This window comes from Aquirufa esocilacus (assembly GCF_042715595.1).
GTDB classification, from domain to species: Bacteria; Bacteroidota; Bacteroidia; order Cytophagales; family Spirosomataceae; genus Aquirufa; species Aquirufa esocilacus.
Genome location: NZ_JBBKXX010000001.1, coordinates 1,017,373 through 1,075,043 on the forward strand (window position 1 = coordinate 1,017,373; position 57,671 = coordinate 1,075,043).

Genomic DNA, 57,671 nt, shown 5'->3' on the forward strand with positions numbered 1-57,671 from the left:
GGGATCGCCTTGTTTTACGCACAAGTGTCGTCCAATCATTTCACTCAATTGAGAGATCGATTCGTGAATAAACTCCACTCTCCCATCCTTTTTAGAGGGCAAACGAGCTAGAATGTTCGAATCAAATATAAAGAGAGGCAGCACTGGCTCTGCTTGGGACAAAGCTTGGAATAATCCATGATTGTCTTCTATTCTTAAATCGCGCCTAAACCAAAATATCGAAACTTTTTTCATCCCCTATGTATCTTAAAGGGGTAAACTACGCAGATTCTAGATTGTTTCAAAAATTTACCTTGACAAGCCCCCCATCAATATGGTATATTTGTAAATTATAACTATTCAAACCCGCTGAGAATGAAATTATCTGAATTCAGATTTGATTTACCACAAAACTTAATTGCACTTAACCCTACTGAGAATCGCGAAGATGCGCGCATGATGGTGGTTAATCGTAAGAATAAAACCATTGAACATAAGAAGTTCACTGATATCATCGATTATTTCGGTGAGGGTGATGTATTAGTAACAAACAATACAAAGGTATTTCCTGCTCGTTTGTATGGTAACAAAGAGAAAACAGGCGCTCAAATCGAGGTATTTTTATTACGTGAATTGAATAGAGAACACCGTCTTTGGGATGTATTAGTAGATCCAGCTCGTAAAATACGAGTAGGCAATAAATTATATTTTGGTGATTCTGACTTAGTTGCTGAAGTTATTGATAATACAACTTCTCGCGGACGTACCATTCGTTTTTTATATGATGGGGATCACGATGCTTTAATGCAGGCTATCCACGAACTGGGAGAAACTCCACTTCCGGATGAGATTCGTTCAAAAAGAAAGGCTACTGATGACGATCGCGAACGTTTTCAAACGATTTATGCGGAGCACGTAGGTGCAGTAGCGGCCCCAACGGCCGGATTACACTTCTCAAAAATTATCATGAAGCGCATGGAGTTGAATGGGGCACAATTTACACCCATTACTCTTCACGTAGGCTTAGGTACATTCCGTCAGGTGGATGTGGAAGATTTGACCAAACACAAAACCGACTCAGAACATTTCATGATCGATGATTCGACTTGCCAATTTGTGAACGAGGCTATTGACAATAAAAAACAAGTATTAGCCGTAGGAACAACGGTAATGAAGGCTTTAGAGTCATCTGTATCAGCGAGCGGCCACTTAAAGCCTATCAATAGCTGGACAGATAAATTCATCTTCCCTCCATACGAATTTAAAATTCCTACAGCCTTGTTAACTAATTTCCATTTACCAGAATCGATTCTATTAATGATGGCATCGGCTTTCGGGGGACATGAATTAATTACAGAGGCGTACAAACAAGCCATTAAAGAGAAATATCGTTTCTTCTCCTATGGTGATGTGATGTTAATCATCTAATAGAACTAATTGGGTTTGCTTTGAAAAAATATGCTATCATTGTCGCAGGGGGCTCCGGTCAGCGAATGCAAAGTACGGTCTCTAAGCAATTTTTGCTTTTGCAGGGCAAACCCATTTTATACCATACGCTAGCTGCCTTTTATCAGGCAGATGTTTCCACAGAAATAATCCTGGTATTACCTGCTGAGCAGTTTGACTATTGGGAATCACTTATGGCGGGTCTCCCTCCTATTCCACACCGGTTAGTAGCCGGAGGTGACTCTCGATTTCAAAGTAGCCAAAATGCTATTCAATCCTTGCTTGAGGACGGTATGGTAGCTATACACGACGGAGTAAGACCCTTAATAGAACCCTCACTGATTTCTGCCAGTTTTCGATCTGCAGTTGAAAAAGGGAATGCGGTTTTAGCGGTGGCATCAAAGGATTCTGTTCGGTTTTATTCACCGAAAAAAGACGCATTTGAACATTTAAATCGAGAAGCGATCCGTTTAATTCAAACACCTCAAATCTTTTCTGTAAAAGACCTAAAAGAGGCTTTCAAACAAGACTATTCGGATGATTTCACTGATGATGCACGGGTGGTAGAAGCTATTGGAATACGCATTAACCTAGTAGAAGGATCTTATAAAAATATCAAAATCACCACTCCGGAAGATTTGCTATTAGCAGAGGTCTTAATGAAATAATCTATGAAAAACGCTTGGAATTGGATTGGAAAAAGTATCCTACAGTATAAATTCCCTCTCATCGGATTCATCTTTTTGCTAACCATTGGATTAGGTTACAAAGCCAGTCAAATCCAATTGAGCTACGAATTAGCCAAAATTCTTCCTGCCTCTGATGAACGCTTTCAGTTATATGAAGGATTTAAAAAGAAATACGGTGAAGATGGGGCTGTCATGGTTATTGCTGTCGAAAATTCACAAATTTTCAACCCTGCTGAATTTAAAGCTTGGCGTGATCTTAGTAATGAGGTCAAAAAACAAGCGGGCATTAAAAATGTACTTTCGCTAGCCAGTATTCCTGAATTATACCTTGACTCGACAGAAAAAAAATTCAAAACACGGTTATTACTCGATTCAACCCTAGCCTTAAATTCCGCCAATTTAAGTGCATTTAAAACCAAATTGAATCAAATACCGATCTACAAAAACTTTTTGTACACAGAAGACTTAAAGACGCATTTATTACTAATAACCTTGGATCAAAAAGTCATTAATGATAAAAGCAGAATAACACTTGTGCAGAAAATTAAAGCGCTGGGAGAACAATACCAATCAAATACGCACCATACAGTTCATATGACAGGTATGCCGTTTATTCGTACGGAATACACTCGCCAGGTAACGAAAGAGCTTAGCTTATTTTTAGTACTAGCCATTGTTGTCACTTCCCTTATCTTACTATTCTTTTTCCGTTCATTTCAGGTGGTATTCTTTGCGAATATTGTCGTATTAGTGGGCATTGTGGCCTCTTTAGCCACCATCGTATTCTTTGGATTTAAAATCACCCTTTTATCTGGTTTAATCCCTCCACTCATTGTGGTAATCGGAATTCCAAATGTTATTTTCCTATTAAATAAATACCATGAAACGTATTTAGCGGGTAAAACAAAAGAGGAATCATTAATTGAAAGTGCATCCAAAGTAGGAAGGACCTTGTTTTTGGCCAACTTAACCACTTCCATTGGTTTCGGTGTATTTGCCTTTACAGGATCTGCCTTATTGGTTGAATTTGGTATAGTTGCAGCCTTGAATGTGATGATTACATTCTTCATCTCATTAGTGTTGATTCCCATATTCTTCAGCTTTTTAGCACCTCCTAAAAAGAAAGATTTAGCACATTTCGAATCTGTTCGGGTGAATAAATTTCTAAATCAGGTTGATATTTGGGTGCTGCATCACAGAAAATTCATCTATATTTTCATTTCAATAGTGTTGGTCATCTCCTTTTATGGTCTAAGTAAAATTCAGGCAGTAGGTTATATTGTTGATGATTTACCCCGTGACAATGCGATCTATACTGATTTGAAATTTGTGGAAGATCGATTCAAAGGTGTCATGCCATTTGAAATCAATATCGATGCTTTTGAGAAAGGAAGAGCATTGACTCCGGAGCTTTTGGCCAAAATCAAAAGGACTGAAAAACTACTAGCAAAGTATCCTGAATTTACACAAGGGTTATCCATTTTAACCGCAACGAAATACCTTTATCAGGTCTATCGAGGCGGTGACCCAAAATACTTTACACTTCCAGGTATCGATGAATTAGCTAAATTAAAAGACTTCCAATCTAGCCTTGATGGTAAAAACAATACTCAGTTTGCCGGGTTCATTGATAAAGATAAACGCTTCACAAGAATCAGTTTCCAAATGCAGGATGCAGGCACAGTTCGCACTAGAGCCTTATTTGATGAAATTCAGCCTAAAATAGATAGCATTTTTAGAACAGATATCGAAACGGGGGAATTATTACCTGTAGGAGATAAAAGAGGTTACCAAGCCGATGTGACAGGTAATTCGGTCATCTATGCTTTCCAAACAGAATACTTGCAAATCAACCTGATTGAAAGTACCATCACAGCTATCATATTGATTTGTATTTTGATGGCACTGTTATTTAGATCTTGGAAAATGGTGTTAATTTCTACGCTACCTAGCTTAATTCCATTGATAATTACAGCGGGATTGATGGGCTATTTTGGTATTGCATTAAAACCTAGTACCATTTTAATTTTCTCTATTGCTTTTGGTATTTCGAGTGATGGGACTATTTATTTTTTGACTCGGTACAAGGAAGAATGGGCTAACAACAATCAAAATATCCAAAAAGCGGTTCAAACAACCATTTTGAAGACTGGCGTTTCTATGTTTTATACAGCGATGATTCTGTTTTTTGGCTTCTTTATATTCACTGCATCGACTTTTAAAGGGACACAAGCTTTAGGGATTTTAGTTTCTGTCACCCTCCTAATGGCCATGATTTGTAATTTAATATTGTTACCCGCGTTCTTATTAGGTTTAAATAAAAAGGAAATCGCCACCATGTTAGAAGAAGATCTATAAATGACCGCTACAAAACCGTCACTGTATACCTTATCGTTCTTTTTACTTTGCCTAAGTAACTTTTTATTTTCAGCTAGCTTTTCCATGATCATTCCGGAATTGCCGGATTATTTAGCGAGTCTAGGTGGGAAAGAATACATCGGCTATACGATTGCATTATTTACTCTTGCAGCAGGCTTTTCTCGTCCATTTTCCGGAAAATTAACGGACCATATCGGGCGAATTCCCATTATGGCTTTCGGTTCGCTAGTTTGTTTCATTTGCGGCGGCCTCTACCCTCTTTTGCATACTGTACAGGGCTTTTTATTCTTACGATTCATTCATGGAATGTCTACCGGAACTAAACCAACAGCCACAGCAGCTTATGTAGCTGATGTCATTCCGGAAGATCGCAGAGGAGAGGCACAGGGTAGTTTAGGGATCTTTACTGCCACAGGCATGTCGATTGGACCGGCCATAGGTAGTTTTTTTGCCTCGCATTATGGTTTAGATCAAATGTTCTACATTTCCTCCCTATTTGCCCTAGCCTCCATTGTGATTTTAAGTCGTATGAAAGAGACCTTACCTAAGGCGATGAAATCTCGTTTTAGTTTATCTTTATTTCGCATTGGATGGAAAGATGTTTTTGAACCAAAAGTTATCCCTGTGTTTTGGGTGATGTTATTTGTTTCATTTTCTGCTGGAGCCATGATCACCTTAATTCCTGACACCTCAAAAGTCGTGGGCTGGACAAATAAAGGCTTGTACTTTACTATTTACACTATTTCTTCGATCGTCATTCGCTTCTTTTTTTCCAAAGCATCTGATCAATATGGTCGTATTCCTGTGTTAATTTTTGGCTGCTTTATGCTTAGCATATCCATGTTTTTATTGGTATTTACAGCAAATTCTTATCTATTAATTACTTCAGCCATCATTTACGGAATTGCTTGGGGATTTAACACTCCTACTTTAGCAGCTTGGACAAATGATTTAGGAGACAAAAACCACATGGGGCGTGCCATGGCCACCATGTATATAGCTTTAGAGGCAGGAATCGGCATAGGCGCCTATGTTTCTGGAGAAATTTACCAAGGAGTCGCTAGCCAAATTCCCATTCCATTTTTATTAGCCGCCTTGTTATCTTTGTTAGCTTTTGTTTTATTGTGGACGAAAAAAAGAAATTGGACTTATGGAATTTAGCGAATATCTAACACAGAAAAACATCTGTTTTACTAGCTTTTCTGCCGCAGAACCTAGTGTATTCAAAAGCTGGTCTGATGCATTCAATCTTTTGCATCCAGCTAGTTTTACCGAACAAAATAAGTTCATTATCAATAAAATCAGACGAAAATATCCTTTGAAAAAAGAGTAATCTTTGGCATTTCTTGGCTTTATATTAGTAAATAACCGGAAAATCATTGCACTATTTAAATAATTGATTCAGTCATTTATTTGAAATGTACTAAATCCGGAAATTTGTAAAAATTAATAAGCAAAATAATGTCAGAAAGCAATTTACAAACCCTCTTCCCTGTTGCTGGGGAAATCCCTAAAGAATACGATCTTACGCAACCTATTGAACAAAAAGAATATTTGGTCAATGGCGAGATGCGTCAATGGAAAGGCAAAACTCAAGACGTTTGGTCTCCTATCTACGTGAAAACAGACAAAGGTTTCGAGCAAAAACGTATTGGCTCCTATCCTATCACGGATGCTGCAGATGCGATGGAAGTTTTGTATGCTGGTGTTAAGGCTTATTCAAATGGCCGTGGCGAATGGCCATCTATGACAGTTGCTCAACGAATCGAATGTGTAGAGAAATTCACGCAGAAAATGATTCAAAAGCGCGACGAAGTAGTCAAACTATTAATGTGGGAGATTGGTAAATCACTAGGCGACTCACAAAAAGAATTTGACCGTACCGTTCAATACATTTACGATACTATCGGTGCTTTGAAAGACATTGATCGTACTTCTTCTACATTCTTAATAGAAGAGGGAATTATCGGTCAAGTGAGACGCTCACCACTAGGTGTGGTGCTTTGTATGGGACCATTCAACTACCCGTTGAATGAAACCTTTACGACGCTTATCCCTGCCTTAATCATGGGTAATATCGTTTTATTCAAACCACCCAAACACGGTACTTTATTACATTATCCCTTATTAGAGGCATTTAAGGATTCATTCCCAGCAGGTGTTATCAACACACTATATGGCCGTGGAAACTCCATAATTCCTCAGCTAATGGAATCCGGAAAAATTGACGTATTAACCTTAATCGGTTCCTCGAAAGTAGCGGATAAATTAAAGAAAATGCACCCAAAAGTTAACCGTTTACGGGCTATTTTAGGCTTGGATGCTAAGAATGCAGCTATCGTAACAGAAAGTGCTGATCTAGATTCTGCAATCAATGAATGTTTATTAGGTTCACTTTCATTCAACGGACAACGTTGCACAGCGGTAAAAATCATTTTCGTTCACAAATCACTTGCTGATAAATTCAACGAGGGGTTAGCGAAGAAAATCGAAGCGCTTAAATTAGGTATGATGTGGGAACCTGGTGTTCAAATCACTCCTCTTCCTGAGCCGAACAAACCTGCTTATTTAACTGAGTTGATTGAAGATGCGAAGTTACACGGCGCAAAAGTGATGAACGAACATGGTGGAGAGAACTTCAAATCAATCTTTTTCCCTGCCTTATTGTATCCAGTTAATAGCAAAATGAAAGTATGGCATGAAGAGCAATTTGGACCCGTGGTTCCAGTAGTTCCATTCGAAAACTTAGATGAGCCAATTGATTATATCCATGAATCCTCTCACGGACAACAAGTGGCGATTTTTGGAACCGATGTAAACCAAATTTCAGAGTTAATTGATGCAACGGTGAACCAAGTTTCTCGTGTGAACATTAATGCACAATGCCAACGTGGGCCGGATTCATTCCCTTTCACCGGCCGTAAAGATTCTGCAGAGGGTACACTATCCGTTACAGCGGCTTTACGTTCGTTCTCCATTCGGACGGTAGTAGCCACTAAAGCGACTCAATCAAATAAAGATATCGTCAATGCGATTGTGGAGAACCAACAATCGAATTTCTTATCGACACGATTTATCTTGTAAATTAAATTTGGTTCAAATAAAAAGGCCAGCTCTTTCGGGCTGGCTTTTTTTATATGAATGATAATGTGCAACGATATTTGCCATAACTATTTAAGTGCGGCTCTTTGCGCTTTCACGGCAGGATCCGTAATGAATTCATCGTATGTCATTAACTTATCTAATTGTCCTTTAGAACCGATCTCAATCACACGATTTGCCACCGTATCCGTTAATTGGTGATCATGGCAAGTGAAAAGCATTGTTCCTGGGAATTCAATCATTCCATTATTCAATGCGGTGATTGATTCTAAATCCAAGTGATTTGTAGGCTCATCAAATAATAGCACGTTTGCCCCTGATAACATCATCCGAGAGAACATACAACGTTGTTTTTCTCCACCAGAGATAACCGTACATTTTTTCAATGCCTCATCTCCAGAGAATAACATACGTCCTAAGAAGCCTCGAATAAAACTTTCATCCTTTTCTACTGAATACTGACGTAACCAATCCACTAGATTCATTGAATCATCTTGGAAGTATTTGGCATTATCATTCGGCAAATACGTTTGTGTAGTGGTTACCCCCCATTTGAACTCACCTGAGAAGTTTGTGTTCTCTCCAGCTAGAATATCTAAAAGTGCAGTAATGGCCAAAGAATCTTTAGCTAATAAAGCTACTTTATCCCCTTTATTAATGGTGAAAGATAAATTCGTAAATAAAGGTGATCCATCCTCTGTTTTCGCAGACAGATTTTCTACACTTAATAATTGATCCCCTGCTTCACGTTCAGGCTTGAAATTAATGAAAGGATACTTACGAGAAGAGGGCTTAATGTCATCCACCTGTAATTTATCCAACATTTTTTGACGAGAAGTTGCTTGCTTGGACTTCGCCACATTCGCTGAGAAACGACGAATAAACTCTTCTAATTCTTTTCGTTTTTCATCCGTCTTTTTATTCTGATCCGTACGTTGACGAGCAGCTAATTGTGATGATTCATACCAAAATGTATAAGTTCCACCATATAATTGAATCTTACCAAAATCTAAATCAGCAATGTGAGTACAGACATTATCTAAGAAGTGACGATCGTGAGAAACCACAATTACCGTATTCTTAAAGTTCATCAAATAACCCTCTAACCACAAAATAGAATCAATATCCAAGTTATTCGTAGGCTCATCCAATAGTAAGATATCTGGGTTACCGAATAAAGCCTGAGCTAATAACACTTTGACTTTATCCGATCCATTCAAGTCTTTCAATAAAGTATAATGCAAATCTGCTGAAATCCCTAAACCACTCAATAATGAACCCGCTTCTGACTCCGCTTCCCAACCATTTAATTCCGCAAATTCTGCTTCTAAATCTGCTGCCTTATTCCCGTCTGCCTCTGTAAAATCTTCTTTCAAGTAAATAGCATCTTTTTCTAACATAATGTCATAAAGACGCTTATTTCCCATAATCACAGTCTGTAGCACTTCTACCTCTTCGTATTCAAAGTGATTTTGCTTCAAAATCGACATACGTTCACCTGGATTCATCGAAACAGAACCTGTTTGCGACTCAATTTCGCCAGATAAAATTTTCAAGAAAGTTGATTTACCTGCGCCATTGGCACCAATTAAACCATAACAGTTACCCTCCGTAAATTTGATGTTAACTTCTTCAAAAAGGACTCTTTTCCCAAAACGTAGGGACACATTAGATACTTGCAACATAGGAGCTAGATTAAATAGGGTGCAAAATTACTAATTTTGGCACCGATTATCATATTTTTTTTGCAATTTCGAAAGGAATTAGACATTATGGAACCCACAAATTCGGCCGAAACCTTGCATCTCCGACTTAATGCGGAAAATTTTAGGGAGCAATTGCAAGCTCATCCGAAGAAAGATCCACGGGTTAAATCAGTACAGATTGAAATCTCCTCTGAGTATTTCCTCTTAATTCCCTGTGATTTTGATTCTCCTACTTACCGCTTTGGTTTTTTAGAAAAAGCCCTAGGAGAGTACGCCTTAGTGGGAAAAGAAATTCACCAACAACACATAAGCACTGAAAATGCGAATTTAACTTTTCTAGTTCCTAGTGATTGGAAAGATTATATTTCCGCTCATTTTTCATACGCCAAAATCACTTACACCCATTCACTAGCTCACTGTTTATCACAAAACGAACAGCAATTGACCTTATTTGTTCAGGGTAAATTAGCCTTTGCAGGTCTATACCAAGGAAACAATTTACAACTAGCAAATGTATACCCTTTCGAATCTGCAATTGAATTAGCCTTTTATTTGCAATCTATTCGAGATGCGTTTTCTTTAAATTGGACTCTAAATCCTCCCCTGTTAGTGGCAGGATCAGAGGAGATACCAGACGCAGAACTTTACCAAATACCTTATGTCAAATTCTAAAAAAGCGTTTTTCCCTGGATCATTCGATCCGTTTACTAAGGGTCACGAAGATATCGTATTGAGAGCTTTAGCTTTATTTGATGAAGTCATCATAGGCATTGGGCAGAATTCTAATAAATCCCGTTATTTCCCCTTAGAAAAAATGGAGGAATATATTCGCAAAACTTTCGAGGGCAAACCAGTAAGTGTGGTGACTTACCAAAACTTAACCGCAAACGTTGCTCATGAATATGGAGCAAAATTCATCATTAGAGGATTACGTAATACGACAGATTTCGAATATGAAAACTCCATATCACAAGTAAATAGACATATTCACAACGAGCTTGAAACGGTATTTTTAATTACTTCCCCTCACTTAGCTCCGATTAGTTCAACTATTATCCGTGACTTACATCGCTATGGAAGTCCAGTGGACCAATATTTGCCTTATACCTTAGATTAATTTTTTGAATTTTTCGATGACGTAGCGAATCGATGAATAGGTATTGGTCAAAGCATGCAACTGCTTCTTTTCGTTTAACCACTCCACTTTCTCGATCCCCTCTTCTGTTTGCGGAATAAGTGTACCCGTGAAGTTTGTTTTCATGCCATACCAACGCGTTTTTTTCAACACTAACTTATTCTTGTGCGTATAGGTATGATAGGTAGTGCAAATCTTTTCCCCTAAATCGGCTTTCACATTGCATTCTTCCTCTACCTCTCTAACGGCAGCTGATTCGAATTTCTCATTCTTTTCCAGTTTACCCTTGGGCAAATCCCATTTACCCAAACGATACATCCACAAAATATGCTGATCCTGGTTAACTACCACCCCACCAGCAGCTTCCACCAACTGATACATTTTAACAATCTTCTGCTTAAAAAGCTTGCGATCATCTACAATGAGATAAAGAGCGTGAAAATGAATACCAGATTTGGCATGCAAATTCATTAATATCTTCTCCACCTGATCAGTGCTAGCATTGATAATACACGTGTGGCCACTGAAATTCTCCACTTTTAAAGGGGACAGTCGAGCGTCTAGGACTAAATCAAAATCCTCATTAGATGGCATTTCTCCCAACTCTTTCTTCTTCACAATTCTGATCGGTCGATCATCAATAAAAATTACCATCTTTTCAATTTTGTGTGGCAAAAATAGAATTAAATAGTGAAAGATAAACTGAATAAATTATTTTTGTAGATATAAATTCAGAAACGACCCTCATGCAAAATTTAACTATTCCACAAGAAGTTGCCCATCACCTGTTAAAGATCCAAGCTATTCAACTGCGTCCAGATCAACCGTTTACTTGGGCATCTGGCTGGAATTCCCCTATTTATTGCGACAACCGCGTTTCTTTATCTTTTCCTGAAGTCCGTACCTATATTAAAAATTGCCTTTCTGCTGCCGTAAAAGCCTATTTCCCTCAGGCTGATATTATCGCAGGTGTGGCTACCGCCGGTATTGCACAAGGTGCCCTGGTAGCGGATTATTTAGATTTACCATTCTGTTATGTTCGCCCAGAGCCTAAGAAACATGGAATGGGAAATCAAATTGAGGGTAAAATCGAAAAAGGTCAAAAAGTCGTTCTTATCGAAGACTTGATATCCACAGGAGGAAGTTCTTTAAAAGCGGCCGATGCTTTAAAAGAAGCCGGAGTTGAAGTATTGGGTATGGTAGCCATTTTCACTTATGGTTTCGAAATAGCAACTGAAAACTTCAAAAACCACAACATCCCCTTGTATACCCTAAGTGATTACAATGCGTTAATTGAAGAGGCCGTTAAATTAGATTATGTAACAGAGACCCAATTAATGACCTTACAAGATTGGCGAGTTTCTCCAAGTACCTGGCGTAAATAATTAGGCTAACATATATCCATCACCATCCGTCGATTGAATCATCCCTGTTAATTCTAAATTCAACAAAATGAGTGCGAGCTCATCTTGCTGAATTTCTCCTCGCTGTACAAGTTCATTAAATGATAATTGACCCTCTCGATGTAAAAGGGAAATGACCGCTGATTCATTCAGAGTGAACAGTTTTTGACTTAAACCGGGATTTAAGGCAAGTCGGTCTTTCGCCTGTTCCCAATTTAATTCCTGCATCAAATCTTCCCAAGAAGTATATATGGTAGCTTTATTATTTCGGATTAAAAGGTTGCACCCTTTCGAAAATGGCCGATTTAAACTGCCCGGCACCGCAAAAACAGTCCGATGATAATTAGCTGCATAATCTGCGGTAATCAATGCACCGCCTTTTTCTGCGGCTTCGACAATCACAGTCGCATCAGAAAGGCCTGCAATAATTCGATTACGAATAGGGAAATTATAGGATGCTGGGGGAATATGAGGAGCATACTCTGACAGCAATGCACCATCGACTAGTATTTGTTCGACATAAATAGAATTTTCAAACGGATACAAATGCCTGAAACCTCCGGCTAAAACCGCAATGGTAGGGACACCATACGTAAGACAAGCTTTGTGAAGCGTAATATCAATTCCTCGCGCAAAACCACTGACTAATATGACTTGATCTTTAATGGCAGCTTGAACTAACTCATCTGTCACCTTTTTTCCCACATCACTAGCATGGCGAGTGCCTACAACGGCCACCATACGATGAGCATTCAGATCTGCTTCTCCCTTTTTAAATAGTATTAAGGGAGCATCATATAAGTATTTAATACGCTGGGGATAGGCTGTGTCTTCAAAATAGAGAATTTGAACTTGGTCTTCCAAACAAATTTGCACCGTCTTTTCAGCTTCCATCAACGCTTGAGAGGCAAAGGCTTGATACGAGGCTAATCGAAAAATATCAGAAAGATCGGGATAGAGAAAAGCCAGTTCTTTTCCTTTAACAGGGCCTACTTTGGGTAAATAGGTTAAAGCAATTTGGTATACTGGTAGCGAATAAGTGGTTTTCATCGGAGTAATTTTCCGAAACCTACGCTTATTCCAGGTCTAAATCTGCTTTCATACCTTGTAAAAAATCACGAATATCAGTTAATTGATTAATGATATTTTGATGTGGATTTTTTTCTTTGCCTTGGAAATTTAATGCTTGTTTAGCCCCCTCAATTGTCATTCCTCGTTCCTGAATTAAACTAACCAATACCTTGATTTTTTCAATGTCTACTGGGGTATATTTACGGATGCCAGAAGCTGCCCGCTTAGGGGATAAATGGGGGAATTGAGTCTCCCAATAGCGGATCTTGGACGGATTCACTTGGAAAATGACGGCAACCTCAGAAATCGTATAATATTGCTTCGTTAATTCCATTAATAATTTTAAACCCAAAATGGGCTTCTTCAAAAATTAGACTTAATTTTGTGATTCCTTTTAACAGGTGCCTTTGGTAAAAATACAAAGGTTCCATTCATTTTACAATAGAACGCATGACCTCTTCTGAGATACGTCAACAATTTTTGGATTTCTTCCAATCTAAAGGCCATTTAATTGTTCCATCAGCTCCACTGGTGGCTAAAAATGACCCTACCCTTTTATTCAATAATTCGGGTATGGCACAATTCAAAGATTTCTTTTTGGGAAACGGAACACCGCCCTCGAAAAGAATTGCGGATACACAAAAATGTCTTCGTGTTTCAGGAAAGCACAATGACCTCGAGGATGTAGGATTTGATACCTACCACCACACGATGTTTGAGATGTTGGGAAACTGGTCTTTTGGCGATTATTTCAAAAAAGAAGCCTTAACCTGGTCATGGGAATTATTAACAGAGGTTTTTAAGTTACCGAAAGACCGCATCTATGTGTCGGTTTTTGAGGGAGATAAAAAAGATGGTGTTCCCTTTGACCAAGAGGCTTTCGATATTTGGAAAGCAATCGTGGGGGAAGATCGTATCATTTATGGTAATAAAAAGGACAATTTCTGGGAAATGGGCGAAACAGGGCCTTGTGGTCCCTGTTCAGAGATCCACATCGATCTAAGAAATCAAGACGAAGTTGATTCCATACCAGGAAAAAGCTTAGTGAATGCGGATCACCCACAAGTAGTAGAGATTTGGAATAACGTATTTATGCAGTTTGAAAGAATGGCAGATGGTTCTTTAGTACCTCTTCCTAACAAACACGTAGATACAGGAATGGGCTTTGAGCGTCTGTGTATGGCGATTCAAGGAAAACAGTCGAATTACGATACGGATGTTTTCCAAGGTACCATTCAATATATCGCCGCCAAAAGTGGTAAAAAATACGGGGAAGAAAAATGGGCTGATATCGCCATGCGCGTTATTGCTGACCACATTCGAGCCATTGCCTTTACCATTGCCGATGGCCAATTACCGTCTAACAACAAGGCAGGCTATGTTATCCGTCGAATTTTGCGTCGCGCGGTACGTTACGGTTATACCTATTTGGACTTCAAAGAACCATTCTTGCACTTATTAATCCCAGGACTGGCACAGCAATTCAAAGGGGTATTCGATGAATTAATCTCTCAGGAAGCCTTTGTGGCAAAAGTAATTTACGAAGAGGAAGTTTCTTTCTTACGTACCTTATCTTCCGGATTAGTTCGTTTAGATAAATTAATGGAAGATTGCTCAGGCAAAATCTTATCTGGAGATGATGTATTCGAATTAAACGATACGTATGGATTTCCAGTTGATTTAACCGCCTTAATTGCTCGCGAAAAAGGTTTGGATATCGATGAGCCTGGATTTAATGCAGCTTTAAAAGCTCAAAAAGAGCGTTCACGTAAAGATGCAGGTGCTAGTGCTGAAGATTGGGTAATCGTGAACGAGGGGGATGAAGTAAGCTTCATCGGATATGATTCGAACGAGACTGATACGCAGGTTTTAAAATACCAAAAGATTCAAAATAAGGCTGGTGTTCAATACAAAGTCGTATTAGAAACAACGCCTTTCTATGCTGAATCCGGTGGACAAGTGGGCGATACAGGTACTTTATTATTTGCGACATCAGGCGTTTCTCTTCCGGTAATTGATACAAAAAAGGAGAATGATTTAATCGTACACATTTTGTCCGATGCGCGTATAGAAACGTTAGCTGGTGAGCCTGTGAAAGCGAGCATTGCGACTTTGCGTCGCCGTGCCATTACACACCACCACAGCTCTACACACTTAATGCAAGCAGCTTTACAAGCAGTTTTAGGTAAGCACGTAGCACAAAAAGGTAGTTTAGTAAACGAAGATTTATTGCGTTTTGACTTCTCCCACTTCCAAAAAGTGACAGACGAAGAGATCAAACAGATCGAGCAGATGGTGAATGCCAAAATCGCAGAGAACATTCCTTTGTTAGAAGAACGCAATGTTCTCATTGCAGAAGCAAAAGATAAAGGAGCGATGGCCTTGTTTGGAGAGAAATACGGTGATTTTGTACGTGTCATTACTTTTGACAAGAACTTTTCGGTTGAACTTTGTGGTGGAACCCACGTTCCATCTACAGGAGAAATTGGCTTATTCAAAATTACTTCTGAAAGTTCAGTAGCTACCGGCGTACGTCGTATCGAAGCCATCACTTCTCAAAAGGCTTATGAATTATTAAGCGAGCAAGAGACATTATTAAGTGAGATCAACGACTTGTTGAAAGCGCCGAAAGATCTGGTAAAAGCAGTGGCTACCTTAATTGAAAGTAATTCTTCACTTCAAAAAACAGTTGCAGCTTACCAACAGAAAGAGATTTCAGGTTTGAAAAATAGCCTATTAAAGGAAATCGTGACTGGACCTGTTCATTCTATCATTAAACAAGTATCCGCACCGACGGCAGATGCATTGAAGAATTTAGCCTTTGATTTACAAGAAAATCAAGAGAACTTATTCGTGCTTTTAGCCGCGGAAATTGACGGGAAAGCTAGCTTAGCCATATCCATCTCAAAAGGATTAGTAGAGAGTAAAGGATTAGTAGAGAGTAAAGGATTAGATGCGGGTAAAATCATTCGCGAATTAGCGAAAGAAGTACAAGGCGGCGGAGGTGGACAACCATTCTTAGCTACGGCAGGTGGACAAAATCCAGCTGGTATTCCTAAATTATTGAATTTAGCGCCATCTTATATAGCCTAAATTCTATGGAAATCCCCTTTTTGCCCTTTGCACAGGTAGCCAAACAATTGGACCTTTGGGGTGAAAAGGGGATTCCTTTTGTCTTTTTGGTAGATTATTCGTTAGAAAAAGCGTGGGCGGGGTCTGAAAAAGAAGCTAGTGACTTAGGAATACAATTTGAATTTGATGCTTCAGGTGAAACGTCAGAAACAGTTGCTTTTACTAAAAGTCCACTTTCATTCGAATCTTATTCCGCTAAGTTCAATCAGGTTCAAGCTGGTTTGAAAAGAGGGGATTCGTTTCTATTGAATTTAACTGCAGAGACACCCATTGAAACACCTCTTACCCTAGTTGAGATATTTCAAAGAGCAGACGCTCCCTATAAAATACTCTGTAGAGATCAGTTCACATCTTTTTCTCCGGAGACGTTCGTGCGCATTCAAAAAAATGAAATTTCCTCTTTCCCGATGAAAGGAACCTTAGAGGTAACCGAAAATTCGGATGCAAGTCAACTTCTAAATGATCCGAAAGAAAAGGCAGAGCATGCCACCATCGTAGATTTAATCCGAAATGATTTAAGCAGGGTAGCCTTTCCTATCCATGTGGAAAAATACCAATACATTGAAAGAGTGAAAACGAATACAGGGGAACTTTGGCAGATGTCCTCCAAAATCACCGGCGATTTAGTACCCCAATTGCACGGTAAGTATGGCTCGTTACTACTGAAATTATTACCCGCAGGATCGATTACAGGAGCCCCTAAAAAAGCGACAATGCAACTCATAAAAGAGGCTGAACAATATAATCGCGGATTTTATACCGGAATTATGGGTAAATTTGATGGAAAATTGTTCAATTCAGGGGTAATGATTCGATTCATAGAAAAACAAACCAATGGACTCGTTTTCAAAAGTGGCGGCGGCATCACCGTATTTTCTGATGTCAAAAAAGAGTACGACGAATTAATCCAAAAAGTATATCTCCCCTTTTAATATGTTCTCATTCCTTGAAACCATTTGTATACAAGACGGTAAGGCTCAGCACCTTGATTTTCATCAAATGCGGGTAAATGAGACTTTCGACCAATTTTTTCCAGAGTGGGAACCTTTTGATGTAGCAGAACTCGTTTCAGAACAAGCACTACCAGCAGAGGGAACACATCGCTTACGTATCACCTACCAAGAGGATCCGGAAACGATTGAAATTTTGCCCTACACTAAAAAGGAGATCAAGCGTTTCGCTTTAGTGGACACGGGTGAAATTGATTATGGCTTCAAATGGAGTGAGAGGGGCTTTTTTCAGACCTTTTTAGAGGCTCATCCGGAGGCAGATGAAGTCATTTTCGTCAAAGACGGTAAGATTCAGGATTGCAGTATGGCTAATTTAGCGTTTTTGAAAGAGGGAATTTGGTATACTCCAGAAGATCCTTTGCACTGGGGAACGACCAGGGCACGTTTAATTATTGAAGAGGAGATAGAAGAAATTGATATTTTGGTGGAAGAGTTAGCCGACTACGAAAGGGTATGCCTACTTAATGTATTCCGTCCACTTTCGCTAGAAAATTCCCTTTCGGTAGCCGATTCTATTTTGTAAATTGAGGTATGTCGACAGATAAAAGTCCCAGCTTTTTACTACACCAAAAGTTTCCTTTTGAACCAACACCCTCTCAGGCGTCCTTGTTTCAAAAGTTAAGCACTTTTGTCCTCAATAAAGACGAATGGGCACCTTTAACCTTTGTTATTAAAGGGTATGCGGGTACTGGTAAGACCACTGTCATTTCTACTTTAATTAAAATCCTACCTGCTTTTGGCTATAAAACCCAATTAATGGCCCCTACGGGTCGTGCTGCTAAGGTTATGGCTAATTATGCCAAGAAAAAAGCGAGCACCATTCACAAAAAGATCTATCGCCAAGTAAGCAATCCTCATTCTGGGGCACTGAGTTTTCAGAGAATGAATAATTATGCCACCAACACGGTCTTTATCGTAGATGAGGCGTCGATGATTACAGATGAGTCGGATTTTGGGACGAATAGCTTATTAACCGATTTAATCGAATACGTATTTACGAATCCAGAGAATGGCCATACGGGCAATAAATTGATCTTTGTAGGAGATACAGCACAGTTGCCACCTGTAGGAAAGAGCTTATCTCCTGCCCTTTCGCGGGATTACATTTCCTCTGAATTCCATATGGAGGTGCTTGACCACGAATTAATAGATGTCATGCGTCAAGATATTGATTCGGGTATATTATACAATGCAACTGCTTTAAGGCAACTTCTATTAGCCAATTCCACTGCCATTCAATTTAACACCAAATCCTTCAAAGACATCTTCCGGATGACTGGCGAAAAGATGGAGGATGGAATGCATTATGCCTATAAGAAATTTGGCAAGGAGGAAACGATTTTGCTGACCCGATCAAACAAAAGCGCTGTTCAATTAAATGAATTCGTACGAAGAACTATTCTATATCAAGAAGATGAAATTTCGAGTGGCGATTTACTCATGATCGTTCGCAATAATTACCATTGGCTGGATGAGGATTCACCTGCAGGCTTTCTAGCCAATGGAGATTTTGTAGAGATCATGAAAATCAAACGAGAGGAAGAGATGCATGGTCAAAGATTCTTAGATGTTTCTTTACGTCTTTGTGACTACGAAGACCATCCTCCTATTGAAGCTAAAATCTTGTTAGAGACCTTGCATTCCACGGAATCTGCACTTGGACGAGAGGCAAATAAGAAATTGTATGATTCCGTTTGCGAGGATTATGCGCACATTCCTAAGAAAAAGGAACGCACAGAGGCTATACGGAAAGATCCCTATTTGAATGCCTTACAAGTGAAATTTGCCTATGCCTTAACGGTTCACAAATCACAGGGTGGACAATGGGCTGCGGTATTTGTGGATCAAGGTTACTTAAAAGAAGATCAAATAGATGCAGAGTACTTACGGTGGTTGTATACCGCTATTACGCGAGCAAGCCATGAGATCTTCTTAGTTAATTTTCACGAACGCTTCTTTCCGTTATAAATTAAAAGTAGCTGCGACACCTGGATGGAATAGTTTACCATCATAGATCGTCAATCCTTTGTTTAAGGCTTCATTTTGAATACAAGCCTCTGTCCAACCTAGATTAGCTAACAAATGCACATAAGGCAATGTCGCTTGAGTTAGAGCCATTGTAGAGGTTTGCGGCACCGCGCCAGGCATATTAGCCACGCAGTAGTGAACGATACCATCAATTTCATAAATCGGATTCTCGTGTGTGGTAGGCTTACAAGTTTCAATACATCCGCCTTGATCTACCGCCACATCTACTAAAACCGTACCAGGTGCCATCTTCTTTAAGTCATCGCGTTTGATTAAATGAGGCGCTTTGGCACCATGTAATAAAACAGCTCCTACCACTAAATCCACTGAGGGTAAAGCTTCTTGAATCGCATAAGAAGTAGAAAACTGAGTGGAAACATTAGCAGGCATCACTTCATCCAAATAACGAAGCCGTGCTAAATTCGTGTCCATAATGATCACATTCGCACCCAATCCTGCGGCCATCTTCGCCGCTTGCGTACCTACCACTCCACCACCAAGCACTAATACATTCGCAGGTTTAACCCCAGGAACACCGCCTAATAATTTTCCTTTACCCCCTTGTGGTTTCCCCAGATAAAAAGCTCCCACTTGAATTGCCATGCGACCAGCGACTTCTGACATCGGTGTTAATAGCGGTAAACTACGATCGGCTAACTCCACTGTTTCGTAAGCAATACAAACCGCATCAGAACTTAGCATGGCAGAAGTTAATTCACGAGACGCGGCGAAATGGAAATAGGTAAATAATATTTGATTCTTTTTAATGAGCGGAAATTCCACTGCTAATGGCTCTTTCACTTTCACAATCATATCAGCGGTGGCATACACTTCAACAGCTGTAGCTAAAATATGGGCACCTGCTTCTATGTATTGTGCGTCTGAAAGGCCCGAGCCCTCTCCTGCACTAGCTTGCACATATACTTGATGGCCATTAGCCGTTAAACCTTGAACACCTGCCGGAGTTAAGCCTACCCGAAACTCTTGAATTTTAATTTCTTTAGGGACACCTATGATCATAACGTATGGTTTTAAAAAGAAAGGCCACCGAAAAAAATTCCGCTGGCCTTTACCTTTGATGAAGTATAATACACTACAAATATAGATAAGACAATAAAATATCTTGCATAATACCATATAATAAGTAATATTTACTCTATAAATTCAATTATACAAGAAATATTAGTCCACATCCCCCTTTTCACACCGGAAAACCGAAAACTTTATGGCAAAAAGTACTCAACTAGATGAATTAGATCACAGAATTTTACAAATCATCCAAAATGATAGCCAAAAAACCCTTAAAGAGATCTCTGAGCATGTGAACTTATCCTTGAGCCCTACACACGATCGAATCAAGCGAATGGAATCAGATGGATATATTCAAGGCTATGTGGCGCTTTTAAACCGCAAGAAACTAAATCTGGGCCTACTCGTACACTGCCAGGTTACACTAGAGAAACAAAACCGGAAGAACTTTAGTGAATTTGAAGCGGCGATACTCAACTTCCCAGAGGTAACATCCTGCCATTTAGTATCTGGAAACTTTGATTATTATTTAAATGTGGTGAGTGCGGATGTAGAAAGCTACAATCAATTTTACCAAGAAAAATTAGCCGTATTGCCCTCAGTCGCTCATATCAGCACCTTATTTGTGATGGATGAAATCAAACAAACTACTGCTTTACCCGTGTAATTGTGTATCTTTGTATTTCTATTTGGGATCGACCGGTTTTGACAGCTTATGTAGTCCGGTTGTAAGCACGTCGGGAGTTGTAGGCATTTCCTGTTAAAAAAACCTTCGAATTATAGCTGGCAATACTTCGTATGCCATGGCTGCTTAGTCTGATAGACTAACCAATTGCCATCGTTCAGCCCTGTCCAAACTCTGCCGACGGGGGATTCTGAGCGTCGACATGCAGAGTCGCTGAATCCGATTTCTCTAACGGTTCAGTAGTATCCAGAGGATAAGTGTTAGGTAAGGTCTGATCTGAACCTATCTAACATCGAAAATTAATCAAATCTAAACGTGTAGAAAGCAGCAGTTCTCTAGGTTTGGACGAGGGTTCGAGTCCCTCCGATTCCACCAGATAATAAAAAAGCCCCTAGTTTTAGGGGCTTTTTTATTATGTATCTATGAAAGACTAAAACACACTCTTCTGTGCTGCCATCTTTTCGATTTCAGCCACTGAACGAGGAGATCCTTGAGAAAGGTTTATATTTCCTTTTTCGGTGATTAAAATATCATCTTCGATACGGATACCGATATTCCACCATTTCTTATCACACTTACTTCCAGCTGGAATATAAATACCAGGCTCCACCGTTACCACCACACCTGCAGCTAAAACGCGAGGTCCTAAATCATGTACATCTAAACCTAAATGATGTGAAGTTCCGTGAGGGAAATACGTACGCGCTTCTTTCTCATTAGCCACAATGCCTAATTTGATTAAACCTGCATTCACTACAGCACGAGAAGCTGCGTCTATATCACTAAATGGAGCACCTGCTTTACAAGCTGCAATTCCTGCATCCTGAGCCGCAAGGACGATTTCATACAAGGCTTTTTGTGCCTCTGAGAATTTTCCATTCGCTGGAACCGTTCTTGTAACGTCCGCTGAATAACCGTGGTATTCTGCGGCACAATCACTTAATAATAAATCACCCTCTTTAATCGTCTTCAAATTTGTGATATAATGTAAAACGCAAGCATTTTCTGCTGCTCCATTGATACTATTATAACCCGGGTATTCAGAACCCTCCTTTTTGAAATGGTATTCCATGATTGCCTGCGCCTGGTATTCTTTCATTCCTGGTTTTACCGCACGCATCACATCATTGTGACCTAAAACACTGATGGAAGCTGCTTTTTGAATTAAAGCAATCTCTTCAGGTAATTTAATGCCACGTAAAGTTCTTAAGGTATTCATCGTAGATCTGGATGCCAAAGGCTTAGCATTTGAAATCACTAAACTATCCACTAAAGAGGCCATACGGGTTAAAGGATCGGGCTTTGCTTGGTATTTAGCAAAAATACCCTCCGTGCGGTACAACGTATAGACAGAATCTACACCTGCTAAAGAAATGGCAGAGCTAGTAAATTGGTCATTGATAAACACATTTTCCATTTTACTCTTTGCCTTAAATCCTTCCGTTCCTAGGATTTTGCCAGTCCATAATTCTTTGAAAGGATCACGGTTTTGGACAAAAATAAATTCAGTTCCAGTCTTACCTAATAAGGTCACTGGTTGCTTGAACAATAATAAAACAGCATTAGGTTCTTCTAAACCTGTCAAATAATAGAAATTCTTGTTTTGCGCATATTGAAACTCCGTGTCATTACTACGCTGACGTGTTTGTGATGCGAAGAAGATACCCACGCCTTTGTCAGACATCTTTTCTTTAAAGGCAGCACGACGACCCGCATGAAATTCTGGGCTTAAATAATCCGTTGGATAATCTTGAGCAATAGCAGATTGCAATGACAAAGTCGCGAACAATCCGATGATGAGGTGTTTGATTTTCATTGAATAATAGATGTTTGAAATAGCAAGATAAGAAAAAAGGCTCCAGATGGAGCCTTTGGATTAACTTTTTTGGCCAAAATAACGACTCAACCAAAAACCACAAAGTCCCCAAGCGACCACAGCATCAATCAATTGAGCTCGTAAATCAAATACAGGGTACCAAATATGCTCCGTGTAAGAGGTATTACAAAAGGCCATAAAGCCAATCGCAATCGACACTCCCACGATCGTAGAACGACGCGGAATCTTCAATTTTGAAATAACCCAAACGAGTAAAAAAACCATCAATACATCCACCGCAAAGCCGCGAACCATATTCATCGTCATATCTGTTTTGTAAGAAGAGTAATAAATCACCCGAGCCCAAGGCTTACCAGCAATCGATTTTGTAAATCCTTCTAACTCCTCCATCGACTGATTATGACTCATGCGAGGCAAGATATACCCTCCAGGTGCTAATTCCTGTTTATTCAAGAAATGTAGAATCGTATCTTGTTTTGCGGTATACTGCTGAACAGGCTCATGTAAATTCAAGGCCACATGAGACATTGTCTGCCAAATAAAGATAATCAGACCGCCCACCAAAGAACCAATAATGACTTTTTTCATTTTATTCTAATTGATTGAACGGTAAAATTAAGAATAAAATGCAAAAACCTATCAAAAATATACTATTTGCTTTTCAACATCTCCGATCCAGCTAATAAATAACAGCCTGCCCCAAAATCCTCGAAGTTAGGCACAGATGACTTTGTCACCGGTTGACCATCTTTAGGTTCCTTACCTGTTCCCTGAACGTAGGCTAAAAAACCATTCGGCTGAACACAGGAATCAATCGCTTTCCAACCTTTATCAACTGATCTCTGGTATTTCGATGCGGGCAATAATCCTGAACGAATTCCCCAAGCCATACCATATACAAACAAGGACGTCCCTGTTAATTCAGGACCACCAAAATTAGATTCATCCGTTAAACTAACATTGTAAAAGCCATCTTTGCGTTGCAATGGCAGCAAAGCAGCCGCTAAATCTTGAAAATCTTTCACATATTCTGCTCTGTGAGGTGCATTTGCAGGCATTAAATCCAACGTTCTTGCTAAGGCCGCAAAAACCCACCCATTACCTCTAGACCAATAGCAATTCGTGCCATTCGGTTCTTTGTAGGGAGGAATGAAGTCTTTGTCTCTCCACCACAAATGCTCCTGCGGATTATATAGTTTAGCTTTCGTATCCGCATACAAATCGTGCATTTTAGTAAAATACTTGTCCTCTTTAAAACGAACGCCTAAACGAGTGTATACTGGCATACTCATTTGAAGACAATCAATCCAAGACCAATCATTGGCCTTTTCTGTGGCAACCATGTTGTCTATATTTTCCTTAATAGGTTTAATGCGAGCAGAATCTGCTTTCAAGTCGAATAAGTCTAAATAAACCTGACCACAGGCTTGATCATCCGCATTTCTCGTCTTCAATCCATTGCGCAAAGACCAGCGATGAAATTCGCCCCAGTCTTCCATATACTTCAAATCAGAGGCGCGCGGATCCAATTTGTACAATTCTATCAATCCCTCATAAAAGACGGCTCGCGTCCAAATATTCGATGGACGCGTCTTGTCAGGACTCACAATTACTTTCGTTACATCTGGCCAAACACTTTGGAAATAAGATTTAGCTGCATGCATGTGTTGTAAGACCTGAGCGCGATCTGGCTTTGCGGCGAAAATGCTTAGTGGGAGTAGGAGAAAGAGTAATTTCTTCATCAGGCGAAATAAAAGACAGGTGTTAAATCAATTGAAACGGGTGAGTGATCTGGATTTGTTTCCATAATATCCGCCATATAGGCCCACCATTTTTTCATCACTTCCTGCGCGGGAAGAGAATCGAGTGTCAACAAATCAGGTGCTTCTAAATAGCCAAAAAGCGTGCGGGTGCTTTCATCCAAGAAGATGGAATAGTTTTGGATACCTACCTGATGTAATAAGGCCCCTAATTCAGGCCATATTTCATCGTGTCTCTTTTTGTATTCTGCCGAATGACCCGGCAGCAAATACATTTTAAACGCCTTTCGTTGCATAAGAATTGATTTCTTATATAAGACGTTTTGACTATTATTTTACTTAGAAATTCGTTCTGTAAATGCCTGCAAGGCTGTATCATCAAAACCTAAATGAGTCACAAAGCGAACATAAGACGGTCCAAATGGTGCACAATAAATCCCTTTCTCCTTTAATTCAGCCACTTTATCTACAGAAGCTAAACCAGCTTGTAACTCTAAAATAACAATATTAGTAGACACTGGAAGAATGGCTTTTACCCAAGGGAGTTTCTCACAAACGGAAGCAATGACTCTTGCGCGTGCATGATCTTCTTTCAAACGTTCTACCTGATGATCTAAGGCATAAATTCCGGCGGCAGCTAACAATCCCGCTTGTCTCCATCCGCCACCAAGACGTTTTCTAACACGTCTCGCCTTCTTGATAAATTCTTTAGAACCGACTAGAATGGATCCGATAGGTGCCCCTAAACCTTTAGACAAACAAATGGAGATGGAATCAAACCAGCCCCCAAATTGAGCAGGTGTTTGACCCGTTTCAACGATGGCATTGAAAATACGTGCGCCATCCAAATGCAAGGGTATGTCAACAGAACGACAAAAATCAGAGATTTCCTGCAAAGCTTCTGAGGCATAAATACTTCCACCACCTTTATTTACGGTATTTTCTAAACTGACTAGGCGACTTTCACAGGCATGAATATCATCTGGAGAGATGGCAGCTTTTATTTGACTAACGTTTAAACGACCTAAATCACCTTTCAATAATTTAACGGAGGCACCTGCATTCGCCATAATTCCTCCCCCCTCGTACAAATAAATATGAGAAAGTTCGTCGCAAATGACCTCTTGGCCTTTGGAAACATGAACTGAAATGGCAATCTGGTTTGATTGAGTTCCGGAAACACAGAAAAGCGCAGCCTCTTTATTAAATAATTTAGCTACTTTTTCTTCCAAAGCATTGACAGTGGGATCCTCTCCAAAAACATCATCCCCTAAAGGCGCGGAAAACATCGCCTCGCGCATTCCAGGAGTGGGTAAAGTAAAGGTGTCGCTGCGTAATTCAATCTTCATGTTAAAACTGCTTTAAGTAAGACAATTTAGCTAAAAAACTTTGTTGCTTCTGCTGAGTACCATCAGATCCTTGGTAATTCAAGGTATTAAATACCAGATAAACATAGGATAATGGCTGGTATTCCCAGGCTAGGCGCATATTCACAGAATTCAAATTATCCGTCGTATTTTTCTGATAGAAGCCGATTAATTGCAACCGCGGATTGATGGCCATTCGAGTCTCCAAAATCAATAAGTTGACTTCTTTCGTCTCGCGACCGACACCTACGTTCTCAAATTTGCTCCAATTCCACGATAAGCCCAAATTCACGTGCGGGATGGGAGCTATCCGAAACTTAGAATCAATCATTTGTAATGTTCCATCAAAAAATCCTCCCCAGCCATATTCAGTAGAACCAGAATATTTCGCACTTGGATCACTCGCTAAGAAAAATCCTTTTCTAAAATACTGGTAATTACCTTGTTTAATGCGAATACCCACCGGGTTAAATTCATCTTCCAAGTTCTGAACGCTGCCATCAATATAAGCGCCAATGATACCCCCATTCTGCAGATTAAACCATAATGGGCCAGATACCAGTTTTTGTTCCACGATATTTCCTGTCTTCAAACTATGGTATACTTCGGTATAAACTCCCGGTTGCCAAAATCGAATAAATTTAGGCAGCCATTTCCCGCGCACATTAAAATCGAATCCTTGAGAATTAGATAATACATTTTTCCTGGAAACAAATCCCATTTCAGGATTGTAATCATCCGAAACTAAAGTATGAGTCCAATATAAGGTGACTAAATTGTCTTTGTACAGAAATTGACCATACTCCGCAAATCCCTGTTGACTATTCCGCGAATCCTGCGTCATGGTACCCATTCCACTAAACGAGAATTTATCATTGAAGCGAATAAAGGCATCTACCGCCCCAGTTGTAGCTACGTTTGAGGGGGAAGATTTCGTCGTAACAATCGCTCCTACCCTATTTTGTTTGCCAAAATTTTCGGAATAACGACCCACCAAAAAATTAGTAAATGGATCACCATCTCCCTCGCCTTGCCGCATATAAATCCCTCCAAAATTTCTTTTCTCAGAACGATGAACAAACCGAGTTCCTGCAGTAATGGCAATGGGATTTACATTTTGATCTAAACCAATCGTACGACTAAAGAAGGGCTGAATGTACATCGAACCTCCTACCACTTCACTAACAGGGGCTAAGCCAGCTGAAAAAAGCGAGGCATTCTCTAAGAAAAATTGACGACGCTCTGGGAAGAAAACCGAAAAACGAGAGATGTTATTTACCTGTCTATCCACATCTGCTTGCGCAAAATCTGTATTAAAGGTAAAATCCATAACGGAAGTAGGACTGATTGCCCACTTAATTTCGCCACCTAATTTTAATTCCGAGGTATTGGAATTCCCTATTTCTGTGCCTTCCGAATTCTTCGAAACCTGCAAGAGGTAGGGAACAAATCGAATGTTAGTAGAAGTGGGTGGCGGGGGAATAATCCCCGTTAATTTGCCTGCGTAATCCATGCGTAATGGAGTCATCGAACGAGGATGTGGCGACCAAACCGACAATTCATTGCTAGAACGTCGCAAACGAAAGAAATTAATTCCCCAATCTTGGGCTTTTATACCATCTGTTTTAGGATAACGCAAGGTCTGCCAAGGAATCGCAAACTCAGCCACCCAAGACGAATCAGAACGATGCGTTCTAACGCGATACAATCCATCCCAATCAACATCATATTGACGATCATCAAAGGCTAATAAATCACGCTGAGCTCCATAGGAATTAGTCTCCAAAACAATGGCATTCCGTTTATCATTAAATCCGTCAATCGTAATACCAAATGTTTCATTTTCGTCAAAATCAAAATCGCGCTTCAAATTAGGAGCTCGATATGCATTCTTCCCTATGCTATCATGCATGATAGCCGCCACATACAGAAATTGCTGATTGTAAAGTAGTTTAATGGTCGAATTGAAAGACGCCTTTCGTCCTTGAAAAGGTTCTACCTGAAAGTCCAAATTCACTGCGGGAGCCTTCTCCCATTCAGCCTCATCTAAATGTCCATCTGCTTTCAAGGCGCGTTCAATCTTTAACGGCTGAAATTCTTTCCGCTGTTCTAAAGGCTTAAATACCTCTTGGGAATAGCCACAAAAGGAGATAAAGAGTAAGAGGTAAAAACGCATTTATTTTTTGATGAAGGATAAATAGCACACGCGAATAAAAATAGGCAATCCGACCAATACCATGGGAGCGAATTGAATACCAGACCAAATAAGCCCGATGAAAGACAAAATACTAATGATTTGCAGGTATTTTTTCCATTTCAAAGGATCCTTTGCAAACCAAATCACAAGAGGGAAATTCAATGGAAACAACATCAACGATGCCGGATTCCATGCCATCACCTCATGATTTGTGGCTGTTCCTAAAAAGAAGATGAACCAAGCTAAAATTCCGATCACAGAAAACAAAGCCACATCTGCAGCGTATGAAAATCGTTTTTTATAGGTCGCTAACCCCACTAATAGGATGAACACACTTAAAATCACATAGGGTCCTGTGAAATCAAAACCTGCTTCTTCTGACACTTCTGCATCAAATAAACTCACCGGGTTAGCCGAAAGTCCTTTGGCCAGATTAGTAGCAGACGCTAAATTGTCTGGCAAATAACACGCTTGCGATGCATCTGCTTTTACATTCGAAGGAATCCCCAAGGCTAAATTCATGCCTATAGTCACCCATGAATTAGCTGTTAAATATTTATTCATCCAATCCCGGTAGGATTTATCTTCTAAAGAACGATTCTGATTCCAAGTGTATTTACCGGGCGCATTACGCTCAATCATATCGCGAATCCGCGTAGAGCAATTGTCATAGAAAAATTTATAGGCATACTCCCTATTTTCAGGCAAAAGGTTTTTTTCTAAGGCTTGGAAAATGGCGTTTTTCTGAAGGGAATCGAGTTGTAATTTTTGAGCGATCATCCCACGCTTTTCATATTGCGCGTTGTAATTAAACTCATCCTGCATCGAATGAACAGAAATGGTATACGGCAGGGTCCCCATCAAGAATTTCAAATAGAAATTCTCCGTTTTAAAATCGAAAGTCCCGTAACTATAGGCACGATCTATTCCATTCATCGGATCATTTACCCATAGAATGGTATGGCCAAAAGCCGAATGCAATTCCTTACCTGGTGCGACGGTTACTAAAACAACTTCTGCCCTAGAACTCAACTGAGCCTTTACGGCCAAAGAAATCAACAAAAATAAAAGGATCTTTTTCATCTATTTTCCAGCAATAACAATCACAATTTCACCTCGTACTTTATCCGGATGCGCCGTGAAATAGGCTAACACTTCTGTAGCCGTTCCTCGCACCATTTGTTCGTGCATTTTACTTATCTCACGACCCACCATCACTAATCGATCAGCAGAAATAAACTCGATTATTTGTTCTAAGGCTTTCACTAAGCGATGCGGAGACTCATACAAAACGATTGTTCGCTCTTCTTCTGCCAATGCTTTCCAACGCGTTTGGCGGCCCTTTTTATGTGGCAAGAAACCCTCATAAACGAAGCGATCGGTAGGAAAACCGGAATTGACTAAGGCCGGAACAAAAGCCGTTGCACCGGGTAATGATTCCACTTCGATGCCATTATCTACACATGCTTTCACTAATAAATAGCCTGGATCTGAGATACCTGGCGTGCCAGCATCAGAAATTAAGGCAAGGGATTTTCCCTCTTTTAACATCTTGATCACCCCTGGAACACCGGTGTGTTCATTGTGGGCGTGGTGGGAATACAAAGGTTTAGAGATATTTAGATGCTTCAGTAATTGACCTGAATTGCGCGTATCCTCCGCTAAAATCCCATCTACCTCTCCCAGTACCCGAATGGCACGTAGCGTGATATCTTCTAAATTCCCAATGGGAGTAGGTACGAGGTATAATTTCATTCCGAAATTTAATTAAATGACCTGAAACAAAAAAAGCGAAACTTTCGTTTCGCTTTTCGCTCTGGTAGAGAGTGAGGGATTCGAACCCCCGGACCTGTAACAGTCAACAGTTTTCAAGACTGCCGCAATCGACCACTCTGCCAACTCTCTGTCTCCTTAAGAGATTGCAAAAGTAAGGCGTTTTTCCAGATTTTGCAATACTCTTCTTCAAAATTTTAGATAAAATTCAAGATATAATCTCTTTTAGCCTGAAAATCAAGGGCATCCGGAATCCAATTAATTTCAATTCCGGCCCGCTCCATTTTTCTAAAATACGTCATTTGGCGTTTAGCAAACTGGTGAATGGCCGTTTCTAGACCTTTTTCGAATTCTGCTTTTGTCATTATTCCCTCCACATAATTCACCATCCATTTATATTCCAAGCCCATCCAACGCAATTCTTCTGGATGGACCCCATCAAATAAAAGCTGCTGTACTTCCTCTAACATTCCCTCTTTCAGTCTAGCCTGAAAACGAGTGCTTATTTTCTCTCTTCTCGTTTCAGTGGATGGGTTTAGGCCAAAAACAGTATACTTAAATTGAATATCCAGCGGTTCAGACAAGAAATGAGGCACATGAGAAAATTGATAATTCGCTAATAAGGATTCTATATACAAACCCGTTCCACCGCAAAGGATGGGTTGTTTTCCTCTTGCAAAAACGTCATTAATTGCATCGAAGGCGGCCTTTTGGAAATGGGCAACGGAGAATGCTTCCCCTATTTCGTGGCTATCAATGAGATGATAAGGTATAAAACCATATTCTTTTAGGTCCTTTCCGGTGCCTATGTCGAGGCGACGGTAGATTTGGCGAGAGTCTGCTGAAATGATTTCGCCATCTAAGGCGCACGCTAGTTCTACGGCCAAAGCCGTTTTACCGCTAGCTGTAGGCCCCAACAAAATGATAAGCTTCTGATCAGTAGACATAACGTAATTTTAAATTCCCTTTATTCATTCGGTTACCCAACTGAATGGGGGCCGTCTCTCCTATTTTGGTAAAGCCTACAGACAAAAAACCTTTACCCGTATTCCATTCCTTGTCCACATAAGTCATCACATTGTGCATTTCCGGATGCAAATCTTTGTAGGCCTGTAAGAATTTCGTCAAACCTCCAACGAGACGAATGCTAGATAATGTCGCAATTTCGGTGAGTTCGCCAGACAAACAACCATCCAAGTCTGGCTCTTTCATTACCAATGATTTCCCAAAAACTGCCACCGCTAGTAGTGGATGACCCTCGTAAGTATAGGAACTTTCAATCCCCCGAAAAACTCGGTGAGGCGGAACGATACAACCAAAATATCTAGAACCTTTTAAAAATCCTTTGACGTGTTCTTTGTCTAAAAATGCCCGTGCCGTCTCTGCATCAATCGAAACGATACGGGTGTCGCGGGCAAAAACGGAACGTAAAGGCTTCACTCGAGCAATTAAATGTTTTTCAATAGAGGAGCGCCGCGTGAGCCATTGATCTTCTCCAATACAAATATCACCCTCCTGGCTTTCTCCTGGCATCACTTTTACGCGTACCTTTGACTCTTCTTGTTGCCATAAGTCACCACCCATCGATTGAAAACCGATCGAAAGGAGGAAATGAGCTAGGGTATGTGGGAACTCTTTTGGCATAAAACGTGTAAATATACAGTAGAATTAAGCGCAAAAGCGCTTTGAAAACAAAAAAACATATTAAAATGGACTATAGATTTGAGGCGAGCCGAAAAGAGGTTTCCACCTTTACGAACCAAGAAATCAGAGATAATTTCTTAATTGAAAAGATCTTTCACGCAGATCAGATACAATTAACCTATACTATTTATGATCGAATGATCATCGGTGGAGCCATGCCTGTATCGAACACATTGCACCTACCTAATCCCGAAAAATTACGGGCTAATTTCTTCCTTGAAAGACGTGAATTAGGGATTATCAACGTAGGTGGAAAAGGAACGGTGACTGCGAATGGAGAACAATTTACCATCGATAAATTAGGCGCAGTTTATGTGGGTCGTGGCGTAAAAGAGGTAAGCTTTAGTTCGGAATCTTCAGATAATCCAGCGCAATTCTATCTATTGTCTTCCCCAGCACACGCTAATTACCCAAATGCAAAATTAGATCGCGAGCAGGTGACGACTGTGGTTTTAGGTAGTTTAGAAACATCCAATCACCGCACCATTTATAAATACATTCACAACGAGGGGATTCAATCTTGTCAATTAGTGATGGGCTTGACGATTTTAGAACCGGGTTCGGTTTGGAATACGATGCCAGCACACGTACACGATAGAAGAATGGAAGCCTATTTATACTTTGATGTAACGCCAGGTCACGCTGTATTGCATTTGATGGGTGAAACGACAGAAACCAAGCACATTTGGGTGCATAACCACCAAGCCATTATTTCTCCACCTTGGTCTATTCACAGTGGATCTGGCACAAAGAACTACTCCTTTATTTGGGGAATGGCGGGTGAAAATAAGGATTATACCGATATGGATTTTGCAGAAATTTCTGAATTACGTTAACATGAAAAAACTGATCGTTCTTTTTTTAGGGTTAAGCACCGCGGTTTCAGCCCAAAATTACTCCGAGCTGATGGCTAAGTCCATTATGCATACCCACACCGATTCCATTACGGTGAAAGTGGGAAAACCAGCGGGCTGGGATTATGAGCAAGGTTTGGTATTGAAAGCTTTAGAGCAATTATACCAAAGAACGGGTGATGCCACCTACTTCAACTACATTAAAAAGAACATCGACAGTTTCGTAGATGCCAATGGTAACATTCGCACCTACCATTTTGATGAATTCAATTCTGATAATATCACTACGGGACGTATGCTCCTGTATCTGTACCAAGAATTAGGCGAAGAGCGCTATAAAAAGGCTGCTGACCTGTTAAGAAAGCAGATTTCGGCGCAACCAAGAGATGCGGATGGTGGATTTTGGCATAAGAAAAGATACCCGAACCAGATGTGGTTAGACGGACTCTATATGCTAGAGCCATTCTATGCAGAATACGGTCAAATCACACAACAAGACAATTGGGCAGACATCGTCAAACAGTTCCAGTTAATGTACAAAGGCGCGATTGATCCTAAAACGGGGCTTTTATTCCACGCCTACGATCAAGCTAAAGCACAGCCTTGGGCGGACAAATCGAACGGACATTCGCCTAATTTTTGGGGTCGTTCGATGGGATGGTATGTAATGGCCTTAGTTGATGTCTTGGATTATATGCCTAAGAATCACCCATCTAGGGGAATCTTAATCCAACAATTAAATCAATTATCAGCTGCGATCGCGAAGATCCAAGACCCTACTTCAGGTGTTTGGTATCAATTACCGGGTTATCCAGGCAACAAAGGCAACTATTTCGAGGCCTCTTGTTCGAACATGTTCGTTTATGCATTCGCTAAGGGAGTTAGAAAAGGCTATTTACCTGCTGAATTCCGCCTGCGAGCAGAAAAAGGATACAAAGGAATCTTGAAAGAATTCATCACCAAGGACGCGGAGGGTTACATCCATTTAGAGAAAACGGTGAGTGTAGGTGGATTAGGTGGCATTCCTTACCGGGATGGATCGTACGACTATTATTTGAGCGAACCCTTGCGCAAAGATGATTTGAAAGGAGTAGGTCCATTTATTTTGGCGTCTTTAGAGATGGAGATTGCCAAAGAATTACCCATTGGTGCCGGCAAAAAAGTAGTATTAGACTATTTCTTTAACCACGAGACTAAAAATGGTAATCGCTTCCACTATACTTGGGAAGATCGCAAGGACTCTGGTTTTAATCAATGGGGCATTCAATTCGAGCAATTGGGCGCTTCGTTAGATACCTTGGGAGCCTCTCCTACGCGCGAGAACTTGAAAGGCGCTTCTGTTTACATCATTGTGGATCCAGATAGCTACAAGGAAACAGCGAAGCCTAATTTCATGACGGCTAAGGCTGCGGACGAAATCGAGGCTTGGGTAAAGGCTGGTGGGAATTTGATCTTGTTAGCGAACGACACGACAAACTGCGAGATTCCACAGTTTAATATCTTGGCCAAACGTTTCGGCATCGAATTTGTCGCTCCAAACTTAAATTTCGTTCAAGGACGCAACTGGGAACAAGGTGCTGTAATGATACCGGCAGGCAATGAAGTTTTTGACCCCATTAAAAAGGTCTATATCAAAGAAATAACAACTCTAAAACTGAGCGGAAATGCGAAGCCTTTAGTGAATCACCTAGGCCACGTCGTGATGGCTACGGCAAAAGTAGGTAATGGAAAAGTATTTGCGCTGGGTGATCCTTGGTTGTATACCGAGTATACAAACAACCGTAGAACCCCTCTAGAATACGAGAATTTCTTAGCTGCGAAGAAACTGGCTTTGTACATGTTAAGATAGTTTCCGCGGAAAACGAAAGCCCGTCATTTTCTCAAGGGTTTCCAAAGGCACCGCATAGGTCTGCCAGTTTTTGTTCAAAACTCGTTCATTCGGAAAAAGTATACACCAGATTTTATCTGGTGTATACACGACTTTCCAGCAATAGGCTGGAACGATAACACCGGAGGCTAATCGATCCCTTGCCCCAATTCCACCGGAATAAATTAATAGATGCTGTCCTTTTTTAATCGCAAGCTTACGGCAATAGGATTCTAACATTTTGAAAGGCCCCCGATTCAACTCTCGAGTCTGCGGAATCATATTCGACATTAGGAAAGTTTCTTCGTTTAAAAAGTAGGAAGAGGTACGATCCTCTGAATTACATAGATGCCCTCGATCATAGCCTGAATGAGCGTAATCCTTCTCATCAACAATTTTAAAACCACGCGGAAAAGATTCATCCTGAACAAATCGATCGGTTCTATCTACAGCGCCTACATCACTGGCTGTCAAAGTCCAACCCACCCAATTTGCTCTACCCTCTACCCCATTATAGGACATCACATAACCTTTCTTAACCGAAAGATAGTTAGTCGTAGAAGCAGAAGAGGCGCCCGAAATATTGGGCACCCCTACTGATAATAATACGCTAAAAATGAAGTTTAAAATCATTATTTAGCTCTTTTTTCTAATTCCACACGTGAAATATTCATCGTACGACCCTTCATTTCATTTCCACGGTAAGATACAATGCGCATCAGTTCAGCATCCTTAGGAACAGCTACTAAACCAGTGGCTGTAGGATAATGGTGATCTGGATACGAGTTATCAAAGCTGTAGTGAATCTTTAATCCCGATATTTCATTTTTCAATTCCACGAATAATTCTCCTTTTGCATTCTTTGTTACATTCACAATTGCCTCATACATCGATGGAGCATATTTCTTATCTGCTACGTCAAAACGTGCCATATGATCTTCCAAACGAGCGATAAAGTTATCCCAGTTCTTGTTCTCATTAGGCGACCACAAAGACTCAGAAATGGCCAAAGCTCTAGGATACATCATGTACTGCAAATGGCGGTAATTGAACAATTGCTCTGACCACATATTCGCTTGACCACCTTTGACTAATTTTGCATCCACTCCCATCGGTACTGGATTAAAAGCATAGGAATCAGCCAATCTAACGGTTTTGTATACTGGTGGCTCGATGGCTCTATCTCCTTGCATTAAATCCACATATACATTGTTATTAGGTGTCATCACCACTTCGTGACCTAATTTAGCCGCTTCTACTCCACCGGCAATACCACGCCAAGACATCACTGCCGTTCCCTTGGGTAATCCACCGCCCTCTAAAATCTCATCCCAGCCTAACATCCGCTTACCTTTGGACGTAATTATCTTCTCTAAACGTCGTACAAAATAAGCCTGAACTTCTTGTGAATTCTTTAATCCCTCACGTGCTCTCAAAGCTAAAATCTCCGGATTATTGTCCCAATAGTTCTTAGGGCACTCGTCACCACCCATGTGGATGTATTCGTAAGGAAATAAGCTAGCTACCTCGCCCATCACTTTATCTAAAAACGTATAGACTTTTTCATTTGCCGGACAAAGCGTGTTATCCTGCAAAGCCTCTGGGTGTCCATGCGACCAATCGATAAAAGGCTCGCCTGAAATTACCTCGTATTTATCAGCACCGGGCGTACAAGAAAGCTCTGGATAAGAGGCTACAGCAGCCATCGAGTGACCAGGAACATCTATTTCTGGTACAATATTGACAAATCGCTCTTGTCCATATTTTACCAATTCCTTGATATCTTCTTGTGTATAGAAACCACCATAAGTACGCGGTTCATTTGGTTCAGGCTTAGAGAAAGTGGTGAAACGACCTTCTTTCTTGACATTAAACGCTCCTTTTTTGGTCAAATTTGGATACGATTTAATCTCTATTCTCCAACCCTCATCATCTGTTAAGTGAAAGTGTAAAATATTGTACTTGTATTCCACCATCTCATCGATAAACTGCTTTACCTCTTCCTTTGTGAAGAAGTGACGAGCTACATCAAACATTTGGCCACGCCATGCAAAGCGAGGGGTGTCTGTAATTTGCGCGTATGGAATAGTCCAATTAACACCTTTGGCTACCGTTTTAGATTCAATTTCCTTAGGCATCAATTGTAATAGCGTTTGAATTCCATAGAATAAACCCGCGGATTTATTCGCCTTTATCGCCACTCCTTTTGCATTTACCTGCAATTCATATCCCTCTGCACCTAATTGTGTGTTGTTCACAAGTTGCAGTTGGATAGCAGCTGTACCTGAGGATTTTAGCGTAACTGAACGCCCTGTGGCGCTTTTCAACTTACCAACTAAAGTCGCATATCCCACTTTCAGTTGGGCATCAGAGGGTCCTGAAATAGAAATGGAAGTAGGTAAACTGAATCTCCCAGCTGGATAAACCGCTTGAGACGGAATGGGGATAATCGATGGTGTTTGTGCGGATGAAACGAAGCTTAGGCCTAAGCAAACGAGTGCAATGATTCTCTTCATAATATAGGTTTTTGTATCGTGTTAAAGTTCCATCAAAATGCAGAATATTCCAAATCGTTTTCTATTTTTGCAAGCGAAGCATTATATACAAAACACAAAACCATGAATGAAACTACCACACTTGCTGCTCAGCAAGTGGAACTCACACACGCTATTGACACGGTTTGGGTGGCCCTATGTGCCGCTCTTATTTTCCAAATGGAAGGAGGCTTTGCCCTTTTAGAAGCTGGATTCGTCCGTTCTAAAAATGCCATCAGTATTATTGCCAAAGTAATGATCGACATTATGTTCGGTGGTGTAGCCTTTTATTTAGTCGGATTCGGAATTGCCTATGGCAAATCGAATGGCTATTGGGCTTTCGACACCGGAATTATGGAAGGAGACCTAGGTTTAGGTTTAACCATTTCTAATTCCCTTTTCTGGTTCATCCAAATGGGCTTTGCCGTGGCTGCCATCTCCATTGTTTCAGGTGGTGTAGCAGAACGGATGAAGATGTGGTCATATGCTATTTATGTAGCTATTTTCAGTGCGGTCTTATATCCATTAGCCGCAAACTGGGTTTGGAATCCAAACGGCTGGTTAGCCTTACGTGGATTTAACGACTTCGCTGGATCCGCAGCGATTCACGCCATGGGTGGATTTGCAGCACTTGCAGGCGCGATCGTTTTAGGACCACGTCTAGGAAAATACAACGAAGACGGAACAGCGAATGCGATTCCAGGACATAATTTGACTTTATCAGCGGTAGGCGCCTTTATCCTTTGGTTCGGTTGGTTTGGATTCAACCCTGGTTCTACTTTAGGAGCCGTGGGCAAATGGGATTTAATCGGTTCTGTAGCGACTAACACATTCCTTGCCTCTGCTGCGGGTGGTATCGCCACGATGTTATACACGTTTATTCGCTATAGAAAAGTGGATATTACGATGGTAATCAATGGTGTTTTGGCGGGTTTAGTGGCCATCACAGCAGGTTGCAATGTGGTTTCTGCAGATTCTGCCTTAATTATTGGTTTCATCGCAGGTACCATCGTAGATATCGCAGTAGTGGTGGTGGACAAAATGAGAGTGGATGATCCCGTGGGTGCGGTTGCGGTACATGGTGTGAACGGATTCTTTGGCACGATTGCAGTAGGTTTATTCTCCCAAAAGAATGGCTTATTCATCACCGGCGAAAGCGCTCAATTCATCACCCAATTAATCGGAGTTTCCGTCATCAGCGTATTCTCCTTTGCAACAACATATGCTGTCTTCATGGCTTTGAAGAAGACGATGGGTATTCGCTTAAGTCACAAAGCAGAATCTGCGGGTATTGATGCCGTTGAATTTGGGGTAGAAGCATACACAACTTTTGAATAATAGCTAAATAAATACGATATGAAAAAGGTAGAAGCCATTGTAAAACCATCGAAATTAAAAGCTATTCAAAAAGGCTTGATCGATGCCGATATCCCGTGTATGACCGTAGTTCCCGTTCGTGGAGCTGGTTTACAACAAGGTTATTCAGAAATATACCGCGGTACAGAAAAGTCGATGATCTTATTGCCAAAGGTCATGATCATCTGTGTCGTTAGCGACGAGAACCTCGAAAAATGCTTAGATGTCATCCTAGACAACGCCTCAGAAGGCAATGTGGGCGATGGCAAAATCTTCGTTTATGATGTTCAAGATGCGATCAGGATCCGGACGAGGACGAGGGGGATTGAGGCTATTCGTTAGTCACTAGTCGCTAGTAACTAGTCCGGAGGAAATGAGTCCGGAGGAAAGAGAGAGAGTGATCTCGAGTTTAGGATTATTTTAGTCTTGTGATGCACAAAATATGACGCAGGCCATTTTAGCATCACAAGACTAAAATAACCCTAAAGCGTGTAAACATCTCCTCCGAATACCACCCAATCTTCCTCGTCTTCTTAATCATAGGGGCGTGTTCCTTACTTTTATAGGCAAAGGAATCTAGACTTTCCGAAGAGTCCCAAAGACTCAAAGTCGCTTGTTCGATGAGGGGGAATTCGCCTACGCCTTTGGCAAACAACAAACCAGCTCTATTTTCTAGGTATTTACTCGCGTGAGAGACGTAGAACCAGAAAATAGGAGATTTATACCACACAATACTGGCGCGCGTCATCACTAAAAGGGGACCATTTCCAGGATCCTCTACAATGGAAAAGGGATTCGATCCATTCCAAGTTCCGTGGCCCTTTATAGCAACGGCGTCCCAACCTTTCGTTTCTGAAGAATGCGACGACAATGTTAACCAACGTGTATTAGTTTTGAAAAAATGATCTGATGCTGCTTGATTATCAAACACACCTAGGAAAGCATAGGAAGAAAAATCAGGCCAAATAGAGAAGCCGTTGCTCGCGCCTACTCCTAAATGTTTTGCAAAAGATAGGCCGTTTGATTCCCATTTTTGGACGAATGAGCGACCCATTTCAGCAAAGGCAAAGCGCTTGTTTGCGAAGCCTTGGAAAGATAAAAATCGAAAAGAAATTATTTGGTCACTCATTTTATCAAATTTAGCTGTTTATTTGAACAATTAAAGCGCTATTAGGGTTTAAAAGACATGAATAAAAAAGGATTTTATTTTAAGGAATTCGAGGAGAAGAGCATCTCCCCTTTTGATAAGCTTTTCGGGATTTTCAAGGAATTAATCACACATACGTCGGGGGATTTTGATGAGGCAATCGAGTGGTTGCGCGAATTAGACAAGGAATACGAGCTGACGGATGAGACTTACACGATTGAAGATTTCATTGAGGATTTAAAGGCCAAAGGGTATATCAGGGAGGAAATCGATGAGAATGGCGGTTCTGGGATGGGGATTACGGCCAAAACAGAGCGGGCCATTCGTCAGACAGCGCTAGAGAACATCTTTGGCAACTTGAATAAAAGCGGCGCTGGGAATCACAAGACCAAGGCATCAGGCCAGGGAGATGAAATGACAGGGGAATTTAGATCCTATCATTTTGGCGATAGTTTAGAGAAAATCTCCCTCACGGAGAGTCTAAAAAATGCCCAAATCAATCATGGTATAGGCGAATTCGAATTAACGGAGGAGGATTTAGTCGTGGAAGACACGCAATACAAATCTCAGATGAGTACCGTGTTGATGATTGACATCAGCCACTCGATGATTTTGTATGGCGAGGATCGGATTACACCGGCAAAGAAGGTGGCAATGGCTTTGGCAGAACTAATTACAACCCGTTACCCCAAAGACACCATTGATATTCTCGTCTTCGGAAACGATGCCTGGAGCATTTCCATCAAGGATATTCCCTATTTAAAAGTGGGACCCTATCACACGAATACAGTGGCTGGACTGCAATTAGCGATGGATATTCTGCGCCGAAAAAGAAATACCAACAAACAGATCTTTATGATTACCGACGGAAAGCCGAGCTGTGTTCGGGAAAAAGACGGTACTTATTATATGAATAGCAATGGACTTGACCCTTATGTGACAGAGAAATGTTATACACAGGCGGCTCAGGCACGTAAATTACATATTCCCATAACCACCTTTATGATTGCTAGGGATTCTTACCTGCAGCAATTTGTGGACAAATTTACCGAAGCAAACCAGGGAAAGGCCTTTTATACGGGCTTGAAGGGATTAGGGGAAATGATTTTCCAAGATTACGAAACGAATAGAAAGAAAAGACTCAAATAAGATGATCAACAATTTAGGCGAATTAAAGGCCTCAGGCTATATCAGTAAATCGATTAAAGACGAATTAAGAGACAACTTGATTAAACACATGGAGGCCGGAACGACCGTTTTCGAGGGTGTTCACGGTTTTGAAAACTCCGTTATTCCAGAATTAGAACGCGCGATTTTGTCTCGCCATAATATCAATTTATTGGGTTTACGCGGTCAGGCAAAAACACGTTTGGCTCGTTTAATGATCAATCTGTTAGACGAATACATCCCCTACGTGGCTGGTTCGGAGATTAACGATGATCCGTTAGCGCCTATTTCCAGATTCGCGATTGATTTAATTGCTTCTCAAGGAGATGCAACGCCGATTGCCTGGTTACACCGTTCGGACAGATTTGCTGAGAAATTAGCTACTCCAGATGTGACGGTGGCCGATTTAATCGGGGATGTGGATCCGATCAAGGCGGCGAATTTGAAATTATCGTATGCGGATGACCGCGTGATTCACTTTGGGATGATTCCGAGAGCTAATCGCTGCATCTTTGTCATTAACGAGATTCCTGATTTACAAGCGCGTATTCAGGTGGCCTTATTCAACATTTTACAAGAAGGAGATATCCAAATCCGTGGTTTTAAATTACGTTTACCTCTTGATCTTCAATTCATCTTCACTGCAAATCCAGAAGATTATACGAACAGAGGAAGTATTGTAACGCCTTTGAAAGACCGAATTGGTTCTCAAATTTTGACCCATTATCCAGAAACGATTGCGATTGCGCGTAAGATATCTTCTCAAGAAGCACGCATTAACGCAGCTCAATCGGATCGAGTTTATGTACCGAATTTAGCCTATGATTTATTAGAACAAATCATTTTTGAGGCAAGAGAGAGCGAATATATTGATTCCAAAAGTGGTGTCAGCGCGCGTATGAGTATCTCCATGCTCGAGAGTTTAGTGAGTACGGCGGAAAGACGTACCCTACTTAATCGCGAGAAATCAACGACCGTGCGTTTGGCAGACTTCATGGGAATCATTCCAGCCATCACAGGAAAAGTAGAATTAGTCTATGAAGGAGAACAAGAAGGCGCAGCTTTTGTGGCCGAACAATTGATCGGTTCAGCCATCAAATCGTTCTTCCCTGGTTTATTCCCTAAGATCGAAAAGCTTTCTAAGAAAATTGAAGAGAGTCCATATGCTACGTTAATGGAAGCTGTTTATGCCGAGGGTGGCGTTGTATTGTATGATGAATGTAACGCGGCGGATTATGCTTCGACTTTGAATGAGATTAAGCCTTTAGAGGAATTGATCGCTCGTTATCAACCGGATGTTGAGGCAGCGGATAGGTTGTTCTTGAAGGAATTTGTGCTTTGGGCGCTGGCGGAGTATCAGAAGTTGGGTAAGGAGAGACTAACTGACGGGTTTCAGTTTCGAGATTTGTTTTAGAGATATTTAAAATAATCCGATGTCCCATTTTAAAATGGTCTACGCCATATTTTACTAAATGGGACATCGGATTATTTCAAATCTAAAACAAGTCATGAACCTAAATCTATACTCTCCTCTTTCTACACTAAATAGACATCGACGATGGCGATACCAAATTTGATCTTTATTCTTTATGCTTTGTGCTCTATACTTTAGTAAATAATTTCTGCGGAGCAGAAATTATTTACCTATACAGAACTTCCCAAAGATATTCTTCAGCAAATCGTCATTCGAAATCTGCCCCGTAATCTCACCTAAGTAATGAAGGGCATAACGAAGGTCTTGTGCGATGAGATCGCCTGTTAACCCTGTTTGTAACGCGTTCAAAACGGATTCGAGCGTTTCTTGCGTCTGCAATAGCTGCTGGTAATGACGAAGATTCGTCACTAAAGTTCCATTCGTGCTCACTTGATCTAAACCGACTACGTTTAACAAGGCGGTTTCGAGGTCGTTCAGTCCATTGCGGTTTTTAGCAGAGATAGGGATCAAATCTGGGATGACTGTTTGAAAAGCAGAGAAATCGGAGATTTGATCTACTTTGTTCAACAACTTTATCACCGGGATATCAAGCGCGCCTAAAGCTTTCACACCCTTAGCTAGTCCATCAGGCGTTTCAGACGTAGCATCAGCCATATAAATGACCACTTGCGCTTTCTTTACCCAAGCTTGCGTTCGCTCCACTCCTAGCGCTTCTATAACGTCTGACGTTTCGCGAAGACCAGCTGTATCCACTAAGCGAAATTTGATTCCTCCTAATGTCCATTCGTCCTCAAGGGAATCGCGAGTTGTTCCGGCGATGTCTGAGACAATGGCGCGATCTTCGTTTAATAAAGCGTTCAATAAGGTCGATTTGCCTGCATTGGGTTTCCCCACAATCACCGTGGCAACTCCGTTTTTCACTGCATTCCCGGCTCTAAAGCTAGAAACCAATGGACGAATATTCGTTAATAATTGATTGACTAAAGCTTCTAAATCTTTGCGATCTGCGAATTCCACATCTTCTTCACCGAAGTCTAATTCTAGCTCGATTAAAGAGGCAAAATGAATTAATTCCTCCCGTAAGGCAGCTAATTCTTTTGAAAAACCACCGCGTAATTGATGCAAAGCTGCATTTTGGGCAGCGGCAGAATCAGCAGCGATGACGTCAGCTACGGCTTCTGCTTGGGCTAAGTCGAAAGCACCGTTTAGGAAAGCACGCTGGGTAAATTCGCCGGGGCGAGCGAAGCGAGCCCCGTGTTCTACAAACAATTGCAAGATACTCTCTTGGATGAATGGAGAACCATGGCACGATATTTCGACCACATTTTCCTTTGTGTAGGATTTGGGGGCAATGTATAAACTGGCTACCACCTCGTCATAGACACGCCCAGCAGACTCAATACGACCGTAATGAATCGTATGAGATGCTTGGGTGGAAAGATCTTTGGGCTTGAAAACGGCATTCACGATCTCGATTGCTCGATCTCCCGAAAGACGTATCACCCCGATCGCTCCTACCCCTGCAGGCGTCGCTAAGGCAACTATGGTATCCTTAAAATCCATCGATTACAATAAATTCGTCAACTTCATCGCAACAGACATGTCACCAGAGATTTTCACTTTACCCGTCATCACAGCCATCATGGAATTTAATTCACCGTTTAAGATCGAAGTGAATGTTTCCTCTGTCGTAGAGATGGTACAATCTGAATCCAAATTTTCATTGGATACAGATCCGTCTGCGCCTACGACGATGATTCCTCCAGGGAATGCAAATTTAAAGGATACGCCCTGTCCCCCTTTTTGGGCAGCTAAAGCAATAATACGTTCGTTGATTTCTTGAAATGTCATGTGCTATAAATTTAATGGACAAAATTACGTCATTTTCAGTAAACTACACGTTTCGATGGCAAATTGAGGTAAAATCACACAAGCTGCATTGATCCAAGTTCACTGTTTTCTCAAAAGTTGATTCTGGGGATACCAATTGATGTACCCAATGTTTTATGACAGATTCTGATTCTCTAATAAAATCAATCTCCGATTCTTCTTCGGAGAACGTCAAAGGGGAGCTAATTAATTGATCCTTGAAATTTCTGAATGAAATGATTCCTGGCTGTATGGTTACCCTATTTAATTCCAAACCTTGCAAAGGTTCTATTCGTTCCTCAGGTGATTTTTGCAACTCCTTTGTCACTAAATACTTATACATCCATAACTGAAAAAGCTTGCCTTTCAAATCAGCATCTTGAAGTGTGTCAGTCAAACTCTCTCCCGCTTTAACATCTTTTTTCTCTACTTTTCCTGTTTTATAATCAACAATGCGAAGCACAGATCCGCCCTGCAAATCGATTCGATCTATTTGACCCTTTAACATAACTGGCCACATTTCAGATCCTACGGGAATCATCACCGTCGTGGCTATTTTTTGTTCGACCGCCAGTAATTTAATTAGCTCATCATTCCAAGAGGCTGATTCATCAAAATAGGTTCCTAATAGTGTTTTGGCTACTTCTTGCAACACGTAATTAAACCCTTTCTCCACTTCAAAATTCCCCTCTTTATCCCGTATTTCTGCCATGGCTTTCGCTAATAATGGCTCAATCAAGGCTTTCTTTTCTAATACCGATAAATGATCCTCCCAGCCTCCTGCTTCGATTAACATGGTATCCAATAACTCTAACACTTTGTGAAGCCATGTACCAAAAACATCAGACCCTATCTCATCATCCCGTTGTTTCTCTTGTCGGAGATTCACTAGTTGAGAGAAATAATATTTTAAAGAACAGCTGGCAAACGTGGCCACTGACGAGGGTGAAAAACCTCGATTTTCTAAAACACTTTTGATCTGGGCAATTAATTCTGGCGTTTTCTCAATGCGCAACTCCATTTCATCCTCTACTTGGTGATCCGCACTAAATTGGATCGTAGGCTCATTTATTATTAAATGAGGATTAGTTTTGGCCCAATCGAAACGGATTTGGCGAATAAAACGACTTACTTCAGCTGAAGACGATTCATTTTGCACATACACGAGCACAACCTCCTTAGGTCGTTGAAGCAATCGATAAAAGTGATAACTCGTTACCGCATCTGCCTGTGTAAACGTAGGTAATGAAAAGGCAGACATATTCGCAATGTCCACTGGAATTAAGCTTTCTCGTTTGCGCGTACCAGGCAAACTTCCCTCATTCAATGATAAAACAATAACCCGATCAAAATCCAACGTACGGGTTTCCAACAATCCCATCACGTGCAGGGAACGATGTTCAGCTCCCTCAAAGGTCATCTTCTGTAGCTGCAACAATTGTTTACAAAGTGCCTGACCGCTTTTTATGGATATAAACGGATGCGAACTCGCTAATTCCTCTAATTTATCTAAGACGGTCAAAGCCTGTAAAATAGCCTGCGATTCCGCATTCCATTCCTCTTTATCCGTTTTGTACACTATATCCGTCAGTAAACGTATGAGCGCTTGTAGACATTCTTGAAAGCTAGACTGAGCCGATATAAAGATATTTCCTCCATTAGGAACTTGAGATAGATATAAATCGGAATCTTTCCAGGTAGGCACCTTGATCGAACTCATTAAAGGATGTTCTTTCAAGGATTTAACTAAAGAAATGGGGTATTTTTCTAAGGGAACGAATGACCACCAAAGTTCAATCAAAGAAAACACCTGGGACTTCTTCAATGAATACCCCATGGTAACATTCAAACGATCTTTAAATTCCCCTAAATAAGGCATTAAGGAGTCCAAGAGACTCTCATCCCCTAATACCAAGGCTACCTGCTCTAAATCTCCATGCTCAGCCTGCCAAGCTCTTATTTGTTCTAGGGCCACAAATATTTGGGCGGATGGATTCGCTAAACCGATAATTTCTACCTGTTTGGGCGTATCCAATAAATCACGTTCCATCCAGTGAAAGGCACCACGGGACAAATAAGCAGGATTCGCCGGATTGGAATAATCTCTTAACCAATTACCCGCCCGGTGGTATTTATTTTTTATATAGTATTCATCTACATCCCAAAGTGTCTGTGCCACATTCTCCCGTAACAACAGGCGAATGATGGTTTCCTCTGACTTGGACAGGGCATTAAATCCTACAAAATAAATCTGCTTAAAGCCAAGAAATTTTCCGGCCTCTAACAATTCTACCAATTTTCGATAGGCTAAACCTCGGTAGGTAGTCCCCTTTACTTCTAGCCTACTTTTCAACCGAATATAAACCTCTAAAAGCGAGTCATATAACTTAAAATAGGCCTGGGTATTCGGTGTAATCCACGTATCAGCCTGCTCTTCTCCATATTCCTTTCCCCAGCGTTCGATCGATTTGGCTTCTGAAAGAAAGGTAAATAAGGCCGATGGATCAACTAAATAGAGATCGAGCGTATCGAAATCTTTTAACATCATTTGGCCCCAAGTTACAAAACGATCAAAGTCCACATTTGAATCTACTTCCTGAAAGCAGGCATAGGCCTCAAACAACAAATCAATCGGATCCTCTAACACCGAATCCGTCATTTGCAGCGCAAATTCTTCAATGGTAAAAAAGGATGGAGATAAAAAGGGCCTATCTCCGCGAATGGCTAATTCTCTTTTTAGGTAAAGATTACCCCGTTGAGAGGGCATGACTACAGCAATCTCTTTCAAGCCCTCCATACCGTGGGCCTGAAAGAGGTGATCTGCCGTCTTACCTAAAAATGTCTGCATTATAGATTACCTTTTCTCATTTCTTTCACAGCAAAATCAACTGCCCGAGCGGTAAAAGCCATATAAGTTAATGATGGATTTTGAGTAGAAGTCGAAGTCATACAAGCTCCGTCCGTCACAAAAACGTTCTTTACATGGTGTAACTGATTCCACTTATTTAACAAAGAGGTCTTCGGATCTGAACCCATACGCACCCCTCCCATTTCATGGATATCTAATCCAGCTGGAGCATGTGAATCGCGTGTCTTAATGTTCTTAAAGCCTGCCTTTTCATACATTTCAGTGAATTGATCGATGAAATCTTTTACCATCAAATCATCGTTATTATCATAACTCACATCCATGTGTAATAAAGGCATTCCCCAATCATCCTTTTTTGTTGCGTCCAAAGTCACTTTATTACTCTCCTTAGGGATCGTTTCTCCCATCATGTGCGAACCAGCATACCAATTCGACCATTTCGGGTTTAATAAAGAGTTCTTTAAACTTTCCCCTACAGCACTTTGGTCTGCATGCGTTCCACGTCCTCCGCTCATACCTGCCGCATAACCGCGCAAGAAGTTGGTTTCTTGTTTATAAAGATTTCTAAAACGAGGAATATAGCCTGAATTAGGTCGCCCACCCGCCGTTTTATAATCAAGATATCCCTCATATTCCGCAGATAAGGACGCACGGTAATTATGGAAAGCAACGTGCGTGCCTAATAAGCCACTGTCATTTCCTAATCCATTCGGGAAACGAGATGACTTCGAATTCAATAAAATCAAGTTCGTATTCAGTGCAGCAGCCGTCACAAAAATGACTTTAGCATAGTATTCCACCATTTCTTTTGTGTGCGCGTCTACGACCCTTACACCGACTGCTTTCTGTTTCTTTTCATCATAAATGATCGAATGAACCACAGAGTCTGTCCTTAATGTCATATTTCCCGTCTTCGCAGCCCAAGGCAAAGTAGACGAGTTCGCACTAAAATAACCGCCGTAAGGACAACCTCTTTGGCATAAATTACGACCTAAACAGGTTCCGCGGCCTTGCTTAAAATGAATCTCTCGAGGCTCTGTTAAATGGGCACAACGGCCTATAATCACATGGCGATCTGCATACAATCGCTTCATCTCTTTTTGGAAATGCTTTTCAACACAAGTCAATTCCATCGGTGGTAAAAAATCACCATCTGGCAAAGCATCTAAACCATCTTTATTACCTGAGATTCCGGCAAAATGCTCTACGTAGGAATACCAAGGGTCAATTTCCTTGTAAGTAATAGGCCAAGGCACCGCAAATCCATCACGTGCTGGACCATCAAAATCTAGCTGGGACCAGCGTTGCGTTTGACGAGCCCATAAAAGCGATTTGCCGCCAGTTTGGTATCCTCTAATCCAATCGAATGGCTTATCTTGAATATAAGGATGCTCTTTATCTTTCACAAAGAAGTGCTTTGCATCTTCTCTAAACGCATAACATTTTGAAATGACCGGATTCTCCTCTATCTCTTGTTTAGTCAATTGTCCCCGGTGTTCAAATTCCCAAGGATTCATTAGCGTAGTAGGATAATCTTCATTATGTGCCACTTTACGCCCTCTTTCCAGCACTAAAGTCTTAATTCCCTTATCACAAAATTCTTTAGCAGCCCAGCCGCCCGCCATACCAGACCCGATTACAATCGCGCCATACGTACGTTTTTCTGCGTTATTCAATATATTCATCGCTAGGTTTATTTTTTTAGAGGTTCACAACCATTGAAAAATCCAGGTGCCATCACATAATTGTGGTGATTTACCATCACATATTCTGTGGTGGTATATCCTTGAATCGTCAATCCTTTCAATGTTTTCATAGCTTTCTGAGCATCTGAGCCCATTTTTCCCTTTTCAATTTGGAAAAACAACGCTTCTTTTTCTGACTCAGTTCCTTTCTCAATCGAAGGTAAATCAGCTAACACTTTCTGTAGTAAAGCCGAACTAGACGGCTCATAGCAATCACGAAGCATTACTTTCACAAAGGCAGGAACGCCTAATGAAACAGCTCCAGGAATACTTGATTCAGGAATAATCACTCCCATCCAAGCATTCAATAAAGTATCGTGATCTACGCTCCAGTTAATTTGGGGAGCATTAGCTGCCTTGAGATCTGTAAAAACAACGCTACCTAAAGTAGCTAGCGCCATTCCTTTCACCCAATTTCGGCGTGAAATAGTGTTCATAATTTATGTAGGTTTAATAATATACTAATCAAATAACAACCAACGAACTCCATAACCAAAGGAACGACCCATGGCAGGATGTAGGTAGGCTGTATAATAATTCGAATTTAACAATCCTTGTGTTGCGTTCTGCATTTTGAAGAAAAGTCGAACTCGATTAATTCGCAAACTCACGTAGGCATCTGCCTGCACAAATGCTGGAATTTCATATTTATCTTGTAAATGAAATTGCTGCATCACTGGCATATAAGCATCCGCAAAATAGGCTGACTGATGCTGCAAATCTACCCCAAACTGCAGGTATAATAACTTCTTGTATTGTACATTTAACGCTAAATTCGCATTGGCTACTAGCGCAGGCATTCTAATTACATCAGGTCCTGTTTTCGTATTCGCTAAAACTAAGGCAGACCATTCAAAACGCTTGTAGGTCCCTCCTACTGAAAAACCTGTCCTGAATACGCCAATAGCATCGGATGTTTGTTTGGCCGTAGCTAACGTATCAAAATAGATATAATCTGCTATCCGTTGAATAGTAGCCGTAGGCCGAAAATAGACATTTTTAGACTTCAACTCAATCGACCCTGTTAGTTCATCAAAGAGCACATTTGTAAAAGATTTATCCCATTGAAAAGCAGCATTATAAGCCCATTTTTGGGCAACAGATGGACTAATAGAGGTCCGACTCGCTTTTACCTGAAAGAATGGCGAAATAAAATTCGCTTGCAAGCGATAATCTGAACCAAGTAAGTATTCTCCATCTGCCGTAAAGTCAATTTTATCATTGAATTTTTGCTGCAAGAACAAGCCTACATAGTTTTCCAATCGATTCTTTTTCAAACCTACCATTGGATTATTGACATCCCAATAACGTTGCTTGAAATAAGTACGGTAAGTAAATCCCCTAAAAATACCCTTTAAACCCGTTTGATGTGCAAAGGATTGCCATTGGTTTTCATTGTACAAGGAGTCCGTCTGCGTACTATAGTTTTTAGGATAATACAATTTCGAAAGATTGATCGCAAAATCTGTATCCTTGAATTTTGCCGTCCGATTTTCTACGTCTATTCGCTGAAAAAATTGTAAGCCTTTGAAGCCAATAAATTCGTGATAAAAATGGAATTTGATAAAGGAATCATTCGATTGAACACCAGAATTAGCAAAAAGCGCACCATTATCTGTATAATTCAATGCTGTAGTCGGATCTAAACCATTCAACAATTGAATGCCCCCTTGATCTTGAATCCCTTGATCAAAGTAATTCAGATGAGCTAATAAGCGGTAGCGGTTATTGCGCGTCCTAAAATTCGTTTGGAATAAAACACCCCATTGCTCCGTTAAAGTCTGATTACCCGTTTTGTATTTCTGATCTGTCAAGAACTTATCCGAAACTTGCCTTTGAATCTCAAAGCCCATGTTCCACAAGGAATCAATGTTACGTGCAAACGTAAAGTTCAATCGGGTTTGCCCTCCGGCCCCTAAATAATATTCAACGTCAGAATAGGGGGATTTAGTTTGGTAATACTTCACCTCATCTGTTGCGAAAGAATGAGGCATATAGGCATTATAGCCCATTTGAGAACCGATTTGATCCGGTCTTTTTACATAAATAGTTCTAACGGCCGTACCCTCATTCCCTAGATGTGCTTTCAAAAATCCCGTTCTTTCTTGAAATAAATACCGGTGAAATAAGTGCAAACTAGTATCTACTGAATTTTTCGCTCCACGACCATTCAACACATCTTCCTCCAAAATATAGGACATCGTTTGTGGCCCATAAATCAATTTAGTAGAATCATCTAGTGCAGCTCTACCTGACTTTCCATTCGGAACAGACTTAGCGGCATTCGGATCTTTTGGAGCCATCGGATCAGGAAACGCATTCCGATCAATCGCTCCACCCGCAGACTGTAGCGTCTGCGCAAAAGCAGGCGAAACGCCTAGAAAAACAAGAAGTAAAAGCAGTCTATATTTCACGCTACAAATTTAATTTTTTCCTAACCAGTCCCAAAACTGTTCTTCTTGATCTATGAAATACATTTCCATCGGTAAATAATATAAATGGTTCTCTAAATTAGGCAACTGCCTAAGATGAGATTGCAAGCGCACAAAATCCTTATGAGTGGTCAAGAAACCCTCATCCCCTGCCATACTTTTCGCCTGTTGTTCTAAATCTAACAATTGAATATCAGTAAATACCTGGTGATCTTTATACACGACCTCCTCTTGAATCGATCCTAAGCTAGCTGCGGCCTCAAAAAATGGTGCTGGATCAGCAATTCCTGCAAAAATGGACCACTTGGAGGGTAAATATTCCCTGGGACCCACTGGTTTCGCATAACGTACTCCTGTATAAAAAATGGGCTTTTCTTCTTTCGAATTTCGCAAAACTCCTTGGGCAAAATTGGATTTTTGCTCCTTGGTTAAAATGGCAGGGCAACGGGTTACGATCACCGCATCAGCTCTCACAATACCTTTAGCCGATTCACGTAAGCGGCCTTGTGGCATCAGTTGATCAGTATAAAATGGCTTCGAAAACGTAGAACAAACCAGACTTAATGAACCTTTAATCGATCGGTGCTGAAAAGCATCATCTAACAGTAGCACATCCACCTCTGGCATCGTTTCAACCCCAAGCGTGCGTTTTTCACAAACAGCTACGGGAATTTCAGGGTATATTTTTTTATAAGCCAAAGGCTCATCTCCCACCTCTTCCGCAGTCGAATCCTCTTTTACCTCTATAAAACCTTTCGTTTTTCGCCCATAACCTCGACTCAAAATCCCTAATTGATCATCCCCTCTCCAGTTCTTGACTAAATAACTGACTAAAGGACTCTTGCCTGTTCCACCCACAGCTAGGTTACCCACAACAATAATCCGGGGCTTTTCATACGATTTAGACACCAAAATACCCCAGTCAAAGAGTTTATTCCGGACATAGGTAATCAGGCCAAAAAGCAAGGAGGGTAGAAAGGTAATTAACTGCTTCATATAATAACCTTAAAGCTAAAAATAATACGGGAGGGCACAAAATCGAATAGAAAATAATAAATTGCATCATGTCAAAAATCAGTCTCCGATTTCATCCTCAAGAACTACAATTTCACTTTGAAGCGGGTACCTCTCGAGGTGTCCTCACGAAGAAGAAATCCTATTTCGTCGAGCTTTCAGATGGAGTTCGATGCGGCATTGGGGAGGCAGGCCCATTATTCGGTTTAAGTCCCGAATTTTCAGATGATTGCACTGCCGCTTTTGAAAAATCCTTACGGCCATTTCAAGGTTTATCTTTACCAGAAGACATCCACGAATGGATAGCGGAAATTCCTTTTGAACAACCCTCCTTTCGTTTCGCATTAGAAACGGCATACCATGATTTAACAGAACCCTTTACAAACGATTTCGCCGTAGGGAAAAAATCACTGCCCATTAATGGACTCATTTGGATGGGAAGCGCCGATTTTATGCGAGAACAAATCGAACAAAAATTGCAACAAGGGTATACCTGTTTAAAACTGAAAATCGGCGCTATCGATTTCGATACTGAACTATCGCTATTAAAAAGCATCCGTTCCCGTTTCGCTAGCGAGGAACTGACCTTGCGAGTAGATGCAAACGGCGCCTTTACTCCCGCAGATGCACCGTTTAAACTAGAAAAATTAGCCGCTTACGATCTGCATTCCATCGAACAGCCCATCAAAGCGGGTCAGCCAGAGGAAATGAGAAAACTTGTAGCCAAGCAAATTTTACCCATTGCTTTAGATGAAGAACTGATAGGCATGTCTGACAAATCGATTGCAGACTTCATCAATCCGGATTATATCATCTTAAAACCTAGCTTTCTTGGCGGACTTAAAGCATCCCGTGATTGGATCGATTGGGCCACGGCAAAAGGTAAAAATTGGTGGATTACCTCTGCTTTAGAATCCAACATTGGATTGCAAGCCATCGCTCAATTTACGGGAGAATATGACATCCAAATACCTCAAGGATTGGGTACTGGGCAATTATATACCAATAATTTTGCATCAGGACTTTCGATCGAAAAAGGAAATATCAGTTTTGACCCCACATTTTCAAGGGAATCTCCTTTTCAGCCCCTATCTTTGTAAAAACAAACGAATCCTATGAATACGATTGACGAGGCGATGATCGCCATTTTAGAAAAGCGATTAGAATTGAGCAAATTGAATTATTCAGACGACACGTATGATGACGTGGAAGAAATGCTTCATGATTTGGAGGATGATTTCAACGAAAAATACGGCGATCAATTAGAAGATATTTTAGAAAAGGTTCACTTAAAGCACTGTCCTGAGTCAGACGTGTTATTACCTACGGCCTATTTAGCGAAGAAATTCGTTGAGACAGAAGATGGAGAAATTGAAATAGGTAAAAAAGAGGGTGTTGAGGTAGAATGGATTGCAGATCCCGTAGCGAATGCCCGCTTAGTCTTATTACCTGCACCTACCCGCGTTTTGTTAATGACTCCGAAAGGCATTGAAATCGTTTGGGAAGCAAAATAATAAGTAAAAAGGGGCTCAAATGAGCCCCTTTTTTATATCCAGTTTATTCCTTTTTTCAGTAAATCGAAAGTTGCTTGCCCCTCAGGAAAAACCTGTGGGTCATACATATACTCCCAAGCTGCCATCGGTGGCAAACTCATCAGAATGGATTCAGTCCGGCCATTCGTCTCTAAGCCAAATTTCGTCCCTCGATCGTGTACTAAATTGAATTCTACATAGCGCCCCCGGCGAATGTATTGAAACTCTTTCTCCGCTTGAGTAAAAGAACGTGATGCATTTAAGCGCATCAAATGGCTATAGATTGGTTCAAAAGATTCTCCTACTGCTTTAACAAATTCGAAAACAGTCGCTTTGTCTCCTTTAATATAATCAAAAAAAATACCCCCAATTCCTCGAGTTTCTTCTCGATGCGGGCTATAAAAATAATCGTCCGCCCACGTTTTGTATTTCGGATAATAGGATGCATCAAAGCGATCACAAACTGCTTTTAATTGCTCATGAAACCACTTTGCTTGTTCCGGGATGATAATATGGGGGGTCAAATCAATTCCTCCACCAAACCAAAACTCTCCCGTACTCAATTCAAAATACCGCACATTCATATGAATAATAGGAACCCAGGGATTTTCAGGATGCATCACAATCGAAACGCCAGTCGCAAAGAATTCTACCTCTTCCGTTACATTCAGACTTGTTACCATCTTCGGATGCAATGGTCCCTCGACGGCTGAAAAATTAACACCAGCCTTTTCTAAAATGTTACCTTTAGCCAATACACGCGATCTTCCGCCACCACCCTCTGCGCGCGTCCATTTGTCTTCTTTAAAAGAAGCCCCACCGTCTGTTGCCGCAATTCCAGCACAAATAGTATCCTGTAAGCCTTGAAAATAGGCTGCAATTATCTGTTTATCCATGTTACTTAGGGGAACCGGTAGAATCGTTAGTGACCTCGTTAGACTGATCAATTAAGGCATTTAAAGAATCTAATTCGGAATCCGAAACTTGCAATGAATCTACTATTTCACCACCACCATTCGAACAATCGAAATCTTTCTTCACCACTCGTCGATCCAATTTATCAAATGGTTGTGGGCGGTATTGGGCTAACATTGGATCTTTGACCACTTTAATCATAAAACGTTTAAAGATAGGCAAGGCCGTTTTAGATCCCTCACCCAGCGCTCCTGTCCTAAAGTGAATCGAACGATCATCCCCTCCTACCCAAACTCCTGATATCAAATTATGTGACATACCGATGAACCAGCCATCAGAGTGATTCGAAGTCGTCCCAGTTTTTCCGGCAAATACATGAGCATAGCGATTGTCTTTCGGTAATAAAACATCACCCTCACCAAATAACAAGGCACTACCCGTGCCACCACCATGTACCACCCCCTCTAACATAAAACGCATTAATTGAGCAGATTCTTTTCGAATAACTTGTTCCATTGTTGGCTCAAAATGCTGTAACACTTTCCCGTTTTGGTCTTTAATCTCCTGTACTAACATGGGTTCTACGTGCATACCCTCATTGATAAAGGCAGAATAGGCCCCGATCATTTCATAAAGGGTGACATCAAAAGAACCTAATCCAATGGATGCTTTCGGTTTCAGGGGACTTTTAATTCCCATTTTTTGGGCATAATACATGACCGTATCTGCGCCTACTTCATTCGTAAGGCGAGCCGCAATGGAGTTTATACTTCCAGCTAACGCTCTCTTCAGCGGCAATTCCCTACCAGAGAAGCTACCATTCGCATTGTGAGGACGCCACATTTCCATTTCACCTTTCTCATTCTCGACTTCCACCTCAAAGGCTGCATCTTTCATCGTGTAACAAGGAGACAAATCCTTGGGGCCATCAATGGCAGCAGTATAGACAAAAGGTTTAAATGTCGATCCTGGTTGACGGCGCCCTTGTTTTACGTGATCATACTTAAAGTATTTGAAGTCTAATCCACCCACCCACGCTTTAATGTGACCGGTATAAGGATCCATGGTCATCATCCCAGCCTGCAAGAATTTTTTGTAATATTGGATGGAATCATAAGAACTCATCGTGCGCTTTTCCTCCCCCATGGAATTGCGGGAATAGACCCACATTTCACGCTTCACATCTTTCATATAATGCTTGATGGAATCAGGGCTTTTAGGAAATTTAGTCGCCAAATACTTATAATAATCCGTCCGTTTAGCTACCGTATCAATGAATCCAGGAATTTCCTTTCCACCCTCACCTACCCAAGGATTTTGATTCGACCAATGGTTATCGAACGCTTTTTGTGTGGACCGCATTCCCTCTTCGACTGCTTCTTCTGCATAAATCTGCATTTTAGAATCTATCGTCGTCACAATTTTTAATCCATCCCGGTACAGATCTAATTCTATTTCATTCTTCTGTGCCCATTCATTTAGGTATTTAGCTACCGCGACCTTGAAATAGTTCCCCGTTCCATCGTAAGGCGATTCCTCATTTTCATGTAATTCAATCGGCAAGACCGCTAGCGAATCAAAATCAACCTTACGTAAATAGCCAGCTTTAACCATTTGAGCTAAAACAACATTTCTACGCTTCCAGGCTTTATTTTCTGCCAAAGGCTTACCGATGTAGCGTTTCGGATTATAGGTCGTTGTCGCTTTCTGTAACCCTACTAAAATCGCTGCTTCTTGGATATTCAAACTATCTGGAGTTGTATTGAAATACGCTTTCGAAGCTACCTTAATGCCGTATGCATTATTGCCGTAGTCTACGGTGTTTAAATACCAAAGTATAATCTCGTCTTTCGTATAAAAACGCTCCAATTTGATGGCAGTAACCCATTCTTTGGACTTATATATCAATTTATTTAAACCGGGTATATATCCCAAAATACCCGTTTTTGCGAAACCTTTCTTTGTTCTAGTCTTAAACAAATTCTTGGCCAACTGCTGCGAAATGGTACTTCCACCCCCGCGATCTCCTCCTTTCACAATGCCCACTAATACACCAGCCCAAGCCTGAAAATCAATCCCTGTATGTTGGTAAAAACGGGCATCTTCTGTAGCCACCAGGGCTTTGACTAAATAGGGAGAAATCTGCTTGAAATCGCGAATAGGCGTTCTATTCTCCGCAAAAAACTTCCCTAACAATACGCCATCAGCTGAATAAATTTCAGAGGCTTGTGAAAGTTTCGGATTTTGTAAATCATCTACACTCGGCATTTCCCCAGTTAAAAAGAAGAAATTAGTTTCGACTATAAATAGGTAAATTAAAACAAATAGGGCTGTTTTAAAGAAAACACGGTAAATGCGCACCACCGGTCTATAATAAGAAGACGTTTTATCTACTTTGGCATCGTAGTAAGCTTGCACTTTACGATTTTGCGTTTGTACAAATACTTGACCAAGAACAGCATACCCGATACAAATACTATATATACGCTCGCCCACCACCTTTTTAAATCCAGCTACTAATAGCTCGCAAAAAGCAACAACTTTTGCCCAAACAAAAGCCCTCACTAGTGCATATTTCTTTTTGATGAATGCTAGCATATTAGTCAATTTCTAATTTTTCCAAGATACTCATTAAATCAGAAAAATCGCGAAAACCAGGACGGTCTTCTTTTCCTGCTGTCAATCCAATTCCTTGAATCGATGTCTGTGCTACCCATTCCTCTAAGTCGTCCTCCGGAACATCTAAACCCAATATTATTGGATATTGTGCCGCCCAAGTCTCTATCGAAGATTCCATACCCTGCAAGGACTCCGGACTATTTCCCACAACCAAAAAATGACTAACAAAAGGAGCTGCAGACGCAAATAAGGCAGGTAAATTATCCGTATCGATGTTAACGCGCAAAATTTTAGGTAAATCAACCTCCTTCAACAACAACAATTGAATTAAAACTAATTCAGATTTAGAATCAAGCTCAATGGCATCAGGCTGATGAGAGGCCACTAAAGCTTTTATATCATCGGGTTTCAAACTACCACATTCTCCTACAATCTGAACGCCAGCCAACCAATTTCTAATTTCCGCAAATTTTTCCAACGGCATAGTTAAGGGAAAACCCAACCACTCTACTCCCATTCCTGCACAGTACCGCGCATCGGAGAGATTTTCAATCGAACTGACTTTGACTTTCGTTTTTAACATAGACGGTATTTGAATAATGAGCAAAAATACGCTTTGTACACGTATTTACAAAGATTAGCCGTAACTTGCAGCATAATTTCGTCAGGCATTGAACCTGAGCAGCAAATATGGAGAAAAAAGGACGCGTTTTGGTCGCTATGAGCGGCGGCATTGACAGCTCGGTCGCAGCTGTTTTACTACATGAACAAGGATACGAAGTCATCGGCATGACCATGAAAACATGGGATTACGCGAGTTCAGGTGGCGATAAAAAGGAAACAGGTTGCTGTTCTTTGGATTCCATCAATGACGCGCGTCACAT

52 protein-coding genes, 1 tRNA gene and 1 other RNA gene (2 of these 54 only partly in view) are annotated in these 57,671 nt (G+C 40.8%); 24 read left to right on the plus strand and 30 right to left on the minus strand.

The annotated features are described in order from the left end of the window. Window positions 1–234 carry the 5' portion of a cryptochrome/photolyase family protein gene (locus SKC37_RS04485; protein WP_377980303.1) on the minus strand. It extends 1,056 nt beyond the left edge of the window, so the window shows 234 of its 1,290 coding nt (coding positions 1–234); its start codon is at window positions 232–234; its stop codon lies beyond the left edge, outside the window. Window positions 235–354: 120 nt separating this feature from the next. Here SKC37_RS04485 and queA point away from each other — a divergent pair, with 120 nt between their 5' ends. From queA to SKC37_RS04515, 6 genes are all read left to right on the plus strand, one after another. Next, the gene (queA, locus tag SKC37_RS04490) at window positions 355–1,407 is read left to right on the plus strand and encodes a tRNA preQ1(34) S-adenosylmethionine ribosyltransferase-isomerase QueA (protein WP_377980304.1); all 1,053 of its coding nucleotides are present in this window, start codon (window positions 355–357) and stop codon (window positions 1,405–1,407) included. Window positions 1,408–1,427: 20 nt separating this feature from the next. After that, window positions 1,428–2,093 (plus strand): 2-C-methyl-D-erythritol 4-phosphate cytidylyltransferase, encoded by a 666-nt coding sequence (locus SKC37_RS04495; protein WP_377980305.1) that lies wholly within the window; start codon window positions 1,428–1,430, stop codon window positions 2,091–2,093. Between the two features lie 3 nt (window positions 2,094–2,096). Beyond that, window positions 2,097–4,472 carry an efflux RND transporter permease subunit gene (locus tag SKC37_RS04500; protein WP_377980306.1) on the plus strand — a complete coding sequence of 792 codons (2,376 nt, stop codon included), beginning with the start codon at window positions 2,097–2,099 and terminating at the stop codon, window positions 4,470–4,472. After that, entirely contained in the window at window positions 4,473–5,654 is a 1,182-nt protein-coding gene (locus SKC37_RS04505; RefSeq protein ID WP_377980307.1) for an MFS transporter, read from the plus strand. It begins immediately after the preceding gene. Further along, complete coding sequence (locus tag SKC37_RS04510; RefSeq protein WP_377980308.1) at window positions 5,644–5,826, plus strand: hypothetical protein; 183 nt, start codon at window positions 5,644–5,646, stop codon at window positions 5,824–5,826. Before SKC37_RS04505 ends, SKC37_RS04510 begins: the two co-directional genes overlap by 11 nt. Before the next feature lie 128 nt (window positions 5,827–5,954). Next, entirely contained in the window at window positions 5,955–7,577 is a 1,623-nt protein-coding gene (locus tag SKC37_RS04515) for an NADP-dependent glyceraldehyde-3-phosphate dehydrogenase (RefSeq protein ID WP_377980309.1), read from the plus strand. An 86-nt stretch (window positions 7,578–7,663) separates the two neighbouring features. Here the strand turns inward: SKC37_RS04515 and SKC37_RS04520 are convergent, their stop codons facing one another. Continuing rightward, window positions 7,664–9,280, minus strand: a complete 1,617-nt coding sequence (locus SKC37_RS04520; protein ID WP_377980310.1) for an ABC-F family ATP-binding cassette domain-containing protein — start codon at window positions 9,278–9,280, stop codon at window positions 7,664–7,666. An 87-nt stretch (window positions 9,281–9,367) separates the two neighbouring features. Here SKC37_RS04520 and SKC37_RS04525 point away from each other — a divergent pair, with 87 nt between their 5' ends. Together SKC37_RS04525 and coaD are read left to right on the plus strand one after the other, a co-directional pair. Further along, the gene (locus tag SKC37_RS04525) at window positions 9,368–9,973 is read left to right on the plus strand and encodes a DUF3822 family protein (protein ID WP_377980311.1); all 606 of its coding nucleotides are present in this window, start codon (window positions 9,368–9,370) and stop codon (window positions 9,971–9,973) included. Further along, window positions 9,960–10,418, plus strand: a complete 459-nt coding sequence (gene coaD, locus SKC37_RS04530) for a pantetheine-phosphate adenylyltransferase (protein ID WP_377980312.1) — start codon at window positions 9,960–9,962, stop codon at window positions 10,416–10,418. The genes SKC37_RS04525 and coaD overlap by 14 nt, the downstream gene beginning before the upstream one ends. Here the strand turns inward: coaD and SKC37_RS04535 are convergent. Continuing rightward, window positions 10,410–11,090: an NUDIX hydrolase gene (locus tag SKC37_RS04535; protein ID WP_377980313.1), complete on the minus strand. Its 681-nt coding sequence runs from the start codon at window positions 11,088–11,090 to the stop codon at window positions 10,410–10,412. The genes coaD and SKC37_RS04535 overlap by 9 nt on opposite strands. A gap of 92 nt (window positions 11,091–11,182) precedes the next feature. On the opposite strand from SKC37_RS04535, the gene pyrE reads away from it, so the two are divergent. Further along, window positions 11,183–11,821: an orotate phosphoribosyltransferase gene (gene pyrE / locus SKC37_RS04540; RefSeq protein ID WP_377980314.1), complete on the plus strand. Its 639-nt coding sequence runs from the start codon at window positions 11,183–11,185 to the stop codon at window positions 11,819–11,821. On the opposite strand, the gene dprA is transcribed toward pyrE, so the two are convergent. Together dprA and SKC37_RS04550 are read right to left on the minus strand one after the other, a co-directional pair. Next, the gene (dprA, locus tag SKC37_RS04545) at window positions 11,822–12,889 is read right to left on the minus strand and encodes a DNA-processing protein DprA (RefSeq protein WP_377980315.1); all 1,068 of its coding nucleotides are present in this window, start codon (window positions 12,887–12,889) and stop codon (window positions 11,822–11,824) included. 25 nt (window positions 12,890–12,914) lie between these two features. Then, window positions 12,915–13,244: a MerR family transcriptional regulator gene (locus SKC37_RS04550; protein ID WP_377980316.1), complete on the minus strand. Its 330-nt coding sequence runs from the start codon at window positions 13,242–13,244 to the stop codon at window positions 12,915–12,917. A 116-nt stretch (window positions 13,245–13,360) separates the two neighbouring features. Between SKC37_RS04550 and alaS the strand changes: the two genes are divergently transcribed. Genes alaS through SKC37_RS04570 form a run of 4 tightly spaced genes read left to right on the plus strand, consistent with a single transcriptional unit; the run spans window position 13,361 to window position 19,020 of the window. Then, the gene (gene alaS, locus SKC37_RS04555) at window positions 13,361–16,003 is read left to right on the plus strand and encodes an alanine--tRNA ligase (RefSeq protein ID WP_377980317.1); all 2,643 of its coding nucleotides are present in this window, start codon (window positions 13,361–13,363) and stop codon (window positions 16,001–16,003) included. A gap of 5 nt (window positions 16,004–16,008) precedes the next feature. Continuing rightward, window positions 16,009–16,974, plus strand: a complete 966-nt coding sequence (locus SKC37_RS04560) for an aminodeoxychorismate synthase component I (RefSeq protein WP_377980318.1) — start codon at window positions 16,009–16,011, stop codon at window positions 16,972–16,974. 1 nt (window position 16,975) lies between these two features. After that, window positions 16,976–17,575 (plus strand): aminotransferase class IV, encoded by a 600-nt coding sequence (locus tag SKC37_RS04565; protein WP_377980319.1) that lies wholly within the window; start codon window positions 16,976–16,978, stop codon window positions 17,573–17,575. 8 nt (window positions 17,576–17,583) lie between these two features. After that, window positions 17,584–19,020, plus strand: a complete 1,437-nt coding sequence (locus SKC37_RS04570; RefSeq protein WP_377980320.1) for an ATP-dependent DNA helicase — start codon at window positions 17,584–17,586, stop codon at window positions 19,018–19,020. Here the strand turns inward: SKC37_RS04570 and ald are convergent. Beyond that, complete coding sequence (ald, locus tag SKC37_RS04575; RefSeq protein WP_377980321.1) at window positions 19,015–20,100, minus strand: alanine dehydrogenase; 1,086 nt, start codon at window positions 20,098–20,100, stop codon at window positions 19,015–19,017. The genes SKC37_RS04570 and ald overlap by 6 nt on opposite strands. Window positions 20,101–20,305: 205 nt before the next feature. On the opposite strand from ald, the gene SKC37_RS04580 reads away from it, so the two are divergent. Together SKC37_RS04580 and ssrA are read left to right on the plus strand one after the other, a co-directional pair. Continuing rightward, the gene (locus tag SKC37_RS04580) at window positions 20,306–20,776 is read left to right on the plus strand and encodes an Lrp/AsnC family transcriptional regulator (protein WP_377980322.1); all 471 of its coding nucleotides are present in this window, start codon (window positions 20,306–20,308) and stop codon (window positions 20,774–20,776) included. A gap of 24 nt (window positions 20,777–20,800) precedes the next feature. Then, window positions 20,801–21,169, plus strand: a transfer-messenger RNA (tmRNA) gene (gene ssrA, locus SKC37_RS04585). A 55-nt stretch (window positions 21,170–21,224) separates the two neighbouring features. On the opposite strand, the gene SKC37_RS04590 is transcribed toward ssrA, so the two are convergent. From SKC37_RS04590 to SKC37_RS04640, 11 genes are all read right to left on the minus strand, one after another. Further along, window positions 21,225–22,610 carry an aminopeptidase P N-terminal domain-containing protein gene (locus tag SKC37_RS04590; protein ID WP_377980324.1) on the minus strand — a complete coding sequence of 462 codons (1,386 nt, stop codon included), beginning with the start codon at window positions 22,608–22,610 and terminating at the stop codon, window positions 21,225–21,227. Window positions 22,611–22,670: 60 nt separating this feature from the next. After that, window positions 22,671–23,219, minus strand: a complete 549-nt coding sequence (locus tag SKC37_RS04595; protein ID WP_377980325.1) for a hypothetical protein — start codon at window positions 23,217–23,219, stop codon at window positions 22,671–22,673. A gap of 62 nt (window positions 23,220–23,281) precedes the next feature. Beyond that, window positions 23,282–24,373: a glycoside hydrolase family 88/105 protein gene (locus tag SKC37_RS04600; RefSeq protein ID WP_377980326.1), complete on the minus strand. Its 1,092-nt coding sequence runs from the start codon at window positions 24,371–24,373 to the stop codon at window positions 23,282–23,284. Further along, window positions 24,373–24,687, minus strand: a complete 315-nt coding sequence (gene rhaM, locus SKC37_RS04605; RefSeq protein ID WP_377980327.1) for an L-rhamnose mutarotase — start codon at window positions 24,685–24,687, stop codon at window positions 24,373–24,375. The genes SKC37_RS04600 and rhaM overlap by 1 nt, the downstream gene beginning before the upstream one ends. 39 nt (window positions 24,688–24,726) lie before the next feature. Then, window positions 24,727–25,740, minus strand: a complete 1,014-nt coding sequence (locus SKC37_RS04610) for a threonine aldolase family protein (protein ID WP_377980328.1) — start codon at window positions 25,738–25,740, stop codon at window positions 24,727–24,729. 1 nt (window position 25,741) lies between these two features. Beyond that, the gene (locus SKC37_RS04615) at window positions 25,742–27,934 is read right to left on the minus strand and encodes a carbohydrate binding family 9 domain-containing protein (protein WP_377980329.1); all 2,193 of its coding nucleotides are present in this window, start codon (window positions 27,932–27,934) and stop codon (window positions 25,742–25,744) included. Then, window positions 27,935–29,038, minus strand: a complete 1,104-nt coding sequence (locus SKC37_RS04620; protein WP_377980330.1) for an Lnb N-terminal periplasmic domain-containing protein — start codon at window positions 29,036–29,038, stop codon at window positions 27,935–27,937. Beyond that, on the minus strand, window positions 29,039–29,710 hold the full coding sequence (rsmI, locus tag SKC37_RS04625; RefSeq protein ID WP_130923204.1) for a 16S rRNA (cytidine(1402)-2'-O)-methyltransferase: 672 nt from the start codon (window positions 29,708–29,710) through the stop codon (window positions 29,039–29,041). It lies immediately after the preceding gene. A gap of 62 nt (window positions 29,711–29,772) precedes the next feature. Next, window positions 29,773–29,860 (minus strand) — tRNA-Ser (locus SKC37_RS04630). A gap of 65 nt (window positions 29,861–29,925) precedes the next feature. Then, on the minus strand, window positions 29,926–30,675 hold the full coding sequence (locus tag SKC37_RS04635; protein WP_377980331.1) for a tRNA (adenosine(37)-N6)-dimethylallyltransferase: 750 nt from the start codon (window positions 30,673–30,675) through the stop codon (window positions 29,926–29,928). Continuing rightward, window positions 30,665–31,372: a hypothetical protein gene (locus SKC37_RS04640; protein WP_377980332.1), complete on the minus strand. Its 708-nt coding sequence runs from the start codon at window positions 31,370–31,372 to the stop codon at window positions 30,665–30,667. The genes SKC37_RS04635 and SKC37_RS04640 overlap by 11 nt, the downstream gene beginning before the upstream one ends. A gap of 65 nt (window positions 31,373–31,437) precedes the next feature. Between SKC37_RS04640 and kduI the strand changes: the two genes are divergently transcribed. Continuing rightward, complete coding sequence (gene kduI, locus SKC37_RS04645; protein ID WP_377980333.1) at window positions 31,438–32,268, plus strand: 5-dehydro-4-deoxy-D-glucuronate isomerase; 831 nt, start codon at window positions 31,438–31,440, stop codon at window positions 32,266–32,268. Window position 32,269: 1 nt separating this feature from the next. After that, window positions 32,270–34,135 carry a glycoside hydrolase family 88 protein gene (locus SKC37_RS04650; protein ID WP_377980334.1) on the plus strand — a complete coding sequence of 622 codons (1,866 nt, stop codon included), beginning with the start codon at window positions 32,270–32,272 and terminating at the stop codon, window positions 34,133–34,135. Here the strand turns inward: SKC37_RS04650 and SKC37_RS04655 are convergent. After that, complete coding sequence (locus SKC37_RS04655; RefSeq protein ID WP_377980335.1) at window positions 34,127–34,786, minus strand: DNA/RNA non-specific endonuclease; 660 nt, start codon at window positions 34,784–34,786, stop codon at window positions 34,127–34,129. The two genes, SKC37_RS04650 and SKC37_RS04655, sit on opposite strands and share 9 nt — an antisense overlap. Then, complete coding sequence (locus tag SKC37_RS04660; protein ID WP_377980336.1) at window positions 34,786–36,669, minus strand: beta-N-acetylhexosaminidase; 1,884 nt, start codon at window positions 36,667–36,669, stop codon at window positions 34,786–34,788. Before SKC37_RS04660 ends, SKC37_RS04655 begins: the two co-directional genes overlap by 1 nt. Before the next feature lie 102 nt (window positions 36,670–36,771). Between SKC37_RS04660 and SKC37_RS04665 the strand changes: the two genes are divergently transcribed. Then, a complete protein-coding gene (locus SKC37_RS04665) occupies window positions 36,772–38,025 on the plus strand; it encodes an ammonium transporter (protein ID WP_377980337.1) in 1,254 nt (417 codons plus the stop codon). Between the two features lie 18 nt (window positions 38,026–38,043). Beyond that, complete coding sequence (locus SKC37_RS04670) at window positions 38,044–38,385, plus strand: P-II family nitrogen regulator (protein WP_130896876.1); 342 nt, start codon at window positions 38,044–38,046, stop codon at window positions 38,383–38,385. 121 nt (window positions 38,386–38,506) lie between these two features. On the opposite strand, the gene SKC37_RS04675 is transcribed toward SKC37_RS04670, so the two are convergent. Further along, the gene (locus SKC37_RS04675) at window positions 38,507–39,172 is read right to left on the minus strand and encodes a spheroidene monooxygenase (protein ID WP_377980338.1); all 666 of its coding nucleotides are present in this window, start codon (window positions 39,170–39,172) and stop codon (window positions 38,507–38,509) included. A gap of 57 nt (window positions 39,173–39,229) precedes the next feature. Between SKC37_RS04675 and SKC37_RS04680 the strand changes: the two genes are divergently transcribed. Continuing rightward, window positions 39,230–40,339, plus strand: coding sequence for a vWA domain-containing protein (locus SKC37_RS04680; protein WP_377980339.1), 1,110 nt, complete (start codon window positions 39,230–39,232; stop codon window positions 40,337–40,339). Between the two features lies 1 nt (window position 40,340). Beyond that, complete coding sequence (locus tag SKC37_RS04685; RefSeq protein ID WP_377980340.1) at window positions 40,341–41,771, plus strand: AAA family ATPase; 1,431 nt, start codon at window positions 40,341–40,343, stop codon at window positions 41,769–41,771. A gap of 222 nt (window positions 41,772–41,993) precedes the next feature. Here SKC37_RS04685 and mnmE read toward each other — a convergent pair whose 3' ends face one another. From mnmE to lpxK, 7 genes are read right to left on the minus strand one after another with little or no spacing between them, the layout of a single operon-like run. Beyond that, a complete protein-coding gene (gene mnmE, locus SKC37_RS04690; protein ID WP_377980341.1) occupies window positions 41,994–43,355 on the minus strand; it encodes a tRNA uridine-5-carboxymethylaminomethyl(34) synthesis GTPase MnmE in 1,362 nt (453 codons plus the stop codon). A gap of 3 nt (window positions 43,356–43,358) precedes the next feature. Continuing rightward, complete coding sequence (locus SKC37_RS04695) at window positions 43,359–43,643, minus strand: SCP2 sterol-binding domain-containing protein (RefSeq protein ID WP_377980342.1); 285 nt, start codon at window positions 43,641–43,643, stop codon at window positions 43,359–43,361. Window positions 43,644–43,686: 43 nt separating this feature from the next. After that, on the minus strand, window positions 43,687–46,509 hold the full coding sequence (locus tag SKC37_RS04700; protein WP_377980343.1) for a PD-(D/E)XK nuclease family protein: 2,823 nt from the start codon (window positions 46,507–46,509) through the stop codon (window positions 43,687–43,689). After that, window positions 46,509–48,215 carry a GMC oxidoreductase gene (locus SKC37_RS04705; RefSeq protein WP_377980344.1) on the minus strand — a complete coding sequence of 569 codons (1,707 nt, stop codon included), beginning with the start codon at window positions 48,213–48,215 and terminating at the stop codon, window positions 46,509–46,511. The genes SKC37_RS04700 and SKC37_RS04705 overlap by 1 nt, the downstream gene beginning before the upstream one ends. An 8-nt stretch (window positions 48,216–48,223) precedes the next feature. Next, complete coding sequence (locus SKC37_RS04710; RefSeq protein WP_377980345.1) at window positions 48,224–48,712, minus strand: gluconate 2-dehydrogenase subunit 3 family protein; 489 nt, start codon at window positions 48,710–48,712, stop codon at window positions 48,224–48,226. Between the two features lie 24 nt (window positions 48,713–48,736). Next, window positions 48,737–50,689 carry a putative porin gene (locus tag SKC37_RS04715; RefSeq protein ID WP_377980346.1) on the minus strand — a complete coding sequence of 651 codons (1,953 nt, stop codon included), beginning with the start codon at window positions 50,687–50,689 and terminating at the stop codon, window positions 48,737–48,739. Between the two features lie 9 nt (window positions 50,690–50,698). Then, window positions 50,699–51,703 carry a tetraacyldisaccharide 4'-kinase gene (gene lpxK / locus SKC37_RS04720; protein WP_377980347.1) on the minus strand — a complete coding sequence of 335 codons (1,005 nt, stop codon included), beginning with the start codon at window positions 51,701–51,703 and terminating at the stop codon, window positions 50,699–50,701. A 68-nt stretch (window positions 51,704–51,771) separates the two neighbouring features. On the opposite strand from lpxK, the gene SKC37_RS04725 reads away from it, so the two are divergent. Beyond that, a complete protein-coding gene (locus tag SKC37_RS04725) occupies window positions 51,772–52,821 on the plus strand; it encodes an o-succinylbenzoate synthase (protein ID WP_377980348.1) in 1,050 nt (349 codons plus the stop codon). Between the two features lie 15 nt (window positions 52,822–52,836). Continuing rightward, a complete protein-coding gene (locus tag SKC37_RS04730) occupies window positions 52,837–53,235 on the plus strand; it encodes a hypothetical protein (RefSeq protein WP_377980349.1) in 399 nt (132 codons plus the stop codon). A gap of 32 nt (window positions 53,236–53,267) precedes the next feature. Here SKC37_RS04730 and hemF read toward each other — a convergent pair whose 3' ends face one another. From hemF to SKC37_RS04745, 3 genes are read right to left on the minus strand one after another with little or no spacing between them, the layout of a single operon-like run. Then, the gene (gene hemF / locus SKC37_RS04735; RefSeq protein WP_377980350.1) at window positions 53,268–54,149 is read right to left on the minus strand and encodes an oxygen-dependent coproporphyrinogen oxidase; all 882 of its coding nucleotides are present in this window, start codon (window positions 54,147–54,149) and stop codon (window positions 53,268–53,270) included. A gap of 1 nt (window position 54,150) precedes the next feature. After that, a complete protein-coding gene (locus SKC37_RS04740) occupies window positions 54,151–56,766 on the minus strand; it encodes a transglycosylase domain-containing protein (protein ID WP_377980351.1) in 2,616 nt (871 codons plus the stop codon). A 1-nt stretch (window position 56,767) separates the two neighbouring features. After that, on the minus strand, window positions 56,768–57,370 hold the full coding sequence (locus SKC37_RS04745; RefSeq protein ID WP_377980352.1) for a beta/alpha barrel domain-containing protein: 603 nt from the start codon (window positions 57,368–57,370) through the stop codon (window positions 56,768–56,770). Window positions 57,371–57,477: 107 nt separating this feature from the next. Here SKC37_RS04745 and mnmA point away from each other — a divergent pair, with 107 nt between their 5' ends. Next, on the plus strand, window positions 57,478–57,671 hold the beginning of the coding sequence (mnmA, locus tag SKC37_RS04750) for a tRNA 2-thiouridine(34) synthase MnmA (RefSeq protein WP_377980353.1). Its footprint extends 949 nt past the window's final position; the window shows 194 of its 1,143 coding nt (coding positions 1–194); it begins with the start codon at window positions 57,478–57,480; the stop codon falls past the right edge of the window.

What these genes read in the sequence shown, in the direction of transcription:
- queA (WP_377980304.1), top strand. Translation starts at nt 355, where the DNA reads ATGAAATTATCTGAATTCAGATTTGATTTACCACAAAACTTAATTGCA.
- SKC37_RS04500 (WP_377980306.1), top strand. Translation starts at nt 2,097, where the DNA reads ATGAAAAACGCTTGGAATTGGATTGGAAAAAGTATCCTACAGTATAAA.
- SKC37_RS04505 (WP_377980307.1), top strand. Translation starts at nt 4,473, where the DNA reads ATGACCGCTACAAAACCGTCACTGTATACCTTATCGTTCTTTTTACTT.
- SKC37_RS04510 (WP_377980308.1), top strand. Translation starts at nt 5,644, where the DNA reads ATGGAATTTAGCGAATATCTAACACAGAAAAACATCTGTTTTACTAGC.
- SKC37_RS04515 (WP_377980309.1), top strand. Translation starts at nt 5,955, where the DNA reads ATGTCAGAAAGCAATTTACAAACCCTCTTCCCTGTTGCTGGGGAAATC.
- SKC37_RS04520 (WP_377980310.1), bottom strand. Translation starts at nt 9,280, where the DNA reads ATGTTGCAAGTATCTAATGTGTCCCTACGTTTTGGGAAAAGAGTCCTT.
- SKC37_RS04525 (WP_377980311.1), top strand. Translation starts at nt 9,368, where the DNA reads ATGGAACCCACAAATTCGGCCGAAACCTTGCATCTCCGACTTAATGCG.
- coaD (WP_377980312.1), top strand. Translation starts at nt 9,960, where the DNA reads ATGTCAAATTCTAAAAAAGCGTTTTTCCCTGGATCATTCGATCCGTTT.
- SKC37_RS04535 (WP_377980313.1), bottom strand. Translation starts at nt 11,090, where the DNA reads ATGGTAATTTTTATTGATGATCGACCGATCAGAATTGTGAAGAAGAAA.
- pyrE (WP_377980314.1), top strand. Translation starts at nt 11,183, where the DNA reads ATGCAAAATTTAACTATTCCACAAGAAGTTGCCCATCACCTGTTAAAG.
- dprA (WP_377980315.1), bottom strand. Translation starts at nt 12,889, where the DNA reads ATGAAAACCACTTATTCGCTACCAGTATACCAAATTGCTTTAACCTAT.
- SKC37_RS04550 (WP_377980316.1), bottom strand. Translation starts at nt 13,244, where the DNA reads ATGGAATTAACGAAGCAATATTATACGATTTCTGAGGTTGCCGTCATT.
- alaS (WP_377980317.1), top strand. Translation starts at nt 13,361, where the DNA reads ATGACCTCTTCTGAGATACGTCAACAATTTTTGGATTTCTTCCAATCT.
- SKC37_RS04560 (WP_377980318.1), top strand. Translation starts at nt 16,009, where the DNA reads ATGGAAATCCCCTTTTTGCCCTTTGCACAGGTAGCCAAACAATTGGAC.
- SKC37_RS04565 (WP_377980319.1), top strand. Translation starts at nt 16,976, where the DNA reads ATGTTCTCATTCCTTGAAACCATTTGTATACAAGACGGTAAGGCTCAG.
- SKC37_RS04570 (WP_377980320.1), top strand. Translation starts at nt 17,584, where the DNA reads ATGTCGACAGATAAAAGTCCCAGCTTTTTACTACACCAAAAGTTTCCT.
- ald (WP_377980321.1), bottom strand. Translation starts at nt 20,100, where the DNA reads ATGATCATAGGTGTCCCTAAAGAAATTAAAATTCAAGAGTTTCGGGTA.
- SKC37_RS04580 (WP_377980322.1), top strand. Translation starts at nt 20,306, where the DNA reads ATGGCAAAAAGTACTCAACTAGATGAATTAGATCACAGAATTTTACAA.
- SKC37_RS04590 (WP_377980324.1), bottom strand. Translation starts at nt 22,610, where the DNA reads ATGAAAATCAAACACCTCATCATCGGATTGTTCGCGACTTTGTCATTG.
- SKC37_RS04595 (WP_377980325.1), bottom strand. Translation starts at nt 23,219, where the DNA reads ATGAAAAAAGTCATTATTGGTTCTTTGGTGGGCGGTCTGATTATCTTT.
- SKC37_RS04600 (WP_377980326.1), bottom strand. Translation starts at nt 24,373, where the DNA reads ATGAAGAAATTACTCTTTCTCCTACTCCCACTAAGCATTTTCGCCGCA.
- rhaM (WP_377980327.1), bottom strand. Translation starts at nt 24,687, where the DNA reads ATGCAACGAAAGGCGTTTAAAATGTATTTGCTGCCGGGTCATTCGGCA.
- SKC37_RS04610 (WP_377980328.1), bottom strand. Translation starts at nt 25,740, where the DNA reads ATGAAGATTGAATTACGCAGCGACACCTTTACTTTACCCACTCCTGGA.
- SKC37_RS04615 (WP_377980329.1), bottom strand. Translation starts at nt 27,934, where the DNA reads ATGCGTTTTTACCTCTTACTCTTTATCTCCTTTTGTGGCTATTCCCAA.
- SKC37_RS04620 (WP_377980330.1), bottom strand. Translation starts at nt 29,038, where the DNA reads ATGAAAAAGATCCTTTTATTTTTGTTGATTTCTTTGGCCGTAAAGGCT.
- rsmI (WP_130923204.1), bottom strand. Translation starts at nt 29,710, where the DNA reads ATGAAATTATACCTCGTACCTACTCCCATTGGGAATTTAGAAGATATC.
- SKC37_RS04635 (WP_377980331.1), bottom strand. Translation starts at nt 30,675, where the DNA reads ATGTCTACTGATCAGAAGCTTATCATTTTGTTGGGGCCTACAGCTAGC.
- SKC37_RS04640 (WP_377980332.1), bottom strand. Translation starts at nt 31,372, where the DNA reads ATGCCAAAAGAGTTCCCACATACCCTAGCTCATTTCCTCCTTTCGATC.
- kduI (WP_377980333.1), top strand. Translation starts at nt 31,438, where the DNA reads ATGGACTATAGATTTGAGGCGAGCCGAAAAGAGGTTTCCACCTTTACG.
- SKC37_RS04650 (WP_377980334.1), top strand. Translation starts at nt 32,270, where the DNA reads ATGAAAAAACTGATCGTTCTTTTTTTAGGGTTAAGCACCGCGGTTTCA.
- SKC37_RS04655 (WP_377980335.1), bottom strand. Translation starts at nt 34,786, where the DNA reads ATGATTTTAAACTTCATTTTTAGCGTATTATTATCAGTAGGGGTGCCC.
- SKC37_RS04660 (WP_377980336.1), bottom strand. Translation starts at nt 36,669, where the DNA reads ATGAAGAGAATCATTGCACTCGTTTGCTTAGGCCTAAGCTTCGTTTCA.
- SKC37_RS04665 (WP_377980337.1), top strand. Translation starts at nt 36,772, where the DNA reads ATGAATGAAACTACCACACTTGCTGCTCAGCAAGTGGAACTCACACAC.
- SKC37_RS04670 (WP_130896876.1), top strand. Translation starts at nt 38,044, where the DNA reads ATGAAAAAGGTAGAAGCCATTGTAAAACCATCGAAATTAAAAGCTATT.
- SKC37_RS04675 (WP_377980338.1), bottom strand. Translation starts at nt 39,172, where the DNA reads ATGAGTGACCAAATAATTTCTTTTCGATTTTTATCTTTCCAAGGCTTC.
- SKC37_RS04680 (WP_377980339.1), top strand. Translation starts at nt 39,230, where the DNA reads ATGAATAAAAAAGGATTTTATTTTAAGGAATTCGAGGAGAAGAGCATC.
- SKC37_RS04685 (WP_377980340.1), top strand. Translation starts at nt 40,341, where the DNA reads ATGATCAACAATTTAGGCGAATTAAAGGCCTCAGGCTATATCAGTAAA.
- mnmE (WP_377980341.1), bottom strand. Translation starts at nt 43,355, where the DNA reads ATGGATTTTAAGGATACCATAGTTGCCTTAGCGACGCCTGCAGGGGTA.
- SKC37_RS04695 (WP_377980342.1), bottom strand. Translation starts at nt 43,643, where the DNA reads ATGACATTTCAAGAAATCAACGAACGTATTATTGCTTTAGCTGCCCAA.
- SKC37_RS04700 (WP_377980343.1), bottom strand. Translation starts at nt 46,509, where the DNA reads ATGCAGACATTTTTAGGTAAGACGGCAGATCACCTCTTTCAGGCCCAC.
- SKC37_RS04705 (WP_377980344.1), bottom strand. Translation starts at nt 48,215, where the DNA reads ATGAATATATTGAATAACGCAGAAAAACGTACGTATGGCGCGATTGTA.
- SKC37_RS04710 (WP_377980345.1), bottom strand. Translation starts at nt 48,712, where the DNA reads ATGAACACTATTTCACGCCGAAATTGGGTGAAAGGAATGGCGCTAGCT.
- lpxK (WP_377980347.1), bottom strand. Translation starts at nt 51,703, where the DNA reads ATGAAGCAGTTAATTACCTTTCTACCCTCCTTGCTTTTTGGCCTGATT.
- SKC37_RS04725 (WP_377980348.1), top strand. Translation starts at nt 51,772, where the DNA reads ATGTCAAAAATCAGTCTCCGATTTCATCCTCAAGAACTACAATTTCAC.
- SKC37_RS04730 (WP_377980349.1), top strand. Translation starts at nt 52,837, where the DNA reads ATGAATACGATTGACGAGGCGATGATCGCCATTTTAGAAAAGCGATTA.
- hemF (WP_377980350.1), bottom strand. Translation starts at nt 54,149, where the DNA reads ATGGATAAACAGATAATTGCAGCCTATTTTCAAGGCTTACAGGATACT.
- SKC37_RS04740 (WP_377980351.1), bottom strand. Translation starts at nt 56,766, where the DNA reads ATGCTAGCATTCATCAAAAAGAAATATGCACTAGTGAGGGCTTTTGTT.
- SKC37_RS04745 (WP_377980352.1), bottom strand. Translation starts at nt 57,370, where the DNA reads ATGTTAAAAACGAAAGTCAAAGTCAGTTCGATTGAAAATCTCTCCGAT.